Source organism: Amycolatopsis marina, from assembly GCF_900111885.1.
In the GTDB taxonomy this organism is placed as follows: Bacteria; Actinomycetota; Actinomycetes; order Mycobacteriales; family Pseudonocardiaceae; genus Amycolatopsis; species Amycolatopsis marina.
Map to the genome: position 1 here is coordinate 790188 of NZ_FOKG01000001.1, position 54301 is coordinate 844488.

56 protein-coding genes (1 of these 56 running past the window's edge) are annotated in these 54301 nt (G+C 68.2%); 27 read left to right on the top strand and 29 right to left on the bottom strand.

Annotated features, from left to right (window positions below; genetic code table 11):
- Window positions 1-1172: the 3' portion of a GmrSD restriction endonuclease domain-containing protein gene (locus BM199_RS03890; RefSeq protein ID WP_245788118.1), read on the top strand. It extends 1399 nt beyond the left edge of the window; 1172 of the gene's 2571 nt are visible here — the last part of the coding sequence; its start codon lies off the left edge, out of view; its stop codon occupies window positions 1170-1172.
- A gap of 280 nt (window positions 1173-1452) precedes the next feature.
- The gene (locus tag BM199_RS03895) at window positions 1453-2382 is read left to right on the top strand and encodes an excalibur calcium-binding domain-containing protein (protein ID WP_091669345.1); all 930 of its coding nucleotides are present in this window, start codon (window positions 1453-1455) and stop codon (window positions 2380-2382) included.
- Here the strand turns inward: BM199_RS03895 and BM199_RS03900 are convergent, their stop codons facing one another.
- On the bottom strand, window positions 2383-3729 hold the full coding sequence (locus tag BM199_RS03900) for an aminotransferase-like domain-containing protein (protein ID WP_091669347.1): 1347 nt from the start codon (window positions 3727-3729) through the stop codon (window positions 2383-2385). It abuts the gene before it with no gap.
- Window positions 3730-3789: 60 nt separating this feature from the next.
- Here BM199_RS03900 and BM199_RS03905 point away from each other — a divergent pair, with 60 nt between their 5' ends.
- The 3 genes from BM199_RS03905 to BM199_RS03915 all read left to right on the top strand — a co-directional run bounded on the left by BM199_RS03905 (window position 3790) and on the right by BM199_RS03915 (window position 8324).
- Window positions 3790-5280: a CoA-acylating methylmalonate-semialdehyde dehydrogenase gene (locus BM199_RS03905; protein ID WP_218160278.1), complete on the top strand. Its 1491-nt coding sequence runs from the start codon at window positions 3790-3792 to the stop codon at window positions 5278-5280.
- A 64-nt stretch (window positions 5281-5344) separates the two neighbouring features.
- A complete protein-coding gene (locus BM199_RS03910) occupies window positions 5345-6685 on the top strand; it encodes an aspartate aminotransferase family protein (RefSeq protein ID WP_245788119.1) in 1341 nt (446 codons plus the stop codon).
- 19 nt (window positions 6686-6704) lie between these two features.
- Window positions 6705-8324, top strand: coding sequence for an amidohydrolase (locus BM199_RS03915; RefSeq protein ID WP_091669355.1), 1620 nt, complete (start codon window positions 6705-6707; stop codon window positions 8322-8324).
- Window positions 8325-8332: 8 nt separating this feature from the next.
- Here BM199_RS03915 and BM199_RS03920 read toward each other — a convergent pair whose 3' ends face one another.
- Window positions 8333-9385, bottom strand: a complete 1053-nt coding sequence (locus BM199_RS03920; RefSeq protein WP_091669358.1) for an RNA polymerase subunit sigma-70 — start codon at window positions 9383-9385, stop codon at window positions 8333-8335.
- 117 nt (window positions 9386-9502) lie between these two features.
- Between BM199_RS03920 and BM199_RS03925 the strand changes: the two genes are divergently transcribed.
- A complete protein-coding gene (locus BM199_RS03925) occupies window positions 9503-10090 on the top strand; it encodes a dihydrofolate reductase family protein (protein WP_091669360.1) in 588 nt (195 codons plus the stop codon).
- Between the two features lie 15 nt (window positions 10091-10105).
- On the opposite strand, the gene BM199_RS03930 is transcribed toward BM199_RS03925, so the two are convergent.
- Window positions 10106-11611 carry an LLM class flavin-dependent oxidoreductase gene (locus tag BM199_RS03930; RefSeq protein ID WP_091669363.1) on the bottom strand — a complete coding sequence of 502 codons (1506 nt, stop codon included), beginning with the start codon at window positions 11609-11611 and terminating at the stop codon, window positions 10106-10108.
- A 330-nt stretch (window positions 11612-11941) separates the two neighbouring features.
- On the opposite strand from BM199_RS03930, the gene BM199_RS34425 reads away from it, so the two are divergent.
- The gene (locus BM199_RS34425) at window positions 11942-12199 is read left to right on the top strand and encodes a PASTA domain-containing protein (protein WP_245788121.1); all 258 of its coding nucleotides are present in this window, start codon (window positions 11942-11944) and stop codon (window positions 12197-12199) included.
- Window positions 12200-12203: 4 nt separating this feature from the next.
- Here BM199_RS34425 and BM199_RS03940 read toward each other — a convergent pair whose 3' ends face one another.
- From BM199_RS03940 to BM199_RS03955, 4 genes are all read right to left on the bottom strand, one after another.
- Window positions 12204-12713, bottom strand: a complete 510-nt coding sequence (locus BM199_RS03940; protein WP_091669830.1) for a hypothetical protein — start codon at window positions 12711-12713, stop codon at window positions 12204-12206.
- Between the two features lie 26 nt (window positions 12714-12739).
- A complete protein-coding gene (locus tag BM199_RS03945; RefSeq protein ID WP_091669366.1) occupies window positions 12740-14353 on the bottom strand; it encodes an alpha/beta hydrolase in 1614 nt (537 codons plus the stop codon).
- Between the two features lie 6 nt (window positions 14354-14359).
- A complete protein-coding gene (locus tag BM199_RS03950; protein ID WP_091669368.1) occupies window positions 14360-14668 on the bottom strand; it encodes a hypothetical protein in 309 nt (102 codons plus the stop codon).
- A 117-nt stretch (window positions 14669-14785) separates the two neighbouring features.
- Window positions 14786-16570, bottom strand: a complete 1785-nt coding sequence (locus BM199_RS03955) for a PQQ-binding-like beta-propeller repeat protein (protein WP_143101754.1) — start codon at window positions 16568-16570, stop codon at window positions 14786-14788.
- 159 nt (window positions 16571-16729) lie between these two features.
- Between BM199_RS03955 and BM199_RS03960 the strand changes: the two genes are divergently transcribed.
- The 3 genes from BM199_RS03960 to BM199_RS03970 all read left to right on the top strand — a co-directional run bounded on the left by BM199_RS03960 (window position 16730) and on the right by BM199_RS03970 (window position 18094).
- Window positions 16730-16921 (top strand): DUF1737 domain-containing protein, encoded by a 192-nt coding sequence (locus BM199_RS03960; protein WP_091669374.1) that lies wholly within the window; start codon window positions 16730-16732, stop codon window positions 16919-16921.
- Between the two features lie 109 nt (window positions 16922-17030).
- Window positions 17031-17366 carry a DUF3024 domain-containing protein gene (locus tag BM199_RS03965; protein WP_091669376.1) on the top strand — a complete coding sequence of 112 codons (336 nt, stop codon included), beginning with the start codon at window positions 17031-17033 and terminating at the stop codon, window positions 17364-17366.
- A gap of 26 nt (window positions 17367-17392) precedes the next feature.
- A complete protein-coding gene (locus BM199_RS03970; RefSeq protein WP_091669379.1) occupies window positions 17393-18094 on the top strand; it encodes a FadR/GntR family transcriptional regulator in 702 nt (233 codons plus the stop codon).
- Here the strand turns inward: BM199_RS03970 and BM199_RS03975 are convergent.
- The 4 genes from BM199_RS03975 to BM199_RS03990 form a co-directional block, all read right to left on the bottom strand.
- Complete coding sequence (locus tag BM199_RS03975; protein WP_091669382.1) at window positions 18087-19520, bottom strand: GntP family permease; 1434 nt, start codon at window positions 19518-19520, stop codon at window positions 18087-18089. The two genes, BM199_RS03970 and BM199_RS03975, sit on opposite strands and share 8 nt — an antisense overlap.
- 116 nt (window positions 19521-19636) lie before the next feature.
- Complete coding sequence (locus BM199_RS03980) at window positions 19637-20506, bottom strand: hypothetical protein (protein ID WP_245788122.1); 870 nt, start codon at window positions 20504-20506, stop codon at window positions 19637-19639.
- A gap of 42 nt (window positions 20507-20548) precedes the next feature.
- Window positions 20549-21037, bottom strand: coding sequence for a hypothetical protein (locus BM199_RS03985; protein WP_143101755.1), 489 nt, complete (start codon window positions 21035-21037; stop codon window positions 20549-20551).
- Window positions 21038-21054: 17 nt separating this feature from the next.
- Window positions 21055-21852 (bottom strand): excalibur calcium-binding domain-containing protein, encoded by a 798-nt coding sequence (locus BM199_RS03990; protein WP_091669390.1) that lies wholly within the window; start codon window positions 21850-21852, stop codon window positions 21055-21057.
- 286 nt (window positions 21853-22138) lie between these two features.
- Here BM199_RS03990 and BM199_RS03995 point away from each other — a divergent pair, with 286 nt between their 5' ends.
- Window positions 22139-23689 (top strand): 3'-5' exonuclease, encoded by a 1551-nt coding sequence (locus BM199_RS03995; RefSeq protein ID WP_091669392.1) that lies wholly within the window; start codon window positions 22139-22141, stop codon window positions 23687-23689.
- A 193-nt stretch (window positions 23690-23882) separates the two neighbouring features.
- Complete coding sequence (locus BM199_RS04000; protein WP_091669395.1) at window positions 23883-24704, top strand: beta family protein; 822 nt, start codon at window positions 23883-23885, stop codon at window positions 24702-24704.
- 4 nt (window positions 24705-24708) lie between these two features.
- Here BM199_RS04000 and BM199_RS04005 read toward each other — a convergent pair whose 3' ends face one another.
- Window positions 24709-25053 carry a nucleotide pyrophosphohydrolase gene (locus tag BM199_RS04005; protein WP_091669397.1) on the bottom strand — a complete coding sequence of 115 codons (345 nt, stop codon included), beginning with the start codon at window positions 25051-25053 and terminating at the stop codon, window positions 24709-24711.
- A gap of 123 nt (window positions 25054-25176) precedes the next feature.
- Here BM199_RS04005 and BM199_RS04010 point away from each other — a divergent pair, with 123 nt between their 5' ends.
- From BM199_RS04010 to BM199_RS04025, 4 genes are all read left to right on the top strand, one after another.
- Window positions 25177-28050 carry an AAA domain-containing protein gene (locus tag BM199_RS04010; protein WP_143101756.1) on the top strand — a complete coding sequence of 958 codons (2874 nt, stop codon included), beginning with the start codon at window positions 25177-25179 and terminating at the stop codon, window positions 28048-28050.
- Window positions 28051-28236: 186 nt separating this feature from the next.
- Window positions 28237-29508: a hypothetical protein gene (locus tag BM199_RS04015; protein ID WP_091669403.1), complete on the top strand. Its 1272-nt coding sequence runs from the start codon at window positions 28237-28239 to the stop codon at window positions 29506-29508.
- 172 nt (window positions 29509-29680) lie between these two features.
- Window positions 29681-30610, top strand: coding sequence for an NADP-dependent oxidoreductase (locus BM199_RS04020; protein ID WP_091669407.1), 930 nt, complete (start codon window positions 29681-29683; stop codon window positions 30608-30610).
- Between the two features lie 35 nt (window positions 30611-30645).
- Window positions 30646-32202, top strand: a complete 1557-nt coding sequence (locus BM199_RS04025) for a hypothetical protein (protein WP_245788123.1) — start codon at window positions 30646-30648, stop codon at window positions 32200-32202.
- 16 nt (window positions 32203-32218) lie between these two features.
- Here the strand turns inward: BM199_RS04025 and BM199_RS33710 are convergent, their stop codons facing one another.
- The 4 genes from BM199_RS33710 to BM199_RS04040 form a co-directional block, all read right to left on the bottom strand.
- Complete coding sequence (locus BM199_RS33710) at window positions 32219-32395, bottom strand: hypothetical protein (protein ID WP_177242452.1); 177 nt, start codon at window positions 32393-32395, stop codon at window positions 32219-32221.
- 148 nt (window positions 32396-32543) lie between these two features.
- On the bottom strand, window positions 32544-33347 hold the full coding sequence (locus BM199_RS04030; RefSeq protein ID WP_091669410.1) for an alpha/beta hydrolase: 804 nt from the start codon (window positions 33345-33347) through the stop codon (window positions 32544-32546).
- 5 nt (window positions 33348-33352) lie between these two features.
- Window positions 33353-34285, bottom strand: a complete 933-nt coding sequence (gene coaA, locus BM199_RS04035; RefSeq protein ID WP_091669412.1) for a type I pantothenate kinase — start codon at window positions 34283-34285, stop codon at window positions 33353-33355.
- Window positions 34286-34485: 200 nt separating this feature from the next.
- Entirely contained in the window at window positions 34486-35091 is a 606-nt protein-coding gene (locus BM199_RS04040; protein ID WP_091669415.1) for a macro domain-containing protein, read from the bottom strand.
- Between the two features lie 106 nt (window positions 35092-35197).
- On the opposite strand from BM199_RS04040, the gene pheA reads away from it, so the two are divergent.
- Window positions 35198-36115 (top strand): prephenate dehydratase, encoded by a 918-nt coding sequence (gene pheA / locus BM199_RS04045; protein ID WP_091669418.1) that lies wholly within the window; start codon window positions 35198-35200, stop codon window positions 36113-36115.
- Window positions 36112-36729 (top strand): histidine phosphatase family protein, encoded by a 618-nt coding sequence (locus BM199_RS04050; protein WP_091669420.1) that lies wholly within the window; start codon window positions 36112-36114, stop codon window positions 36727-36729. The genes pheA and BM199_RS04050 overlap by 4 nt, the downstream gene beginning before the upstream one ends.
- Window positions 36730-36747: 18 nt before the next feature.
- On the opposite strand, the gene BM199_RS04055 is transcribed toward BM199_RS04050, so the two are convergent.
- Both BM199_RS04055 and tenA read right to left on the bottom strand, forming a co-directional pair.
- The gene (locus BM199_RS04055; protein WP_091669423.1) at window positions 36748-37497 is read right to left on the bottom strand and encodes a dienelactone hydrolase family protein; all 750 of its coding nucleotides are present in this window, start codon (window positions 37495-37497) and stop codon (window positions 36748-36750) included.
- A 102-nt stretch (window positions 37498-37599) separates the two neighbouring features.
- Window positions 37600-38295, bottom strand: coding sequence for a thiaminase II (gene tenA, locus BM199_RS04060; protein WP_218160279.1), 696 nt, complete (start codon window positions 38293-38295; stop codon window positions 37600-37602).
- Between the two features lie 107 nt (window positions 38296-38402).
- Between tenA and BM199_RS04065 the strand changes: the two genes are divergently transcribed.
- The gene (locus BM199_RS04065; protein ID WP_091669428.1) at window positions 38403-39050 is read left to right on the top strand and encodes a DUF4232 domain-containing protein; all 648 of its coding nucleotides are present in this window, start codon (window positions 38403-38405) and stop codon (window positions 39048-39050) included.
- 108 nt (window positions 39051-39158) lie between these two features.
- Here BM199_RS04065 and BM199_RS04070 read toward each other — a convergent pair whose 3' ends face one another.
- The 3 genes from BM199_RS04070 to BM199_RS04080 all read right to left on the bottom strand — a co-directional run bounded on the left by BM199_RS04070 (window position 39159) and on the right by BM199_RS04080 (window position 42415).
- A complete protein-coding gene (locus BM199_RS04070) occupies window positions 39159-39575 on the bottom strand; it encodes a hypothetical protein (protein ID WP_091669431.1) in 417 nt (138 codons plus the stop codon).
- A gap of 73 nt (window positions 39576-39648) precedes the next feature.
- Entirely contained in the window at window positions 39649-40908 is a 1260-nt protein-coding gene (locus BM199_RS04075; RefSeq protein ID WP_091669434.1) for an MFS transporter, read from the bottom strand.
- 157 nt (window positions 40909-41065) lie between these two features.
- Complete coding sequence (locus tag BM199_RS04080; RefSeq protein WP_091669437.1) at window positions 41066-42415, bottom strand: DUF2252 domain-containing protein; 1350 nt, start codon at window positions 42413-42415, stop codon at window positions 41066-41068.
- Between the two features lie 136 nt (window positions 42416-42551).
- Between BM199_RS04080 and BM199_RS04085 the strand changes: the two genes are divergently transcribed.
- The gene (locus BM199_RS04085; protein ID WP_091669839.1) at window positions 42552-42905 is read left to right on the top strand and encodes a YciI family protein; all 354 of its coding nucleotides are present in this window, start codon (window positions 42552-42554) and stop codon (window positions 42903-42905) included.
- A complete protein-coding gene (locus BM199_RS04090) occupies window positions 42902-44110 on the top strand; it encodes an RNA polymerase sigma factor (RefSeq protein WP_218160280.1) in 1209 nt (402 codons plus the stop codon). The genes BM199_RS04085 and BM199_RS04090 overlap by 4 nt, the downstream gene beginning before the upstream one ends.
- Window positions 44111-44314: 204 nt before the next feature.
- Here BM199_RS04090 and BM199_RS04095 read toward each other — a convergent pair whose 3' ends face one another.
- The 7 genes from BM199_RS04095 to BM199_RS04125 form a co-directional block, all read right to left on the bottom strand.
- Window positions 44315-44506 carry a DUF397 domain-containing protein gene (locus tag BM199_RS04095; RefSeq protein WP_091669440.1) on the bottom strand — a complete coding sequence of 64 codons (192 nt, stop codon included), beginning with the start codon at window positions 44504-44506 and terminating at the stop codon, window positions 44315-44317.
- A gap of 17 nt (window positions 44507-44523) precedes the next feature.
- Window positions 44524-45393 carry a helix-turn-helix domain-containing protein gene (locus tag BM199_RS04100; RefSeq protein WP_091669442.1) on the bottom strand — a complete coding sequence of 290 codons (870 nt, stop codon included), beginning with the start codon at window positions 45391-45393 and terminating at the stop codon, window positions 44524-44526.
- Window positions 45394-45462: 69 nt separating this feature from the next.
- Complete coding sequence (locus BM199_RS33175) at window positions 45463-45828, bottom strand: hypothetical protein (RefSeq protein ID WP_143101757.1); 366 nt, start codon at window positions 45826-45828, stop codon at window positions 45463-45465.
- A gap of 39 nt (window positions 45829-45867) precedes the next feature.
- On the bottom strand, window positions 45868-46464 hold the full coding sequence (locus tag BM199_RS04110) for a PIN domain-containing protein (RefSeq protein ID WP_091669447.1): 597 nt from the start codon (window positions 46462-46464) through the stop codon (window positions 45868-45870).
- A gap of 49 nt (window positions 46465-46513) precedes the next feature.
- Window positions 46514-47044, bottom strand: a complete 531-nt coding sequence (locus BM199_RS04115; protein WP_218160281.1) for an excisionase family DNA-binding protein — start codon at window positions 47042-47044, stop codon at window positions 46514-46516.
- Between the two features lie 39 nt (window positions 47045-47083).
- Window positions 47084-47434 (bottom strand): metallopeptidase family protein, encoded by a 351-nt coding sequence (locus BM199_RS04120; protein WP_091669449.1) that lies wholly within the window; start codon window positions 47432-47434, stop codon window positions 47084-47086.
- Between the two features lie 6 nt (window positions 47435-47440).
- On the bottom strand, window positions 47441-48427 hold the full coding sequence (locus BM199_RS04125) for a septum formation family protein (RefSeq protein WP_091669452.1): 987 nt from the start codon (window positions 48425-48427) through the stop codon (window positions 47441-47443).
- 158 nt (window positions 48428-48585) lie between these two features.
- Here BM199_RS04125 and BM199_RS04130 point away from each other — a divergent pair, with 158 nt between their 5' ends.
- The 6 genes from BM199_RS04130 (at window position 48586) to BM199_RS04155 (ending at window position 53871) form a co-directional block, all read left to right on the top strand.
- A complete protein-coding gene (locus BM199_RS04130; protein ID WP_091669455.1) occupies window positions 48586-49185 on the top strand; it encodes a hypothetical protein in 600 nt (199 codons plus the stop codon).
- Window positions 49186-50352: a glutathionylspermidine synthase family protein gene (locus BM199_RS04135; RefSeq protein WP_091669457.1), complete on the top strand. Its 1167-nt coding sequence runs from the start codon at window positions 49186-49188 to the stop codon at window positions 50350-50352. It abuts the gene before it with no gap.
- Between the two features lie 61 nt (window positions 50353-50413).
- Window positions 50414-50863 carry a DUF350 domain-containing protein gene (locus tag BM199_RS04140; protein WP_091669460.1) on the top strand — a complete coding sequence of 150 codons (450 nt, stop codon included), beginning with the start codon at window positions 50414-50416 and terminating at the stop codon, window positions 50861-50863.
- Between the two features lie 159 nt (window positions 50864-51022).
- Window positions 51023-51934: a haloalkane dehalogenase gene (locus BM199_RS04145; protein WP_425425487.1), complete on the top strand. Its 912-nt coding sequence runs from the start codon at window positions 51023-51025 to the stop codon at window positions 51932-51934.
- A 34-nt stretch (window positions 51935-51968) separates the two neighbouring features.
- Window positions 51969-53234: a serine--tRNA ligase gene (gene serS, locus BM199_RS04150; protein WP_091669848.1), complete on the top strand. Its 1266-nt coding sequence runs from the start codon at window positions 51969-51971 to the stop codon at window positions 53232-53234.
- 112 nt (window positions 53235-53346) lie between these two features.
- Window positions 53347-53871 (top strand): DUF3558 domain-containing protein, encoded by a 525-nt coding sequence (locus BM199_RS04155; protein WP_091669463.1) that lies wholly within the window; start codon window positions 53347-53349, stop codon window positions 53869-53871.
- Between the two features lie 10 nt (window positions 53872-53881).
- On the opposite strand, the gene BM199_RS33715 is transcribed toward BM199_RS04155, so the two are convergent.
- The coding region (locus BM199_RS33715) for a hypothetical protein (protein ID WP_177242453.1) at window positions 53882-54301 on the bottom strand (420 nt) is incomplete at its 5' end.

Consider the following 54301-nt stretch of genomic DNA (forward strand, 5'->3'; position numbering starts at 1 on the left):
CCTCGCTCACCATCGAACACGTGCTGCCACAAACTATTACGCCGGAATGGCGAGACACGTTGAGCGAGGATCTGGAGCCCGGCGAGGAGTTCGGCCAAGTACACGAAGCACTGGTCCATACGCTCGGCAACCTGACGCTCACCGGCTACAACGCGAAGCTGAGCAACAGTTCGTTCGAGATCAAGCGGCAGCAGTTGGCCGCGAGCGGTGTGTTCATGAACCAGGAGATCGCCAGGGAAGAGCGCTGGGGGCGACCGCAGATACATGCCCGCGCTGACGCGCTGGCGGAGCGGGTGATCGAGGAATGGCCGGGGCCCACCGCTCAGGGACAAAACCGGATAGGTATGGCGTGGGACGTGATGAACCGCGCACTTGCCGAGTTGCCTGCCGGGTCGTGGACGACATATGGCGATGTTGCGGCGCTCATCGGCACCCATCCGGTGTCGATCGGGCAGCGCCTGGCCACCACGTCGGCACCGAACGCCCATCGTGTGTTGCAGACCGACGGCAAGGTCTCGCCGAACTTCGCGTGGCTTGAGTCCGACCGGTCAGATGACCCGCGGGAGGTGCTGGAGGCGGAGGGCGTCGAGTTCGACGCGCACGGCCGCGCCAACCGATCCCAGCACATCACGACAGAAGAACTCGCCTCGCTCAGCAGCAGTGAGGTGGCCGGAATGCTGCCGGAGCCCGATCCTGGGCAGGATCCGGATCTGCGTGATCGGTTTCGCGACCAGCTCGCCGAGCTGCAAGGCCCGGATATCGCCCGGGCCACGTTGCTGGTGCTGGATGCCTGGGTCGCGGCGGGTGGCCAGCTCAAGTACGGGGTCGCGCCTAGCGAGACCTCTTGCTTCCTGCTGTCCCGGACCCAATCGGCGGACGACGGAACCATCTGGCCTGCGACCATCTACCCGAGTGGCAAGTTCGAGGTGGTGTTTCAGCACCTTCGCACGCGCCCACCGTTCGACGAGCCCGCGCTTCGGGAGGAGCTCAGGCAGCGGTTCAACAAGGTCGACAGGGTTGAGCTGTCCGCAGCGAAAATCGACCTTCGGCCCGGGTTCGACCTCAGCATCCTCGTCGATCAACAGGCGCGGGAGGTCGTCGTCGAGACCCTCGGCTGGTTCCACGAGCTGTCGCAAACACAGCAATCAAGTAGCCGATCGAGAGCCGAATAGGCGGCCATCAGTGCCATACGGCCGTCTCTTGTCTGGCGAAGCTCGATTGTGACGTCTCCGTTCTTTGTGTGCCGTTCTGTGCACGGCAAGTACAGAATGGGTGTGAAATTCGCTGGAACCGGAGTCCCCCCGAACGCTCTCAGTGACCTACTCGTGCTCCCGTGCCCCTCAGGTCTCGAGTCGGACACGGTCCCGGGATCCGCGCCGGATCGTGCTAACGGGAGACGCCTTCGTTGCGCTGTCTGGGGTACGGCTATGCAACCAGACCGGCGGGGTTCACATGAAGAAGACGTTGTTCGCGCTGTTCGCGGCGTTGGCCTTGCTGTTGCTGAGCACGCCCGGCGCGTCTGCCAAGCCTGTTCCGGGGAACGTCACCGTTACGGCTGAGCCAGGGGCGGAGTGTGGCACCGCCGTGGTAACGCTGATCAACACCACCGACTACTACTTCGGCGCCACGTACGCCTCGACGGTGACTCCCACGAACGGCTCGGGCGACAAACTCGCGGTCGACAACCGTGCAGGCCGCGAGCTGGACGGCGACCACTCCAGGCTGATGAAGTTCGCCGAGGACGAGGGCGCGAAGCGGCAGGCGATCGTCACCGTGTGGGTGATGGAAGGCGCCGAGCAGGACAACTACAAGGACGACACCAACCTTCTCCCGTCGGCGTTCGACGAGGTCATCGTGAACACCGACTGCCTGCCGAACCCCGGCGACGACTGCTCGGTCGGCGAGGCACCTGGCACCGTCGGCGACGACGGCATGTGCGTGCCGAAGCCGCGGCCGGGGGACGATTGCGTGACCGAGGACGGCGCCGACGGCACCCTCGACGACGACCTGACCTGCGTGCCCACGCCTGAGCCGATCTCCACCACGCCACCGACGCGGGTCACCGACCAGACCACGACCGCGCCGGCCGTCCCGTCGACCACGACGCCTGCCGGTGGAAGCACGCTCGGGTTCCAGGACAAGGACTGCGGCGAGCTCACCACCCAGGAAGCTCGCTCCCTGCTGGCGCAGGATCGCACCGATCCGCACCACCTGGACGCCGACAACGACGGCGAACCGTGTGAGATCGATCAGGTCTCGTTCGCCACCGGCAACCTGGCTGCGACCGGCGTTTCCGGCGTCGGCTGGATGGTGCCACTGGGCGTGCTGCTGATCGCCACGGGCGTCGGAGCGGTGCTCCTTCCGTATCTGCGGCGCAACTGATCAGCGGCCGCCTCGCCAGCCGCCTGTGCGGGCCGCTGTGGCGAGCTGGTCCGCCAACTCGGCGTGGCCCTCCGCGACCAGGCCCACGGTGACCCTGATGTGCCCGGCCTGGTTCGGCAGCACCGCGAACGGCGCACCCGGCGTCACCCCGATTCCTTGGCTGGCAAGGCGAACGATCGCCGCCGACTCGTCCAGCACGGGGACCCAGATGTTGATTCCGTCAACACCCTGCACCTGAATCCCGCGGTCCGCGAGGGCGTTCACCACGGCTGCCCTCCGCCCGCGGTACTCCCGCACCGCGTGCGCCACCTGTTCGATCGCGCGATCCTCGGTGAGGAGTTCGAGCAGGATCCGCTGTAGCAGCCTGCTCGTCCACCCCTGCCCGAGCTGGCGCCGCCCGTTGATCTCCCGCAGCGTCTCCGCAGGCCCGCTCATCGCGGCAAGCCGCAGGTCGGGGCCGTGCGACTTCGAAAAGCTGCGGACATGCACCGTCTGGTCCGGCACCCACTCACCCAGACTGAGCGCGGGCGTCGCGGCGACGTAGCCCGCCGAGTCGTCCTCGACGATCGGCGTTCCCGTCTCGCGCACGATCGCCGCCAGCTCCCGCGCCCGCTCGGGCGTCATCGACACCCCCGTCGGATTCTGCGCTCGTGGCTGGAGGAACACCGCCGCCGCGGGCGAGGTCAGCGCCTCGGTGAGGGCGTCCGCGCGCATGCCCTCGGCGTCGAGCGGCACGCCGGCCACCTCGGCGCCTGCCGCCACGAGCAGATCCGTCAGCGGAGGAAAGCCGGGATGTTCGACGATGACCCGGTCACCGAACCGGACCAGGGACTGCGTGACCATGCTGATCGCGTCCATCGCACCGTCGGCGACGGTGAACTCCTCCGCGTCGTAGGGCCAGTCCGCGCGCAACGTCTGCACCAGCTCCGGCAGCACCGGGTCGTCGAGGTATCCACCGGGCGTTGCCGCCGTCGTCAACTGCCGGACCGCGGCGCGCAGGTCCGGCAGCAGCTCCGGGTCGGGAACCCCGGTCGAGAGGTCGAGATCGAACGTCGTCGCGCGTTCCATCGCCTGCCGGTAACGAACGGAGCCGCCCGTGGCGATGTCCGCGACTGTCGTGCCCCGCCGCCCATCGGTCCGGATCGTTCCGGAACGGGCCAGCAGTGCCCATGCGGAACTGACCGTCGTCGGCGAGAGGCCGAGCTGCTTCGCGACCGTGCGAATCGGCGGCAGTTTCGTGCCCGCGGTGAGCACTCCGTCGCGAAACGCCCTGCTCACGGCGTTGGCCAGGCCGCGGGCGTTCGGCTCGTCGAGCCGCCACTCAAGATCACTCAGCAGGTCACTCATATTTGTAACATAGCAAAATAGGTATTGTTCGTACCTCGCATGGCACTTAATGTCCAATGTATGACGAAGCGAATCGCGCACTGGATCGACGGCCGTGAGACGCCGGGCCACTCCGGCCGAACGTCCCCTGTGTTCAACCCGGCCACTGGGCGGCAGACCGCGCAGGTGGACCTCGCGAGCAAGGACGAGATCGATGCCGCGGTCGCGAAGGCCGCCGAAGCCGCGAAGCAGTGGCGGCACGCTTCGCTCTCCAAGCGCTCGGCCGTGCTGTTCAAGTTCCGCGAACTGCTGCACGATCGCGCCGACGACCTTGCCGCGATCGTCACCGCCGAGCACGGCAAGGTGCTCGCCGACGCGGCCGGGGAAATCGCCCGTGGCCTGGAGAACGTCGAGTTCGCCACCGGCGTCCCCCAACTGCTCAAGGGAGACTTCTCCGAACAGGTCTCCTCCGGGGTGGACGTGTACTCGATCCGCCAGCCCCTCGGCGTCGTCGCTGGCATCACCCCGTTCAACTTCCCCGCCATGGTGCCGCTGTGGATGTGCGCCAACGCGATCGCCTGCGGCAACGCCTTCATCCTCAAGCCGAGCGAGAAGGACCCGTCGGCCTCACTGTTCCTCGCCCGGCTCTGGCAGGAGGCGGGGCTGCCCGACGGCGTGTTCAGCGTGCTGCACGGCGACAAGGAAGCCGTCGACGCCCTGCTCGTCAACCCGGACATCGCGGCGGTGAGCTTCGTCGGCTCGACACCGATCGCGAAGTACATCTACGAGACCGGCACCGCGCACGGAAAGCGCGTCCAGGCCCTCGGTGGCGCGAAGAACCACATGCTGGTGCTGCCCGACGCCGATGTCGACCTCGCCGCCGACGCGGCGGTCTCGGCGGCCTACGGCGCCGCCGGTGAGCGCTGCATGGCGATCTCGGTCGCGGTCGCGGTGGGTGCCGCGGGGGACAAGCTTGTCGACGCCATCGCCGAACGGCTGCCCAAGCTGACCGTCGGCAACGGCGCCGACCCCGGCACCGACATGGGCCCGCTGATCACCGCCGAACACCGCGACAAGGTCGCAGGCTATCTCGACGCAGGCGCCGAAGCGGGCGCGACACTTGTCGTCGACGGCAGGCAGGCCGAGGTCCCCGCCGAGGGCTTCTTCCTCGGCACCACACTGATGGACCACGTCACCCCGGAGATGTCGGTCTACACCGACGAGATCTTCGGTCCCGTGCTGTGTGTGGTGCGCGCGGAGACCTACGACGAGGCGATCGAGCTGGTCAACTCGAACCAGTTCGCCAACGGCACCGCCATCTTCACCCGAGACGGTGGCGCGGCTCGCCGCTTCCAGTTCGATGTCGAGGTCGGCATGGTCGGTATCAACGTGCCCATTCCCGTTCCCGTCGCCTACTACTCCTTCGGCGGGTGGAAGGCGTCGCTGTTCGGCGACACCCACATGTACGGGCCGGAGGGTGTCAACTTCTACTCACGGGCGAAGGTCGTCACGTCACGCTGGCCGGATCCGTCCACGTCCAGTGTGGACCTCGGATTCCCCCGTACCCGCTGAGCAGCACGCGACCGTCAGGAAGGAAAACCAGTAAATGACGGATACTTTGTCCACTGTAGAATCTGTGGACGCACAGCGGATCCGCCGGGACGACCGCGCACACGTCTTCCACTCGTGGTCCGCGCAGGGGCAGATCGATCCGCTCCCGATCGCCAGCGCGTCCGGCTCGTACTTCTGGGACTACGAGGGCAAGCGCTACCTCGACTTCTCCTCCCAGTTGGTGAACGTCAACATCGGCTACCAGCACCCGAAGCTGGTGGCGGCGATCCAGGAGCAGGCCGGCAAACTCACGACCGTCGCACCGTCGTTCGCGAACGACGCGCGCGCCGAGGCGGCACGGCTCATCGCCGAACTCGCCCCAGGTGACCTGGACACGGTGTTCTTCACCAACGGCGGCGCCGAGGCCAATGAGAACGCCATCCGGATGGCCCGACTGCACACCGGGCGACACAAAGTCCTTGCCGCCTACCGCAGCTACCACGGTGCGACGGCAGGCGCCATCGCCCTGACCGGCGATCCCCGCCGCTGGCCGTCGGAGCCGGGGATGTCCGGCGTCGTGCGTTACTGGGGCCCCTACCCGTACCGCTCGGCGTTCCACGCGGAGTCGCAGCAGCAGGAGTGCGAACGCGCGCTGGAGCATCTGCGCAGCACCCTGGCCGTCGAAGGCCCCCAGACCGTCGCGGCGATCATCCTGGAAACCGTCGTCGGGACCAACGGCGTGCTCGTGCCGCCGGACGGCTACCTCCGGGGCGTTCGCGAACTGTGCGACGAGTTCGGGATCATCCTGATCGCGGACGAGGTGATGGCCGGGTTCGGCCGGTGCGGTGAGTGGTTCGCCGTCGACCACTGGAACATCACACCCGACCTGATCACCTTCGCCAAGGGCGTCAACTCCGGTTACGTCCCGCTCGGTGGCGTGATCATCTCCAGGGCCATCGCGGGCACCTTCCAGGACCGGCCCTTTCCCGGTGGACTCACCTACTCGGGACATCCGCTGGCGTGTGCGTCGGCGGTCGCGTCGATCGGTATCTTCCGCGAGGAGGGGATCATCGAGCACGCCCGCGACCTGGGTGCGAACGTGATCGGCCCGGCGCTGGCCGACCTGGCCCGGCGGCACCCGTCCGTCGGTGACGTCCGGGGTCTCGGCGTGATGTGGGCAATGGAACTCGTGCGCGACCGGGACACCCGCGAGCCGCTCGTGCCGTTCAACGCGGCAGGTGCCGACGCCGCACCCATGGGCGAGTTCGCTGCCGCCTGCAAGCAGCGAGGACTGTGGCCCTTCACACACTTCAACCGGACGCACGTCGTGCCCCCGTGCACCACCAGCGCGGAGGAGGTGCTCGCCGGTATCGAGATCCTGGACACCGCTCTCGACGTCGCGGATCGTTACTACACCGGCGGTTAGTTCCTGGAAAGGACGGCGGATGAGCGAGCTGCGCGAGGGCACCTCGTCGAAGTCCGGTGGCCGGGTGCGGGTGTTCACCGGTCGCCGGATCCTCGCGCTGGACGGCACCGAACCGGAGGCCTTCGCCACCCGTGGCGAGTGGATTGTCGCCACCGGCTCGCGGGCCGACCTCCTCGCCGGATTCCCCGACGGCGAGCGGATCGACCTCGACGGCGCGCTCGTGGTTCCCGGATTCAACGACGCGCACTGCCACCCTTCCCAGGCCGCTCTGGCCCGAATACGGGCTGATCTCACCACGGCGCAGGGGCCGGATGATGTGCGGGAGGCGTTGCGGGCCAGAGCTTCCGCTGTTCCCGAGGGGGAGTGGGTCGTCGGGCAGGCCTTCGACGCACACCGAACCGGAATGGGCGAGGTCGATCGCGCCTTCCTCGACGAGGTGAGCCGCGAGCATCCCGTCGTGGTCGTGCACTACACCTTTCACAAGGCGGTGGTGAACAGCCGTGCGTTGGAGATCCTCGGTTATCGCTGTGCCGAGGACGCTCCGTACGGCGGGCAGTTGCTGACCGATGTGGATGGTGAACTCAACGGCTGGCTGATCGAGCGCGCCTGGCTGGACCCGTGGCTGCCCGGGGTCGGCCGGGCCTCGATCGTCCCGGCGGGGCAGGAATCCGCGCAGGTCGCGGCACTGGCCGAGGTCAACAAAGAACTGCACGCCGTCGGCATCACGTCCTACTGTGACGCCATCGTCACTCCGGCGGAGCAGGCGATGTACGCGGCCGCGCTCGACCGCGGCATGCTGACCCCGCGTGTCGCGATGTTGTTGTGGCACAGCTACTTCGACGAAAATTCGTGGGCATCGTCAGCGAGGCCGGTGGATCGGCTGCGGCTCGCCGGGGTCAAGCTGATGCTCGACGGCGCCCTTTCCGGGGGCACCTGCCTGTGCCAGCAGTCCTACGCCAGCGCCACGGGCCGGGACAACGGACTGCAGATCGTGTCCGATGAGGACTTCACGGACACCGTCCGCCGGGTGCACGAAGTGGGCGCCAGGGTCGCGGTGCACGCGAACGGCGACCTTGCCATCAGCAAGGTGCTCGACGCGGTGGAATCGTTGCCCGCGCACGAGAAACCAGTAAACCATCGGATCGAGCACTGCAGCATCGTGGACGACCGGATCATCGATCGGCTCGTGGCGGCAGGCATCACGCCGGTGCCGTTCGGCGCGTTCATCCACTGTTACGGTGAGGCGATCGAAGCGTTCTACGGAGCACAGCGAGCTGAGCGTGCCTGTGCACATCGGACGATGCTGGACGCCGGGCTGACGGTCGCGGGATCGTCCGACTTCCCGATCGTGGCGATCGATCCGTTGCTCGCCGTGCAGAGCATGGTCACCAGGCGGTCGCGTGGCGGCGGGGTGTTCGGCGCGAGCCAGCGGGTGTCGGTCATCGAGGCGCTGGGTGTCTACACACACGGGTCCGCACATGCCACCGGCGAGGCCGCCACGAAGGGCAGGTTGGTACCGGGGCAACTGGCGGACTTCGTCGCCCTGGACCAGGACCTGACGGCGATCGACCCCGGAGAGCTGAGCGATGTCGCCGTGCGCTCCACCTGGGTCGGCGCGGAATGCGTCTGGTCACGCTGAGGGGGCAGTCAACGACGGCGGTCGCCCTGCTCGTGGACCACTGAACCTGCGGACCAGGGCGTTGTCTCACCGCCGTTGCGCCTGATTGGACCCGCCAGGCTTGCCGGAAGTCCGAAAGCGGGAAACAGCCGGTCGTCGAAGGTGGTGGTCTCGACGATCTCGCCGTGCTCGACGTGGAGCACGTCGAGCTTGAACGCCCGGAACCGCGAGTCGCCGGTTCGGCGCAAGTAACACGCGGCGGCGGGCATCCGGTTGGCGCGAGTGGGCGTGAGTAGCCAGGTGCCTGGGCAGGCAGGGCCGAACGCCCGGTCGAGCAGCGGCTCCAGCGCCGTCCGACCCTGGTAGCAGACCGGCTCGGGCGGCATGGTGACACGCACGTCTTCGGCCAACAGCGCGGCGAGTCCTGCGGCGTCTCCCCGCTCGTGTGCCTCGATGTACCGGCGCAGCAGCGACTCCTCGTCCTCGCTCGGCCGGTCAGGAGAAGCCGAGGGAGCGCCCCGCAGTCTCGCCCGCGCCCGCTGCAAAGCGCTGTTCACAGCCGCAACCGTGATCTCCAGCAGGGCCGCGGTTTCCGCCGACGAGCACCCGAGTACTTCCCGAAGGATCAGCACGGCTCGCTGCTTCGTGGGCAGAAGTTGGATCGCCGCCAGGTACGCCAGCCCGATGGTTTCCCGGCTGACGGCCACCGCCTCCGGCTCGGTCGCCTCCGGGGCGGCTTGGTCCAGCAGGCGATCGGGGTACGGCTGCAGCCACGTCACGTCACCCAACGAGTTCAGCGACGGTACCCGTCGCGCCCTGTGCCGGATCGCGTCGATGCAGGCGTTGGTCACCACCCGGTACAGCCATGGCCGCACTCCCTCGGCCTCCGGCAGACTCTCCCTGGCGCGCCAGGCCTTCAGCAGTGCCTCCTGCAACACATCCTCGGCGTCGTCGAACGAACCGCTCATGCGATAGCAATGCACGTGTAGCTCGCCGCGGTAGCGGTTCACCACCCTGGCGAACGCCGTCTCGTCACCGTCGCGCGCGGCGCCGAGCACCCGCTCGAGTCCCGGCTCAGGCATATCCTGTCTCCATATCCATGTGACGTCACCAACCTCGCTGACTCATCGGTCTAGCGATGAGTTCGGCCGGTCCCCGTCGTGTGAACCTGTACCGGCACAGATATCAGGAGGTTCATGATGGGCAAGGTCTTCTCACACATGACGATGTCACTGGACGGTTTCATCGCCGACCCCCGTGACCGCGCGGACGAGTTGTTCGACTGGTACTGGACGGGCGAGGTGACCGTGCCGAGCCGCGAGGAGGGCATGTCCTTCCAGGTCGACCCCGCCAGCGCGGACATGCTCCGCGAGATACTCGCCACCACAGGGGCGCTCGTCTGCGGCCGCCGCTTGTTCGACCTCACCAACGGTTGGAACGGCAGTCACCCCGTGGGCGCCCCGGTCGTCGTGGTGACCCATCGGGCCCCGGGGGACACCGAGGGGTGGAAGTCGGCCACGGTCGCGGGCAGCGTGGAGGAAGGGATCACCAGAGCCAGGGAGATCGCGGGTGACAAGGACGTCACGATCGCCAGCGCCGACATCGCGGCTCAGGCGCTGGACCTCGGCCTCGTGGACGAGGTCCACGTCAGCCTGGTGCCCGTGTTGCTCGGGGAGGGGATCCCGTACTTCGCGAACCTCACCCGCGCGCCCCACCGGTTCGACGATCCGGTCGTCATTGCGGGCTCACGCGCCACCCACCTCAAGTACGCCGTACGGCGTGGTTGAGGGCACGCCGAGCGGTCACAGCTGGCCGGCGAACATTCCCAGCCGGGCCAGCGGTTCGAGGAGTTCACGTTCCTCGTAGGCGAAGTGGGACAGCAGTGTGTCGGTCAGCAGGTCGACGGCCTCTTCGAGACCGGTGTAGTCGCCGGGATGTGCCACGAGTTTCACCAGCGCCCGGTCGACTCCTTCGAGCACGTCGTGGATGGCCAGGTGCTCCTGCTCCAGACGGTCCAGCACGGGGCCGAGGGTGTCGTCACCGCTGCGCAGATGACGGAAGATTCCCTCGTCCTCCAGCGTATGGTGCTGGGTGACGATCCGGCAGTAGGACTCGCAGTAGGCCCCCACCGTCCAGTTGTTCTGCCGCATGGTCATCTCGTTGATCTGTGAGCGCGCGGCTGCGACTTCGACCGCACCCTTGCGTACCTGGTCCACCAGGTCACGGACCTGCTGCAGCTCCGTCCGGAGTCCGTTGTGGACGTTGACCAGGTGCCGGCTGACGGCCCGGCCCTGCTCGGTGTAACCGTGCTCGCCGGGCTCTGCCGCACGGCTGGGCCGGGTGCTCTCGTCCCAGGGCAGGTTCGCGGTGTGCCGGGTGCCCGGGGCGGGGGTCGGGACCACCCCGAGTTCGCCCGGCGCCGGAGCCTGCTCGGGTTCGACGGCGTGGGTGGTTCCCGCCCGCTCGTCGGCGACGATCTCGCGGACCGCAGGGGCGATTTCAGCGCCGAACTCCTGGATGAGCCGGGGATCGTCGGTGGCGAGAATGAACGCCGAGATGCCGTACTCCAGCGCGAGTTCGGCCAGAGAGTCCGGCGTGACGTCCTGCGGTCCGACGTTCAGCAATCGGCGCACGGCGTACGGGTCGCGGCCCGACTCGCCCGCGCTCTCGTCGATGATCGCGTTCAGTTCAGTCAACGCCTCCCGGCCGGGCAGGTAGCCCAACGACGGCAGCCAGCCGTCTGCGACCCGCCCCAGCAGGCGCAGCATCCGTGGCTTGTAGGCACCGAGCCAAATCGGGATCGGATGGGCCGGCGCCGGGCCGCGCTTCGCGCCGAGCACCCGGTAGTGCTTGCCGTCGACCCGCACCCCGCCCCGCTCGTCGGCCGCCCACATGGCACGGATGACCCGGATCGCTTCCTCGGTGGCCTCGACGGACTCGCCCGGGGTCAACCGTCGCCCGCCCATCGCCTCGATGGCGTCCCAGAAGCCACCAGCGCCGAGTCCGAGCTCGAACCTTCCCCCGCTGAGCAGGTCGAGGCTGGCAGCGGACTGCGCGAGCACCGCCGGTGGCCGCAGCGGCAGGTTGACCACGTTCGTCGCCAGCCGCAGCCGCTCGGTGCGCGCGGCGATGTAGGACAGCAGTGTCCAGGTGTCGAGGAACTTCGGCTGATAGGGGTGGTCCTGGAGGGTGGCCAGGTCGAGCCCGGCCTGCTCACTCGTCTGCGCAAGCGCCACCGCGTGCTGGGGCTGCGTCGCCGCCGGAGTGATGAAGGTGCCGAAGAGCAACTCGTGCCCGTAGTCCGCCATCGCATCTCCTATTGGTTGAGGGCTCAACCATAGCGGGAACGCGAGTTGTGTGCCAGGTGCCGCGTGTAGCGCAATCGGCACCGAGAGCGATGGGATGGAAGCCGGACAACCGGTCCGGTAGTAAACGACGTGGAGAGCGAGCCTGTGAAGACATTCGCACCGTACTTGCCGGGAACGAGCAGGTCGACCGGACGTCTGGCCCCTGCTGTGGTCGTGATTGCGGTGGGAGTCGTTGGCGCCTGTAGCGGCGGCGCGGCCGATCCGACCCCGCCCACCGGTCCGCCACCAGGTTCGAACTCCACCGAACTTGTGCCGGCCTCGCCGACCGCCGTGACTCCCGAATCGCCGACCGCGAAACCGGCCGAGGCCGCGACACTGCCCGACGTGGTGGGCATGAACCATCAGCGTGCTCAGGACACCATGCAGGCGGCGGGGTTCTACGCCCTGCGCGAGGTCGACGCCAGCGGGCAGGGACGCGCGCTCGTGTGGGACCGGAACTGGGTCGTGGTCTCCCAGTCGCCCGAGGGCGGCGCAGACGTCCCCGTCGACACCGTTGTCACCCTGAACTCCAAGAAGGCAGACGAGTAGGGAGCTACTGTCCCGCGTCGGCCGGGGGTGTCCCGTCCGGCCAGATGCACGGCGAGGAAGCACCGAGGGAGAGGTCTCCCTCGGTGCTCTCTGTCACTGACATTCGGAAGGCGTCCTCGTTGTGCTCCACCGAAATGAAAAGACGATCGGGGCGGAAATCATTCAGCACCCGGAAGTTATTCGTTGTCCAGAATTCGTGCAAGGCAGCGACATACTCCTTGTTGCGATCTGAACGTAGATCGTCTAACCAGTAGGTCTTGCCTACCTCGTACCTGCCACGGGGGCCGCTGTCCGTAGGATCGAGGCATTCTGCCGAGTCATCTCGTTGCAGAGTCAGCGTCGGTTCCTCCGGAAGTGCCGCCACTGCACGCTGGATGTGTTCCTCGGCACGTTGAGCCGCCTCCTGCTCAGTCATAGTGCGCATCTGTTCTCCATTCGCCGGTGGTGTGTCCTGGTCGCCGCAACCTGTGAGCACAAACAGCAGGCAGATGAGCACACTTGCTGTCCGGTACATCCGCACACCACCTCGATCTGTAGTGCTCAATTTGGTCGCTCGCCAACGACGATACGACCCATGTTCTCCAGTGAGGCTGAATCCTTGTTCCAATACTCCGAGTGGGCTGCGGTGGAGTAACCGCCGGTATACCAATCCCCTTCGGTCCCTGCGTCCGACGTGAATGACTGAGCGCCGAAATCATCGCCGATCGGCTGCGGGCCGTGGATGAATGGTGGTGTGCCGCGAATCATGTCGTTCTCAGCGGTGCTCGCGTAGATGTTGGTGTCGTCGGCGACCTGTAGTTCTGACGCGTTGTCCACGCCCACACCTGGACTTCCGATGAAGACCACATTGTCGACGTTCAGTTGGGCGTTCTCGCCCTGCGCCGAATGCCCGATCACTGTCGAGCCGTAGCTGTGTCCGATCACGGTGTTGTTGGATGCCGCGCCTTCGTGAGTGGCTCGAAGTCCTTCCTGGAAGCCGCGCAGGTCACCGGCAGCGTCCTCGGCATAGTGCGCGTTGGTTGCCTGCCCAACGTCCTGCGGGGCGTCATACCCGACCCAGGTGATCGCGGCGGTTTCGGCGTTTCTGGACAGCTGGTTGGCCTTGTCCAGGATCAGATCGCCCCGGTCCAGTTCGCCGCCGATGCCCGCGAGGTTCGAGCCTGTGCCCGGTATCGAGGTCACCACGTTGTCGGCGGTGTCCGGGTTGCCGGTCGCGACGATGCCCCGCCCGTTGCCCTCGGTGGAGTAGTCCAGCAGATACGACTGCGGCACCGTGTCGGTCGGCTCGCGTTCGAGCCGTTCATCGATCGCGTCCAACCCGCGCAGGGTCTCGCCGAGGCGCTCGTACTCGCGTTGCTGGTCGGAGTTGCGCGCATCGCCCAACTCTTCGAGTTCGGCGTGGCGAGTGCTGATCTCGGCGTGCTCCTCCGCGAAGCCGATCCGGTTCGCCCGGTCGCGGTCCTCGACCGGGATGCCGTCCATGCCGCCGATCACGTCGCCGTGCGTGTAGATCGCGGACTCCTGCTGCATGGGCGTGAGGCTGTCCCACCACTTCTTCACATCCTGAGCCGACGCATCGTCGCCCGGGATGTCGCTCGGCGTGATGATGTTGCCCGCGCCGACGGCCTCCAGTGTGAGGCCCGCCGCCGACGGCAGTGTCTCGCCCAGCGCGGAGGCCGCCGCCCGGTCGGCCTCGCGGACGTCCTCGAGGGCACCCTGGATCGTCTCCGTCAGCTCGCTTGCCGTCTGCCGGGCCGCCGCCTTCTCTTCGTCGGTCCGCATGTCGCCCGGCCCGCCCGCGCCCGCGCGCACCTCCCCGGTTTCCGGGTTGACCGACAGGATGTAGGTGGAGTCCACCGTCTCCATCACGCCGTTGACGGTTGTCTGCGCTTCGGTGATCGCGTCGGACAGGTCCCGAAGTGCGGGCGGGATCTTCTCGATGTACTCGGCCGCGGTGCCGTACTCCGCGCCGACGTCCTCGAAGTGGGCGCGGGCCGCTTCGCCCGCGTCGCCGGTCCAGCCGTCGAGCTTGCCGAGTGTGGTCTTGATGTCGCTGGCCGTTGCGGTGAGTTCACCTGCCAGCCGCGACCACCTGTCCGCGATGCCGTCGTACGCCCCCGGGTCGGCGTCGCGAAGGTTCCTGAAGGACACCATCCGCGATCAGCCTCCCGAGTCGAGGGGGCCGAGTGAATCGATCACGGCGTCCTCGACCTTTTGGTAGCTGGTCGAACTGTCGTGCAACAGCCCGCCTGCCATCGCGGTGCGCTTACAGATGTCATCGATCTGGAACTCCCACTGCCCGGCCAGCGAGCTGGCCTTGCCCGTGGTGGCGAAGCCCTCGTTGGCGCCTGCGTGGACCTCGATCCCGCCGCTGAACTCCGACATCGCCTCCCGCGCCGCGTCGGCGAGATCGATGAACTCGTCGCCCGTGGCGGACAGCTCGCTCAGCTCGACGCCGTACCCGTCCATGCCCACCCCCCGTCGGCCAGGTGCTCACCAGTCGGTGATGTTAGCCGGGAATCACTCGCGCGGCCCGACTTGTTCGGCTCGTCTTTCCTGGTCATCGGTCCTCCGTCGGATGCAAGTTCAGGACAGGGCGATCATCGTGGTGCGTTCGCCCGTGGCGACGACGGTGGCCGGCGCCCGATGCAGCCGGAACCCGATATCGAAGTCCCTGCCTCGCACGACGATGTCGTTCAGCTCCTCGCCGTTCGCCGCGTCGATCGTGGTGAGCGCGAGACTTTCCCGTGGCTTCAGTGCGTTCGTCTCCAGCACCGCCGCTGCCAGGAGCCTGCCGTCGTCGAGTCCAAGCACTGGGCCGGTCATGCGCGGGTTCTCTTGCATGCCGTACGGAATCCGCCATCGGTCCGGCTGCTTCCGAGTCCAGGTGGTCGACCCGTCGGAGGCATCCAGTCCGACGAGAACGAACCGGCCCTCGGTCAGTTCCGACTCCGCGAGGACCGGAGTCGGGCCCGCCCAGGTGATCGTCGACCAGTACCAGTCGTCACCGTTGGGCTCGTCTGCCGAATCGTGCTGGAGTCTGAGGCGCTCCCGTTGCCAGCGCGCTTCGCCGCTGGCGGTGTCCAGCGCGTACACGGATTGTTCCGGGTTGCGGTTGTCGCCGAGCCGTACCTGGACCAGCACCGTGTCCTCGTGCTCCGCCTCCCCGGGTCGAATCGTCATGCGACCGGCCTCGGGTGGCTGCCAGCGCCAGGCGAGTTCGCCGGTCCCGGCATCCAGTGCCAGCACATGAGGTGATGTGTCGGTGGTCCAGACGTCGCACCGCACGCTGAGAACGATCCGATCCCCCGGTACCGCGTGTGCTCCGCCCAGCTCACAACCTTCCGGCAGTGGGTGCTCCCAGCGCTGTTCCCCGGACCACGCCCGCGCGTTGACGCGACCTGAGCCGCCGTGCAGCACCTCGTTCGTCGACAGCACCAGGTCGCCCGCGATCGCCACGGCGCGATCGCCGTCCGTCTCGCTCAGGACCTGCCCGGAGATCGTGTCGAACACCCATGTACGGGTGTCCGCCTCGGTGTCTTCTCCGTCGGCGACGCGGGTCATGTTCACCGCCGCGACCCGGCCGTTCCCGGCCACGATCAGGTTGGTGTCGTCCCACGACTGCCCGACATCGGGACCACGGAAGTACGTGTTCTCGTAGTGGAAGTAACGCCAGTCGTAGCGGTAGTGATGCCAGTGTTCCTCGCCGGTGCTCCCGTCGAGCATCCGTACGCCCGCGGAACTGGCGACCAGCAGCCCTCCCGCTGTGGCGATCGCGTCCCGACCTGGCCCGGCCGTAGACGGTTCCGAACCTTGGTCGGTGTCCCAGGCCTGCCCGCCGTTCAACACGGGTTCCTCGGCAGGTGGCGCCTCGCGCGCCGTCGTGGTCGCGTCGGTGTTGGCCGCGACAACCACGTGCGGCGTCGTGACGGTCAGCAGTCCCGCCACGACCAGCGTTGCCGCGGCGCTCGCGGTTGGGGCACGCCAACCGGTCGCCGTCGGCGTCACGCTCGGACTGGGATGGGCAAGTACGAGCAGGACGCCGGCGATCGCGAGCCAGCCACAGCCCAGCAACGCCCAGGCTCCGGCGGAGCCGATCCCGCCGGACGGCGACGGTATGGGTAACTCCTGGAACGTGCGCACCCCGCCGGCCACGGCGAGACCGAGCAGAACCGCACCACCGCGCCAGCCGGCGGGCCGTCCACGAAACACGACCCACGCCGAGATCGCCGCGAGCACACTCGCCACCACGACCACGACTATGAACCAGTCCGCCGGTGGGGGGATGTAGCCGTTCTTCACCGTGGTGGGCTGGAAGGCCGCGACGATCAGCAACGTGGCCGCGATCAGCATCGCCACCGCATGAGCCACTCGCGTTACCACAGCCCGGCGCGTCGTACGTTCTTCAGCTGACTGCACGAGACCTGTGACGACTCGGGTCCGGCTGCCGGTTCCAAATGAGCGCGGGGGGACTTCGGGCGCAGCTGGTGATCGTCCGAGTGCCGCAACGATCCGGCTACGATCCGAGGCATGACCCAGGAGCCTCAGACAACCGAAGGCCGACTGCGCTACCGGCTGCTCACCGGTCCCGACGACGCGCAGTTCTGCCGACGTGTGAGCAACGCGCTGGCGGACGGCTACCGGCTGCACGGTTCGCCCGCCCTCACGTTCGACGGGGAGCAGGTCATCGCCGCACAGGCGGTCGTGCTTCCGGAGGACTGACTCGCCGCTCGCGGTCGTGGCAATCCTTCCGGTTCGGTCGCTACGGTGGGACGGGTCGTGTCCAGACCCTGCCACCGTGCCCGTGGCGAAGGTGAGGTTTCCTGCCCGCATGTCACCCGTTCCGGAGTTCGCACTACGTCAGGTGGAGCGGTGGTGTGCACAGAAGGTTCCCGAGCGGATGCGCGACGAGATTCGCGTGGAGTGCAAGCGCCGCGGGCGTTCGCTGACGATCGTGGAGCGGCGCGCGCCGTCTCCGCTGCTCGGCTCGGACTGGACCGAGCAGAAGGTCGCGCAACTGCGACTCGGCGAGGACGACGTCTGGTCGGTCATGTGGGCCGATCGCAACGGCCGCTGGCGGTCCTATCCCGAGGCGCCGCGAGCCGCCCAGCCCGTTCCCCTGCTCGAGGAGATCGACAGCAACCCACACGGTGTTTTCTGGGGCTGACGTGCCCTCATCGGTAGGCTTCTCCCATGCCCACTCTGCATGAGGAGGTCCTCTCCAAGCTCGGCCCGCGTATCGCCACCGGGGGCCTGGCGGCCGGGTCGACCATCAACCTCGAGTGGGTCCAGCAGGAGTTCGACGTGTCCCGCACCGTGGCTCGCGAGGTCGTGCAGGTGCTGGCGTCGATGCGCCTCGTCGACAGCCGCCGGCGCACCGGCGTGACCGTCCTGCCCTCGCAGCAGTGGGACATCTACGATCGTGCCGTCATCCGCTGGCGCCTCACCGGGCCCGAGCGCGAGTCCCAGCTCCACCAGCTCTCGCAGCTGCGGGCCGCCATCGAGCCGCCGGCCGCCGCGCTGGCCGCGCGGCACGCCGACGACGGTCAGCGCGGCCGGATCGTCGAACTCGGCGAGGCGCTGGAGGCCACCGGCTCGGCCGGGGACCTCAAGACCTTCCTGGAGTACGACATCGCCTACCACCGGCTGTTGCTGGAGGCCTCGGGGAACAACATGTTCGCCGGTCTCGCACACGTGGTGGAGGAGGTCCTGCGCGGCCGCACCGACCACCACCTCATGCCGCCGCAGCCGAAGCCCGAGGCGCGCCGACTGCACTCCGTGGTGGCCGAGGCCGTCTCGGGCAGTGAACCCGAGGTGGCCTCGGCCGCCATGACGGCGATCTGCGCCGAGGTCGTCACGACGCTGGGGCAGCTCGCCGATCCTTCGGTCAGGTAACCACCCAGAGCAGCGACGCGATCGCGAACGCCGACAGCCCCAGCGTCGTCTCCATCACGGTCCACGTCTTCAACGTGGTCTTCTCGTCCATCCCGAACAGCCTGCTCACCAGCCAGAAGCCCGAGTCGTTCACGTGCGACAGCACAGTCGCGCCCGCCGCGATGGCCACGACGAGCAATGCCACCTTGAAGTCGCTCAGCCCCGCCTCGGCCACCGAGCCGGCGATCAGGCCTGCCGCGGTCGTCAGGGCGACCGTGGCCGAACCCTGCGCGACCCGCAGCAGCGTCGCGATGATGAAGGCCTGCAGGATCAGCGATATCCCGAGGTCGGAAAGGCTGCCGCTGAGCGCGGTGCCGATACCGCTCAGTTCGAGCACACCGCCGAACATCCCGCCCGCACCGGTGATCAGGATGATCGAGCACACCGGGCCCAGCGCGTTGTCGACGATCTTGCTGATCGACGCCATCGACGCGTTGGGCTTGCCGAGGACGACGATCGCGACGATCACCGTGATCATCAGCGCCACCGGGGTCTCACCGAGCAGGCTCAGGAAGTCGACCCAGGCCTCGCCCTCGGGCAGCACGCCCGCCGTGACCAGGGTGGAAAGCACAGTGTTGAAGGAGATCAGCACCAGCGGGATGAGCAGCAGCATCAGCACGGTGGCGAACGACGGTGCGCGCTGCGCCAGCTTCTTCTCCGGCGTGTCGGCGGCGTCCTCGGTCGCTTCCGAGGCTTTGTCGTCGCGGCCGTCGTTCATCTCGCCGAACACCACATTCGACACCGGCACGTGCACCCGCTTGCCGAGGAAGCGGGAGACCAGCATGACACCGACGTACCAGGCCACGATGGCGACCGGGATCCCGACGAGCAGGGTCAGCCCGACGTTGCCGCCGAGCGAGCTGGCCGCGGCGACCGGGCCGGGGTGCGGGGGAACGATCGCGTGCATTGCCGCGAACGCACCGGCCGAGGGCAGGGCGTAGAGCAGCAGCGACCCGCCGAAGCGCCGAGCGACCGTCAGGATGATCGGCACCAGGACCACGAGCCCCGCGTCGAAGAAGATCGGAAAACCGAACAGCAGTGACGCCACGCCGAGTGCGAGTGGTGCACGTTTCTCGCCGAACCGGGTGATGAGGGTGTCCGCGAGCACCTGTGCTCCGCCGGTCACCTCCAGCAGCCTGCCGAGCATCACGCCGAATGCGACCAGTAGCGCGACCGAGCCGATGGTGTCGGCGAAGCCGAACATCAGCACGTCGGGGATGTCACCAGGGCTGAACCCGACGGCGATGGCCGTCACGACGCTCACGAGCACCAGCGACACGAAGGCGTGCAGCTTCACCTTCATGATCAAGAACAACAGCAACGCGACGGCACCGGCTGCTATCAGCAACAGGGTGGCGGTGCCGAATTGTGGGTCGATGGCTTCCACGACGACAACTCCGTACCTCGGTTACCCAGTCGGTCCTGGGCGTGTGGGCCAGCACACTGCCTCAAAGGTAGTACTTTTGGCAAGCCCTCCGGCAACACGGAGGTAACAGTTGCCCGCTAGTGCTGCTCGGTGCGTTCCCCGGCGGCCTTCCACTCGCCGCTCGACTTGGCCGCGGCGCGCGCGATCCAATTGTCGAGGAGGTCGCGGTAGTGCGCAGCCCGCACCGATGTGTCTCCCGCCGGGATCCGCTCATAGAAGTCGAACGGCCGGATCCTGCCCGCCTCGGACCACTGCAGATAGGACAGGAACATGTCCCCGTTCCCGAATCGGAAGCCGTGCACTATCGGCACGCAGGAGTAGGGGACGAGGCTGACCCGCAGGCGCAACCGGTCGAAGTCTTCGGCCTCTCTGGCGAGCATCTCGCGCATTCGTTGCTGGCTTCGCGCCGACTCGGCCGCCCAGTCGGCGGGCAGTTCTGCGCAGTCGGCCAGGAACTCGGGATCGAGGTAGTACAGCGTCAACCGCCAGTCCGACGGCGGGTTGTGCGAGGTGAGCCACGCCGCGATCTGTGGCCAGGTGGTGTTCAGCGTCAACCCGAGCACGTCCAGGGTGCGTTCCCTGCGGCGCCCCCGGTCGGCGATCTCGTCGACGGTGTCGAGCACGCTGCCGACGTTGTCGGTGATCTGGTTCTCCGCCTGCGCCACGACCGTGCTCCGCAGTGCCCTGACCTGCCTGCCGAGTTGGTAGATCGCCACGAGCACGACCTCGAGCATGACCGCGACGATGGCGGCGAGCACCTGCCCGTCCAGCGTCACCACATAGCGTTCCAGGAAGGCACGAGTGGCGCCGATCGTGTTGAGGATCAGGTAGATCGCGGTCAGCAGGGCGAGGGCCGTGGTGACCACTTCCCAGGCACGTCCCAGCCGGGTGGAGAGGGTCGGCTGGGAGACCTGTCGCTTGCGCCCACGGCGCCGCTGCACACTCACACCGTTGAACTTGGCATACGGCAGGACGTTCTCGGCGGATCTTCAGCCGAATGCCTGCGTCCGAGCGCGGTGCACCGCCTGCTCTGTGCCCAGTACCGCACGTGCCTGCCGATTCTCCAGGTAGAACCCGGCGAGGTGGTAGACCAGCAACGGATCCACGGCCAGGAACCCGCCGGGTATGTCGATCATCGGCACCGTACCCTGCCGGTCCTGGCGCGGCACGTCCGGCAGCCGGTCCTGCCGCCACAACCTGGTGATCTGCAACGGCATCGACGCGAAGAACAGCGCCAGCAGGCCGTACCCGTTCCGCTGTCGCTGGTCTCGTGTCTCGAAGTCGAGCCACGAGACCAGCGTGCCCAGCACTGCGAACGCCAGTGCGTACCTGGCTCCTGCGGACGAGCCGATTAACAGGTAGTACGCCCCGATTCCCAGTGGCGCGAGCACCAGCAGCGCCACGGTGAAACCGAAGGTCACCCGGTAGCGCGAGTTGCTCGCGGGCCATTCCGGTGGCCGGCGCGGAGCAGGCGTCATATGGACGAGTCTGTCACCTATTCGCAGGCGACGCCGTCGTCGTCGCGGTCGAGGCCGGATCGGTACCCGGCATCGCCCCGGTACAACGGTGCGGCGCCTGCGGCTCGTGCCGCAGAGCAGTTCGGGTAGTACGCGGCCTGCGGTTCCGGCTCGGGTTCCGGCTGCGGCTGCGGTTCGGGCTTTCTGGTCTCGACCGGTTCGGGAACCGTGACTTCCTGACGCGGTGGCTGCACTGTGGTGGGCGGGGGCGGTGGCGCGTCGATGGTGCCGTTGCAGGGTTTGCCCCAGAGGCCGTCGCCTGCTTTGCGGGCGGCGCTTTCCGCGGCTTTGAGCGTCGTCGCCGTTGTCGAGGCCACCCCGTCGGCGACGTACTTGGCATACCCGGCGGTCAGGGCGGTTGTCGAGTAGTCGGAACCGTCGGCCAGCGTCAGGTAAGCCAGTGTTCGTCCCGATGAGTCCACAGTAGACTTGGCGCCTTCGAGGATCACCGTTTTCCCGGCGAGAAGATCTTTCGCCCAGGACATCGTCTCGGTGCCGAAGCATCCGCTTTCGTCAGCCGGGGCGGTGTCGATGCCCAGTACTCGGACGACCTTTGTGGCGCCACCCGCGCGCAGGGTGACGACGTTCGCTTCTTGGATCGCGCGCACCTCGAATTCGACCGGCGCGGGCGGGGTTGTTGTCGTAGGCGTAGTGGTGGTCGTGGACGGAGCCGCGATCGGCTGGGGCTCCGTTTCTTCCGGTGCCTCACCGAAGATCAGTCCGAGGACGAGCAGGACACCGAACGCGGAAAGTACGGTTTTGAGCCAAGCCGGCATTCGTCGCCTTCCGCCAGTCGGCGGTATTGGCATTGTGCTCATAAGAATTCCTCGGGGTCGGCGCCTGATGTTGCTTGGCGTTCCTGTCGGCCCGGTGTGCAGGACTGTTACAGGTTGAATGGAAAAACCTGGTGGCACCCACTCTTCTGGATGAGAGGTGCCAATTGCGGTTCGGCAAATGGGTGAATCAAGCGACGAGGTGTCACATTTCCCGCGCGTGATCGATGCCCCATCAGACGATAGATAATTCAGCTCACGCATCCACAGCAGATGAAGGCGACTCACGATGGCACTCATCGAACCCCTGCCGCTCGCCAGACAGGGCCGGTTTTCCGCGGACTCGACCGAGTTCACCGCGATCGACTTCGAGACCACCGGGCTGGCTCCTGGTCACATACTGGAGGTCGCCGCTGTCCGGATGCGGGCCGACGGAACCGTCCTGGGCGAACTGTCCACCTTGGTCAATCCCGGTAGCGGCATCGACCCGGGACCCACCCACGTGCACCACATCACCCGTACTGAGCTGGACCGGGCGCCCTCGCCGAGCGATGTGCTCGCACAGCTCGTGGAGATGTGCAGGGGAAGCGTGCTGGTGGCCCACAATCTTGCCTTCGAGACACGCTTTCTCGAAGCCGAACTCGACAGGCTGGGCGTGCGGCTGCCCCCGTTGCGGGGAATCTGCCTGCAGGCCGTGGCCCGACAACTGTTCCGCCTTCCGAACTACCGGCTCACGACGATCGCCGGTGCGCTCGGCATCGGCGACTTTCCCGCACACCTGGCTCTCGGCGACGCGCGGGTCAGCGGACGGGTGCTGGCCGCGCTGATCACGGTGCACGGCCTCGGCTTCACCGAAGAGCCCCGCCTGCCGAAGCTGCCCCGCCTGCCGGGTGGCGGTCGGCTGCTACCCCGCGCGGACCTAGCCCCTGCCAGGCAGGGTGGCTGGCTGGCGGAGCTCGTCGACCGCCTCCCCGAGGACCTGTCCGAACGGCCTGAGGGAGGCACCGCCGAACTCGGCGTCGCCTACCGTGAACTCCTCGCGGATGCCCTCGCGGACCGACACCTTTCCGAAACCGAGGCCGCCGCACTGGCCCGCCTGGCCGAGAGCGCCGGAATGTCACGAGCGGATGTCCGCCGTGCGCACGTCGAGTTCGTCAAAGCGCTACGACTGGTAGCCGAGGGCGACGGAGTCGTGACCACCGAAGAAGAACGCGACCTGCGCGCGGTGGCAGGCACGCTCGATGTGGGTGAAGTGCTCGTGGATCTGCGGTCCGGCGCCGCGGACACCACACGCGCCCGCCCGACGCGAGTGCTCGTGCTCGGCGAGTCCGCGGCGGCCGACGAGTTGCGTGCGGAGATTCTGGACGCTCGAATCCAACTGGCCAAGAAACTCACGTCGTCCGTCACGCACCTGATCGTCGGACGAGACGTCCCCGCTTCCGAGCCGCGCATCGAACGGGCGGCCGAACTCGGAGCCGCGGTGGTCGAACTCGGGAATGCGCGTGAAGCGCTCGGCCTTGTCACCGCGCAAATCCCGATCCAGACCGTGGTGCTGCCGAGTCCGCAGCCTCCGCTGCAGGCTTTCCCGCCGCCGCCACGGATCTCCCGGTCGTGGGATCCCCCGGCACGGCAGGTCGACCCCGTGGACCGACTGGGCACCGTGGCCGGCTGGGTGCTGGTCGGGATCGGTCTGCTGATCATGTCCAGCACCGTGCTCGCGGCTTTCGGCGGTGTGGAGGTCGCTCCCGCGCTTGTCGCGTCGGTGCTCGGGGTCGGGAGTCTGCTCGGCGGCTGGTGGCTCACCGAACGGCACCGGACGCGGACAACAGCACCTGGCTGAGAGCCGGAGCGTTCCGTCGGAGCAAAGTGGACGAGGTCGGGCCGACCTGAATGTGGGCAATTTTGCCTAACCCGTGCGGCGGAACAAACAGGACTTGAATTGGTGAATACTGAACGGCTTGCCGCGGAACGGTGGGCCCTGACTCGCGAGTGCGGCTCAGGCCACGAGCCGTTCAGGCGAAGGGGAGAACGACATGTACGGCAAGGTGTCCGGCTCTGGGGAGACGCTCGCACCGCTGCTCGCGATACAGGGGGACCCCGGCGAGCTGGAGGCGCTCGGCCTGCTCGTCGCGGGCCGTTCGACAGATCCGATCGTGCTGGTGGAGCTGGTCAACGGGGCGGGTGACCGGCAACAGCGGGTCATTCCCAGGCTGGCGGAGGCTGCCGCGCAGGCGGTGCGTGCTCGACGTCCGTTGTGGATCGATGCGACCTGGCTGCCGGAATCCACGGCGTTGGACGGGATGTCACGGGGTCTGCTGGAGTACCTGGACGAGCGGGTTGTTGCTGCTCTCGACAGGCACTCGGGGACGATCGATCCGCGCGTCCCGCCGCTGATTCCGGTGCTCGGCACCGCGCCGAGCGATCGCGTGTTGCACTGGGTGCGGGTGCTGCGCGACCGGCATCCTCGTCAACTGGTGGTCCGCGCCCGCAGGAACCCGTGGCTGGCTCGGCGCAACCTGATCGACCAGCTCCTGCGTATCGCCAGGACAACCGGCGTCCCCACGCGCAGCATGCACGTCGTACTCGACGAGGGGCACCTCCCGTCCCTGACCGCGGACCGGATCGACGACCTGGTGCACACCGTTCGCTCGCTCGCACACCGGATCGGCCCGGCTTCCGTTGGGTTGCTCGTGGGGTCGGCGTCGCAGGGGGACGCCGACCCCGGAGGGCGCCGGGAGCTGGCGCTGTGGCAGGCACTGTCGGCGCGGTCCCCGGTCCCGGTGCGCTACGGCGACTACGGTGCCGGTGTCGCGGGGCCGCGGTTGGAGAGCGCGGCGGCGATGAGCGGCGGGTGAGCGCTCAGTTCCCGCCGGCTTCGCCCTCCCGGTTCGCCTTCCTCGGGAAACGCACCTCGTTGCGATCGATCTTGGCGTTCGCCGCATCGAGTAGATCGACGCCGAGCATGTCGGCCAGCCGGACCAGGTAGAGAGTGACGTCGGCGATCTCGTCGACCACGTCCGGCCGCAGCTCCGGGTTCCGCATGGCGGCGGCCGATTCCTCGGGTGTCAGCCACTGGAACAGCGCCGTCAGCTCGCCCACTTCGCCGGACAGGGCCATGACCAGGTTCTTCGGTGTGTGGAACGGTTCCCAGTCGCGTGCGTCGGCGAACTCGCGCAGCCGCTGAATCAGATCGTCGAGTGTCACGCGCTCTCTTTACCACGCCGTCGCGACACGACTCCGCTACTCCATTTGGACTACGCTCTGTATTTGAAACGGCACAGTTGGTTTACTCAGGGTGGATCAGCGCGATGGAGCAAAGGGGTGGTGATGACCGATTGGCGGCACCAGGCTGCCCGTGCGGTCGAGCAGGAACTCGCGCACGCTCGCGAGCTCGGCGAGTGGAGTCTGCTCGGCGGGCTGACGCCGCTACCGGAGCCTGGCCACTACTCGGTTGACCTGCGCGGGAGACGCATCGAATCGGACAACCTGCGCCACCTCTGCCTCGCGGGCCCGAAAGGCCCGCGACTGGGCCTTGCCGTGCCCGCCGACTCGACGCGGTTCACCGACGGAGTCCTGTACCTGCGTGTGGAGGGGCCGGTCCCGGTTGAATGCGACCATGTCTGGACCGCCGCCCTGAGTCCGCGATTCCTGCTGAGCAGGCTCGCGGAAGGCCTCCGCGGACTCGCGGGGACATCGCTCGCCGACCGCCTCGCCGCGGGATCGCCGGACGTCGTCCCTTCCCGTGGCCCCACTGCCGCACAGCTCACCGACGAACAGCAGGCCGCGTACCGCGCGTGCCTCGCACCAGGGGTGCGGCTCGTCTGGGCGCCACCGGGCACCGGCACCACCTCGGTGCTCTCCGCCGCGGTCGAGGAGTTGGTCGCGCTCGGTAAACGAGTTCTGCTCGTCTCCCCGGTCGGCTCCGCCGTGGACGACGCGGTACTCGCGCTGCGGCCGCGTCTCTCGCCGGGCAAGGTCGTGCGTGCCGGTGTGCCCGCCGCGCCAGGACTCGCCACCACGCGGCCATGCGAGAACGATGCCGAACGCAGATCCGTGCAGGACGATCTCGCCGACCTGGACGGCGCGGAGGACGCGCTGGCCGTGCTCGACGCCGAACTCACCGGCTACGACCACGAAGCGTTCCTCGCCGCGGGAAGGCGTCTGGATCAGGCGAGCCGGCTACTGGCGTTGAGCAGCGAGCTCATCGTCATCGAGGAACAGCACTCCGCCGCCGCGAGGGAACTCGAGGCCGCGCAGGCCGGTCTGCGCGAGGCGCGCGAAAACTGGGCGGAGGTCGCCGAGCAGCGCGAACATCTCGCGCGGCTGACCGCCCTCGCCAGCGAACTCGAAGGTCTTGGCGCCGTCGGCGCGGGCTGCGCCCGTGGCCGCTGGGCCCAGCGCAGGAACCGGCGTGCGCTGGCGGAACGGCGCGCCCGGCTCGCGGAGCGGATCGAGGAGTGTGCCGCCGCCGCGGGCCCGCTCACGCCTGCCGACCTCACGCGCCTGGACGACGAACTCACCACCGCCGAACAGGTGCTGGACCTCGCCGCGCGTACGGAGACCGAGCTGCACACCGCCGCGGAGGCGCTGCGCCGCAAGATCACGTTGACTCGCGCCGCGGGTGTCGCAACCGAACAGGATCGCCGGTTCCACGCCGACTGCAGGCGGCTCGACCTGCCGTCGCGGCATCAGCAACGGGAGATCCTGCGGAGGCGGGCTGCCGACACCTCGTCCCGGGAACGACTGCGGAACCGGCTCGGCTGGCTCACGGAGCGGACCCTGCGGCTGCGTACGGAAGCCGAGGCGGCGGCCATCGCCGGTGCCCAGGTCGTGGCCACGACGCTCGGCACAGCCAGATCGCACCACGTCATAGCCCACCAGAAGTTCGACGTGGTGCTCGTCGACCAGGCAGCCGCGGCCAGGCTCGCCGAGGTGCTGGTCGCCGTGTCCAGGGCGGCGGAGAGTGCGGTCCTGTTCGGTGACTTCCTGCAACCGGGCCCCCTCGTGCGGCCTTCGACGATCCGCGCTCTGCCGGAAGTGCGTACCTGGCTGACCGCGGACGTCTTCACCCACTGTGGGATCCGTTCTCCCGAGGAGGCGCAGCAGCACCCGGGATGCGTCGTGCTGACCCGGCAGTTCCGCTTCAGCGGTCCACTGCGCACGCTCGCCAACAACCTGCACTACGGAGTTCTGCACTGCGGCAGCTCCCCGCGACGCGATCCGGGACCTCTCGCGGAGATCGTGCTGGTGGATGCCTCGACCCTGGGGCCGATCCCGGGCGGGGCCACGTCCTGGCCGCTCGGTGCGGTGCTCGCGCGGACCCTCGCGGCCGAGCACGCGAGAAGTTTCGGCGTGCTGACCGCGCAACGGGAACAGGCAGGCGCCGCGCTCGCCGCGTTGCGGGACGGCGAAGCCCTTGGCGTCGGAGTCGGCACGGCCCGCTCCTGTCACGGTCGTGGCTACGACACGGTGCTGTTCGATCTGACGTGCGGCGGTAGCTGGACGGGAGCCGCACGGGCCCGCCAGTTCGGCGCCGCGATCACCCGGGCCCGCCGCACGCTCTACCTGCTCGCGGACCTGGCGACGGTGAGTTCGGCTTCGACAGCCAGTCCCCTCGGCGTGCTGAACGGCGTGCGGCTGGACCAGCAGGTACCGGTGGTCGGTGCGCACAGCCTGCTCGACCCGGCCGCCGTCATGCCGGCGTGCGGCCTGCCCCAGCGGCTGGACGAGGCGACCGAGTCGATCTGGCTGTCTCCGGGGCCGGCGAGCCCGGGGCCTTCCGAGGAAGTTCTGTCCGGCCTCGCCAGGGCCGTGTCCAGAGGCGTCACGGTGCGGGTGATGCTGCCGGAGGGCCGGGGCGAACTGGAATCCCTCGTCCGGGACTGCGGCGCGATTGTCCTGCGCACGCCCACCGCTGGTCGCGGCGTGGTGGTCCTCGATCAGCAGGTCGCCCTGCTCACCGCGACCCGCCCCGCGCCCGGCGACGGCGAGCCGGAGCGGATCCTGGTCGAGCACGCCGGACGGCACCTCGCGGCGAAGTTGAGCACCGGCCTGCGCGGGAAGGCGGTCTCGCCACCCGCGAAGCTGGTGCCCCGCCAGGCCCGGCGCGACACACCGGCTCGGACACTTTCCCGGGAAAGTGCGATCACCACCCGCCCCGCACGCTCCAGGAATGGAGCGTCTGCAAGTACCCCCAAGTAAGATCAACATCCGCGCCAACTACCCCCATCCGCACTTTCCCGGGAAAGTGCGAGGCTCGGTTACCGCACTTTCCCGGGAAAGTGCGGCGCTCTGAGCGCCGCTACCTGCGAGGTTGACTTTGCGTGCTCGCTGCAGGGGAAAGTCCACGCTCATGGATGAGGGTGTCAACCGTTCGGGTGCGGCACTATGGGCCAAGTGGACCCCGCCCTGCGTTCGTACCTGCACTCCCTTGATGCGGAGTCCCTGGTCGGGTTGCTCTGCGAGCAGGCAGACCGCAGTCCGCATTTCCGTCGCGAGCTCGAGGTGCGGGCCGGGCTGACCGGCAACCAGGGCAGTGACGTCGCCGAGGCGCACCGGCTGCTCGACGATGCCGTGCCCGCCAGTCTCGAACCGCACGGCGCGGGCTTCGACCTCGCCACCAAGATGAGCGCCGTACTGGACACCCTGCAGCGTCTGCTCGACGCGGGCACGCAGGCGGACCTGAGCCCCCTGGCCCGGCGGGCAGTGGACGAGATCAGCTCGGCGCTCGGCGAGCTGGACGACGCCAGTGGTGCGGTCGGCGCCGAACTCGGCCGTGCCGTCACGCTGTACGCCCGCGCCTGCGCCGCGCATCCGCCGCCACCTGACTCCCTCGCCGACTGGATCCTCGGCATCGAGCTCGACGGGCCCGGCTGGCCGGAGATCCACCTGGCCGACTTCGCCGACGCGCTCGGCGAGGCCGGTCTGCAGCGCATCTCCACCACCGTGGACGCGCTGCTCGCGGACGGACAGGCCGACGGCAACCGGCTCGTGCGGGCCGAGCGGTTGCACGAGCAGGTGGCCGAGGCCACCGGTGATGTCGACCTGCTGGTCGACATCCTGTCCAGGAAGCTGCCCCGTCTCGACGTCAGCCTGAAGATCGTGCGCGTCCTGCGCGGCGCGGGCAGGCACAGCGAGGCGATCGCGCACGCGGCTCGGGCCTTCGCCAGAGACAAGCAGCCCCAGCGGGATGCGGCGGAGGAAAGTCACGACGAGGCGGTCGCGCTGCTGCACGACCGGGCGGGCAGGGGCCCCGACGAGGCCGACGAGCTGGTGCGGGTGTTGCTCGCGGAGGAGCGGGTCGAGGAGGCCTGGCAGGCGGCGGACCGTTACGGCTGCTCCCTGGAACTACGCCTCGAGGTGGCCGACAGCAGGGCCGCGGAGCACCCCGGCGAGGTGATCGGGGTCTACCGGTCCCACGTCGAGGCGCTCATCGCGCACAAGGAACCGCACTACTACCGCGAGGCGGCCAAGCAGTTGCGCAAACTGCGCACCCTGCACCGGCGGGCCGACACCGCCGAGGAGTTCAGCACGTACCTGGCCGAGCTGGTGCAGACGCACAGGCGCAAGACCCGGCTGCTGGCCGAGGTCAGGGCCGCGCGCATCGCCCTGCCGAAGGCGGCGCTGGCCAAGACGGCCCTCGCCAAGGCCGCCAGGTAGCGCTGCCCCTGCTGCACTTTCCCGGGAAAGTGCGATCCATGCGCGCGCAACTAGGGCACTTTCCCGGGAAAGTGCGAGACGAGTGAAACGGCTAACCCCGGGGAATCCTCCCTGCGGACCGCTGGTTGCTTTCGGTGACAGCGGGATACACCAGATGTGAGGAGCAGTACCAGTGAAGGCCATCACCTACTCGTCCTACGGCGGCCCCGAGGTTCTGGCACTGGCTGACGTACCCGAACCGAAAGTCGGCCCGGACAGTGTGCTCATCAATGTCAAGGCGGCTTCGGTGAACCCGGTGGACTGGAAGGTGCGCGAGGGCTACCTCGACGGCGCGCTGGACGCGTTCTTCCCGGTGATCCCCGGCTGGGACGTGGCCGGGGTGGTTGAGCGCCCTGGTGCCGCGGTGCCCGAGTTCGCCGAGGGTGACGAGGTGATCGGTTACGTCCGGGAGGACGTCGTGCGGCGCGGCACCTTCGCCGAGAAGGTCGCGGCCCCGGTGCGGACTCTGGCGCGCAAGCCGAAGAACGCGACGTGGGAGCAGGCGGCGAGCCTCCCGCTGGCCGGACTGACCGCCTACCAGTCCCTGGTGCACACGTTGCAGATCACCGAACAGGACACTGTGCTGATCCACGCCGCCGCGGGCGGAGTCGGATCGCTCGCCACCCAGATCGCCGTCGCCTGCGGGGCCAGGGTGATCGGCACCGCCTCCGAGCGCAACCACGACTACCTGCGCTCCATCGGAGCCGAGCCGGTGACCTACGGCGACGGCCTGGCCGAGCGCGTCCAGGAACTCGCCCCGAACGGTGTCTCCGCCGTGCTCGACCTGGTCGGCGGTGCCGCGTTGACCGTGACCGCGGATGTGCTCGCCCCGAAGGGCCGGGTCGCGTCCGTCGCCGATCCCGGGGTTCTCGAGCTCGGCGGGCACTACGTCTTCGTCCGCCCGGACACGGCCGACCTGACCGCACTGGTGGATCTGGTCGAGCAGGGCAAGGTGACGATCGAGGTCGCCGAGACCTATCCGCTCGCCGAGACGGCGGCCGCGCACAAGGCCAGTGAGCAGGGGCATACCCGAGGCAAGATCGCGGTAGTGGTCGACCAGTAGGTGTGCACCGGCGGCCGCGATGACAGCATGGGGCCATGACCTCGCAGAGCCGTGGACGCGACACGACGCCGGTGCCCGGGCCGGACGGAATCAACTCCTTCGTCAAGGACGTGCTGTCCGACTTCGCCGCACTGGCCGCCGAGCCCGATCTCCTGCAGATCGAGGTGCTGGCCTCTGAGGTGGCGGGCGCCTGGTGGGAGGACCCCGAGGGTGAGGACGTCGCCAGGGAGCTGATCGACAGGGCGAAGAAGAAGGCCAGCCCCGGCTCGGCCGCGCTGCTGACCTCCCTGAGCGTCCTCGCTCCCGATCCCGCCGTGCGCGAGGCCGCGGCCGTCGGCCTGCGTGCCGTGCTCGGCCGCGGCATTCCGGAACCGGAGTGGGCGCCCGGGCTCGGTGCCGTCGGCGTGGACGAGTGCTGGCAACTCGGTGATGTGTACGGCGACACCGCCTCGCTGCTGGCCGTTCTGCATCGGGACCAGGAGCGAATCGGGATCTTCGCCCTGCTGCACCTGACCGACGGCTCGCTGCCCGACGTCACCATCGTGGACAACCCGGACGAGCTGCTCGCCGGGATGCGTGGTCAGGCCGAGGAGAACGACGGGTTGCTGCTGGTCGAGCGGATCGAGCCCGCGCGGCTGCGCGGCCTGCTGGAGCGCGGCATCGCCGTGCTCGACACGCTCGAGGAGCCAGAGGTCACCGAGGAGTTCGTCCGGTTCAGGGCGCTCGCCCTCGCCTACTGCAGGGTGCTGCCGGATGCCGAGCCCGCTCCCGGACCCGAACCCCTCGGGGACTGGGACGCGGTGATCGAGGAGTTCCTGACCGCGAACCCGGAGCTGCCGGACACCGACGACACGCGGTACTGCGTCCGGTTGCTGATCGACTTCGGCGTGCAGACCGAGCCGAGCAGGCCCCTGCGGATCAGCCCGGAGCGGATGGTCGCGTTCCTGGAGGACTGGCTGCCCGGTGAGATCGAGCTGTCCGAGAGCGAGCAGGAGGTCCTGCCGGACGTGGTGCTTGCCTGGACCCGTTGGACGGCCATTCGCCAGGGGCTGCCCGAGCTCGCTCTCGCGGAGCTGGACGAGGTCGTGCAGGAGAGCCTCGCCGGGCTCGGCGACGACTCGCTGGAAATCTATCTGGACGGGGATGAGGACCTGGACGACCCGGTCGCGCTGACCGAACTGCTGGAGCGGCGAATGTTCGCCGTGCCCGCCACCATCACCGAGCTGGGCGATACCCAGCTGGAGCTGGAGCCCACCGATCCGGAGCAGCGCAGGCTGCTGGTGATCGGCGAGCACCCGGAGTACCACGAGGCGCTCACGGAGGACTCGGACATCGCGGAGATCGACGGCGTCGATCCCCGGGAGTACCTCGCGCTCAAGGCCGCGGTGGTGGACCAGCTGTGGGACAACGAGCCCCAGGAGCTGTGGGCGGCCGTCGTGCGCATGCGCGACACGGGGCGCGAGCGCGACGAGATCCTGGACGAGCTGGTGACCGTGCTCTCCGAGCAGGCGGATACCGCGGGCGAGCCGGGTGCCGAGGAGTTCGAGTTCGATCTCGATGCCTACTGTGCGGCGCTCGAAGCCCTGAACTGACACCCAGGCCGACCGCTCACACCAATGGCGCGGTCTTCTGGTCCGGCTCCTCGTTCTCGGCGGGCCGGGCCGCACGCCGGGAACGGCGGCCGAGCGCGTCGTCGAAATCCAGGACGAAGGCACCGAACGCCATCGCCAGCAGCACCACGATGCCGAGCATCGCACCGATCCAGGTCATGATGATCGAGAACATCGGCGGCTACCCCCTCTGCAGGGTGCGGTTGGTACTTCTCAGGGTCACCGCGCGACGTTCTGGTTGCTATCGGCCAACCGGTTAGTGCTCATGACCTGGCATCGGCCGATCGGTTGAGTGCCGGTAGCAGAGGGCGACGAGCCGCGGCTCAGCCGGCCGCCTGGTCCACGGCGTCGATCAGGCGGTCCCCGGCCAGCAGTGCCAGGTCGTTGTGTCCGGCGCCGGGCACCTCGACGATCTTCGCCGCACCCGCTGCCGCCACCTCACGGCTGAGTTCCGGTGGCACGATGGCGTCCGCGGTGCCGTAGACGACGGTGAGCGGGGCCTTGCTCGCCGAAACGTGCTCGGTGACCGGGAACCGGTCGCGCAGCAGCAGCTTCACCGGCAGGAACGGGTAGTGACGCTGCCCGACGGCGGCGAGTTCGGTGAACGGGGAGCGCAGCACCATCGCGGCAGGCGGGCGCTCGGTCGCGAGTTCGGCGACGACGCCGCAGCCGAGGCTCTCGCCGTAGTAGACCAGCTCGTCCGGCGCGATCCCGGCCTCGCGCACGAGGAAGTCGTGCGCCGCGCGTACGTCCAGCGCCAGCCCTTCTTCACTCGGACTGCCCGGGTTGCCGCCGTAACCGCGATAGTCCAGGAGCAGCACCGACAGCCCGCGCTCGGCCAGGGCGCGGGCCAGTGGCGCCCGCATCGACCGGTCGCCGCCGTTTCCCGGTGCGACGAGCACCGTCCCCCGCGACTCGGGGACCGGCAGGAACCAGGCGCCGAGATCGAGGTCGTCGGCCGTGCGCAGGGTGACGTCCCGGCCGCCGGGCAGCACGTCCGCGGCTGCGGGCAGCGGGCCACCCGTGGGCAGGTAGACGAGCTGGCGCTGGAAGACGTACGCGGCGCCGAGCACCAGTGCGACGACGGCGACCACCGCCGAGAGTCCGATCAGCACTCTGCGCCGCACGCTGGTCAGAGCTTGCGCAGCCGGACCCGGTTGATCGAGTGGTCCGCGTCCTTGCGCAGCACGAGCGTGGCCCTCGGCCGGGTGGGTTTGATGTTCTCGACCAGGTTCGGCTCGTTGATCGTGTGCCACAGATGCCTGGCCTCGGCCCGCGCCTCGTCGTCGGGCAGTCCGGCGAAGTGGTGGAAGTGGGAGGCCGGGTCGGCGAACGCCGTGTGTCGCAGTTCCAGGAAGCGGTCCACGTACCAGCGCTCGATGTCCTCGGTGTGGGCGTCGACGTAGATCGAGAAGTCGAACAGGTCCGAGACGGTGAGACGCGGCCCCGGCTGCAGGACGTTCAGGCCTTCGATGATCAGGATGTCCGGCTGCCGCACGACGTTCTCCGCGCCGGGAATGATGTCGTAGGCCAGGTGGGAGTAGACGGGCGCGCTGACCCGCTCCGCGCCGGATTTCACCTCGGTGACGAACCGCAACAGGGCCCTGCGGTCGTAGCTCTCCGGGAAACCCTTGCGGTGCATGATCCCGCGGCGCATCAGTTCCTGCCGGGGGTAGAGGAACCCGTCGGTCGTGACGAGGTCGACCCTGGGGTGATCCGGCCAGCGGGCGAGCAGTGTGCGCAGCACACGAGCGGTGGTCGACTTGCCGACCGCGACACTGCCCGCGATCCCGATCACGAAAGGCACCTTCGTGCCCCGGCAGTCCTCGCCGAGGAACGTGGTCGTCGCCTCGTACAGCCGCTGACGGGCCGCCACCTGCAGATTGATGAGCCGGGACAGCGGGAGGTAGACCTCGGCCACCTCGTCCAGATCAACCTGCTCACCGAGACCACGCAGCTTCAGCAGCTCGCCTGCGGTGAGTGGAAGTGGAGTGGCTCTGCGCAGCTCGCGCCACTGATCCCGGTGCAGTTCGACATAGGGGCTCAACTCGCGGACTCGTGGCATACGCACACTCCTCGCCCGTCGGTGGGCCAGCGCCGAAGAATCGTTCGCGTCGAGGCGGCGACGGCGAACCGTCGATCACTTCAACGCGAGTCAACGGTAGGCCTTACCGGCGCGCAGCGCGCTGTGACGTTCTACACCCCAACCGGGCACCAGCCCGCTGACGTGCGAAATCAGGTCCGGAGGGCGAGGTCACGGTGGAGTCACGTGGTGGCGAAGACCTCGTCCCATGCCGCGCACACCTGTCGTGCGCAGGTGCGCGGGGAAACGCCACCGACGCCCGTGCCGAGGCCGGGCATCGCGATTGTGTCGACAATCTGGTGGACGTATGTTCCCTGTTCGAGCCTGCCGTCTCGCCAGAGCTGGAACACCGCCCGCGCTGCGAGGTACGGGTGCACCGTGTCCGGCGGCAGCTGCTCGCCGGGCTCGCGCATGGTCGGCGCGCTGATCAGCCACGGCGGCCGCGGGACACCCGTGGGAACGACCAGTGCCTCGCCGATCGGCAGTTCGCCGCCGTGATAGGCGAGTACCTCGCTGCGGACGTTCTGCTCCACCTCCGGGAATGCCTGCGCGTACACCGCGTCGATGCCGCCGCGCATCCAACCGTAGGAATTGGCCGGGCTGACGACGGCCTGTGCGGGCACGTCGAGGGCGGAGCCGCGGTGCACCCGAACCCGGCCCCGCATCTGGTGGAGTGCCTCCTGCCAAGCCTCGGCGAGTGGCGTGTCGATGGCACACAGCACCAACTCCGGCATTCGGGGTGCCACGTGTTGCCTGTGCGGGGTGTGCGTGCCCGATTCAGCCGTCACGCCTACAGCATGACAAAAAACGCCATGCCTCGTAACCGGGCCGCCTACCGGCTATGCGAGTGAAACTCGCGCCGTCGGAACTGCGTAACCTGGCGTCGTGCCGCTCATGTCGACCATCGCCTACTTCGGGCCGCGAGGAACGTTCACCGAGCAGGCTGCGCGCAGCCTCGCCACGGACCAGGAACTGGTACCGGCGGACACGATCGCCGCCGCTCTCGCCGCCGTGCGGGCCGGAACCGCCGACGCGGCCTGCGTTCCGGTGGAGAACTCCGTGGAAGGCCCGGTCAACGCGACCCTCGACGGGCTCGCGACCGGCATGCCACTCGTCGCGGTGGCCGAGGCCCTGCTGCCCGTGCACTTCAGCATTCTGACCCGGCCCGACATCACTGAACCGGCCGAGATCCGCACCGTCGCCAGCCACCCGCACGCCCTCGCGCAGGTCCGGCAGTGGCTGGCGGACACGCTCCCCGACGCGCAGACGGTGGCCGCGGCTTCCACGGCAGCCGCGGCGGTGGCGGTCCAGCGGGGCGAGTGCGATGCGGCGGTCACCGCGCCGGTGGCCGCCGAGCACTATCCACTGCGGATTCTCGCAACGGGTGTGGCCGACGTGCTGGACGCGAGGACGCGCTTCCTGCTGGTGCGCCCGCCCGGCCCGCTGCCGGAGCCGACGGGCGCGGACCGCACCTCGGTGCTCGCGTCCACCGCCAACCGGCCCGGCGCGCTGGCCGAACTGCTCACCGAACTCGCGTTCAGGGGAATCAACCTGACCCGGCTCGACGCCCGGCCCGCACGCGGCAATTTCGGCGAGTACCGCTTCTTCCTGGACTTCGAGGGGCACCTGGCGGAACAGCGGGTCGGTGACGCGGTCGCGGCGCTGTACCGCCGCTGCAGTTCCGTGCGCTTTCTCGGTTCCCATCCGAGGGCCGATCGCGTGGCGGACACGATCGCTCCCGCCGCGGCCAACGACGACTACTCGAACGCGGCCGCCTGGGTGGCGGCGGTTCAGGCAGGGGAGACCGCATGAGGTTGTTACTGATCAGACATGCGCAGAGCACGGCGAACATCCTCGGCGCGCTGAGCACCCGGGTGCCGGGTCCGCCGTTGACCGACCTCGGGCACGAGCAGGCGGAGGCACTGGCCGAGCGGCTGCGCGAGGAGCGGGTCGCCGCCGTCTACGCCTCGCAGGCTCTGCGGGCCCAGCAGACCGCCGCGCCACTGGCCGACGTGCACTCGCTGGAAGTGCAGGTCATCGAGGGGGTGCAGGAGGTATTCGTCGGCGACCTCGAGGACCGCACCGACGATCACGCGATCAAGACGTACGTGAACACGGTGGCACCGTGGCTGCGCGGCGATCTCTCGGTTTCCATGCCGGGCGGCGAGAGCGGCGAGCAGGTCCGCTCCCGCTACCTCGGCGCCATCCACGAATTGCGCGCCAAGCACGTCGACCTCGACCCGGACGGAGCGGTTGCCGTGGTCAGTCACGGTGGCGCGATCCGGCTCGGAGCGGAGTGGCTGTCGGACAACGTCCGCCCCGAGGTCGCCGACCGGGGCTTGCTGCCCAACACCAGCATCGTGGAGCTGGAAGCCCGTCGCGACGGCGGCTGGACGTGCCTGACCTGGGCCGACCTGCGTCTGTGAGCGGCCGGCTCGCTCGCCTCAACCGTTGGTCAGGGTGCGGTCGAGCAGGGGGAGCAGTCGGTCCCAGTGACGCTGGAGTGCGGCGGGGTCGAAGGCGTCGGTGTCGGCCATCGTGAAGCCGTGGGTGGTGTCCGGGTAGATCTCGGTGGTGTGGTCCACCCCTGCCGCGTCCAGGGCCTGATAGAGCTCGGCGGGGGCCTCGGCCGCCTTGTCCTTCTCGGAGATGCCGAGGTGGACTCGGGCGGTGATCTCGGGGACGAGGCGGTGCGGGCTGTCGCGCGCGTCGGTGAGCAGGGGGCCGGGGTGGAATCCGGCGAGGGCGGCCACCTGGCCGGGATGGGCCGCTGCGGTGCGCATCGCGTAGGCACCGCCTATGCAGTAGCCGATCACGGCGACCGGCCCGGTGCTGACCTCAGGCTGGGCGGTGAGGAACCTGAGGTAGGCGTCGGCGTCGCGCAGGATGCGTTCGGTGGTGTGCGCCTCGATCAAGGGCATCAGCTGGGCGATGAGCGCGGGCCGGATCTCTTCGCCGATGTGCTCGGGAAGTTCGACCACCGGCGCCGGGCTGTGCCGGTAGAAGAGGTTGGGGACGAGGACGTAGTAGCCGTGGCCGGCCAGTTCGCGGGCCATGTTCCGCAACACGGGACGCACCCCGAAAGCGTCGGTGTACAGCAGCACCCCCGGGTGCTGTGCGCCGTGCTCGGGGTAGGCGGCTAAAGCGTCGGCCTGGCCGTCCGAGGTGGGAATCTGCAGTGTCCTGATGGGCAAGCGGGTCTTCCTTCCTGGGTTTTCCTTGTGCTGATACCAGTGCACAACCTCTACCAAGGCCGAGGTCAAGTCGGGCCCGCGTCGGTGGAGCAGCCGAGGCGTTCACCGCAGGTGGGTCGTGGGCCAGGCCTCGAGTCGGTACGCGCTGTCCCAGAACATCCACTCGTACTCACAGGCCCGGACGAAATGCGCGAGCATCCGATCCCGGGTCGCGGCGTCCGCGGTGGCTGCCGCCCTGTCGACCGCGGCCTTGCAGGTCTCGACCGCCTGGGCGAACTCGTCGTCGGCGTAGGTGTCGATCCACGCCTGGTACGGGTTCTCCCCGCCGGTGTTTCCGCTCTCCGCGTGCTGTCGCAGGATGTCGGTGCCGACGTGGTGGTACACCCAGAAGCAGGGCAGCAGCGCGGCGACGAGTTCGGGATAGCCCTCGGTCTGCGCGACCGCCAGCAGGTACGAGGTGTACGCCAGGCAGGCCGGCGAGGTCTCGATGGCGTCGAGTCCCTCCTGGCTCAGCCCGAACCGGCGGAAGTAGCTCTCGTGCAGCTCCCGCTCGACGACCACGGCCTCCCGGGCCGCTCCGGCGAAGAACGGCAGGTCAGCCGGATCCGGAGACCTGGTGGCGGCGACCGCGAGCGCCCTGCCGAAACCGACCAGGTAGCGCGCGTCCTGGGCCAGATAGAACTGAAATCGTTCCCGGGAGAGTGAACCCTCGGCCAGTTCCTTGTTGAACGGGTGCTCCAGCACTGCCTGTTGTAGTTTCACGGTGTGCTGCCATGCCTGGTTACAAAATCCCGCCACGCGTCTCACCTTTCGTCGGGCGTCAGCTCCGCCGCGACGCTACCGACGCAACCCTGTGTGTGGCACGCACGTCCTCAGGGTAGTCACCCAGGACAGGGAGGCAGGAAATGATGCGAGCACGAGCACGCCAGTTGGCGCTCGCCGCCACTGCGGCCGCACTGGTCGCCGGGGCCGCGGGCTGCGGAGAGGGCACCGAATCAGCGGAGCCGGTCTCGGCCACCACGGAAAGCTCCACGTCCGGCCCATCATCCACACCAGCAACATCGCCGAAGACGGAATCCGGTAAGTCGGGCGAGGCGAGCAAGGACGACAGCGAGGTCGGGTTGTGCAAGTCCGCCGACCTCAAGTTGTCGTTGGGCAGGGGCGACGCTGCTACGGGTACTGCCCACAAACCCTTGCAGTTCACCAACACCAGCGACGGGCCCTGCGTGATCCAGGGATTCCCTGGAGTGTCCTATGTAGCCGGTGAGGACGGTCATCAGGTCGGGCCCGCCGCATACCGCGAGGGAGAGGAAGGCGCTCCCGTCACGTTGAAGAAGGGCGAAATGGCGCACGCCCCGGTCGGTTTCGTGCAGGTGCGCAACTACGAGGAGTCGGTCTGCGAGCCACAGCCGATTCGCGGCCTTCGGGTGTACCCGCCGCAGGAGACCGCCTCGATGTTCATCCAGTTCGACGGCACCGGCTGTGCCAGCAAGGAAATTCCGGGCAATCAACTGGTCGTCCGGACCATCCAGCCGGGCTCCGGCGAGCGCTGACGCGGTCGGCGGCGCGGAGCGTCTCGTTGGGGGGTGGTGGTTGGGTGACGGGCGGGCTGGCGGCGCGGAGCGTCTCGTTGGGGGGTGGTGGTTGGGTGACGGGCGGGCTTAGACGAGGGCACAGTGTTTCCTGGCCTCACTGAGGTGCCATCTGCCACCCTCGTCGGCCAGGTTCAGGCTCACCACCATGCGGCTCACGCCGTCGAGGTGGTCGGCCAGTTCCCGGTACTGCGGCCGGAATTCCGCGGCGGCCGCGGCGAGTTCCCTGGCCGCGAGAATTCGGGGGAGAACGCCCTGGGTGAGCGCACTGCTCGCCGGGCCTTCGGTGGGCGCGGGCAGTTCGCCGACCCGCTCCAGCGCGGCGCACGCTGCCCTGGCGTCCGCGGCGGGCCCGTCGGTGGAAGCCGAGAGGCCCCACAGCAGGCCCAGTGCTCCGCTGCCCACCGCGAACCCGCAGAGCGCGGCGAGCACGAGCTTGCCTCGGCCGGTGGGTGGGGCAGGCGCGTGGTCCGGTGTCGTTGCCATCGGACCTCCTTGCACGGGTGATCGGGGTATTTCAGCACCCGAGACTCGGCCCCGACGGCAATTCGTCGACGAGTTACCACTTCGTGTCCGGCTTGCCGTCGGTGGGGTCGAGCAGGTCGACGGCGGCGTGGTGGCGGCGCAACAGCAGGAGCGCCGCGCCCGCCACGAGCAACTGCAGCACTCCGGACAACACGAAGGTCGCACTGGGGCTGCCAAGTACGCGGGTGAGGACGCCGCCGAGCAGTGCGCCGACCGGAATCGCACCCCACACCAGTGTCCGCCACACGCCCAGTACCCGGCCGAGCAGTTCACTCGGCACGATGGCGTGGCGCACGGTCCCGAGCACCACGTTGACCGCGACCACCCCAGCCGCGAAGAGACCGAACAGCACGGCCGAGACCACCGGTTGATCGCTGAGTCCCATGCCGAGGAAGGCGAGGCCGGACAGCGTCAGCCCGGCCGCGAGCACGGCTCGCCTGCCGGAATGCCGAACCAGCCGGGGCGCCACGCCCGCGCCGAGGAGGCCACCCGCACCGCCGACGAAGGCGAACAGGCCGAACGCCGCCTTGTCCAGGTCGAGGTCATCGAGCGCGTAGAGCACGAGTTGTGCCTGAGCCATCTCGGTAACCAGGCTGACCAGCGACGCGATGATCACCAGCCGCAGCACGACCGGGCTGCGGCGCACCCAGCGAAGGCCGTCGGCGAGCTGGTCGCGAAGCCGGAGCACCGTCTCCGACGCCGACGGGTCCTGACGCTGCGGTCGATAGCTGCCCGCGAGGCCGACGAGCAACGCCGCCGCGACCGCGAAGCCGATCGAATTCAGCAGGAACGGGAACGCGGCGAAAACCACGAAGGTGAGGCTGCCGATCGGGCCGCCGAGGAACGTCTGCCCGACGATCTCCACCGACTGCAGTTTGCTGTTCGCCCGTTCCAGGCCGCTGCGCTCGACCACCGAAGGAATGAGGACGTTGGCCGCGCTGTCCGCGACCGTCTCCGCGGACCCGATCAGCAGCGCGGCGAGGTAGACCAGCCAGATGGAGATCGAGTCGAAGTGCACCAGCAACGCGACCCCGCCCACCACCGCGGCGCGCGTCAGGTTCGCGACGATCATCGCCGTGCGCCGGTCGACCCGGTCCAGCATCGCCCCGGTCAGGAGCGCGAACAGCAGCCACGGTAGGAACTGGGTCGCGGAGAGCCCGGCGATCAGCACCGGGTCCCTGGTCAGGGTCGCCGCCAGCAGCGGGAAGGCCACCTTGCCGATGCCGTCGCCCAGGTTGGACAGCGTGCTGGACGACAGCAGCCACCTCAGTCTGCGATCGGGGTGATCGCTCACCGCAGCACTTCCTCGCCCATGGGCCGGGTCATCTCCGGCCGGAAGTGGTTACGGGTGTTAACGCCGTGCACTCTCCCCATGACACTGCGTCAGCCTACCCGAAAACATCTCGCGAAAAGTGCGCAATGGATTACTGAATGTTCACCTTCGTGAGCATTCAGCGCGGGGTCGCGGACTGCACTCCCGGTATCTCCCCGTTGCGGAAGGCGTTGACGAAGAGCCGGTGATCTTCCCTGGTCTGAACGGCGTAGCGCATCCCGAACCGGACCAGCGATCGGACGAACTCGGTTTCGTCCTGGCCGATCGCGGCGGCGATCGCCTCCTCGCTCTGGAAGTCGACCAGCGTCTGTTCGGAGTCGGTGTCGGACACGCAGTGCATCTTGGCCGTGGCCCTGCCGAGGTACTCCAGCACCGGCTCCATGTCCGCGGGTTCGGTCAGTTCGGACCAGTCCAGATCGCTGACGTAGGGCGAGAGTTCCGAGACGACGAAGCCGGTGCCGTTCAGCTCGGTGTGCCCCAGCCACGGGTCGGCATGGGCTTGCAACGCCCGCTGCGACACCGCGGTGCGGTGCCCGTGGTGCAGGAAGTAGTCCTGGATCCGATCGTCGTGCACGATCCGGCTCGGCGCGGCGACGTTGCCCTGCTTCATCGACAACACCACGTCGTTCTCCAGTGCCTGGGTGTTGCCCTCGACCAGCACGTTGTACGCGGGCAGGCCGGCCGATCCGATTCCGAATCCCGTGCGGCCCACGATGCTCTTGACGCCGTAGGTGATGCTGCCGAACCGCTTGTTCTCGGGAATGGTGCTCAGGTAGGCGTCGAACGCGGCGCAAGCCGCGTCGTGCTCCTGCTCGCCGAGTTCCCGCACGCCTGGCCCGAGACGGAACCGGCGCTCGTAGTCCTCGATCGAGGTGACCGCGTCGAGCAGCGCCACCCGCGTGTTCATCCGCGCCCGCAACAGCACGTCGTGGATCAGCCCGTCGGTGGTGTCGAGCTGCAGTTTGAACATCTCGTCGCCGGGGTTGTCGGCGAAGTGCCGCACCTGGTCGACATAGGCCCGCACATAGGTTTCGATGAGCCGTTCGATGTCGTTGTCGCTGATCGCCTTGGTCCACGCCATCAGCGCGACGCTCGCCACCAGCCGCTTGAGGTCCCAGGTGAAGCTACCGAGGTAGGCCTCGTCGAAGTCGTTGACATCGAACACCAGGGCTCCCGCGGAATCCATGTAGGTGCCGAAGTTCTCCGCGTGCAGGTCGCCCTGGATCCAGACGCGGCTGGTGCGCTCGTCCGCCCACGGGTCTTCCTCGACGGCCATGTCGTTGTAGAACAGGCAGGCCGCGCCCCGGTAGAAGGAAAACGGGGCGGCCGCCATCTTCCGGAACTTCTTCCGGAACGCCGTGGCGTCCGCCTGCATCAGGTCCTCGAAGGCATCGACGAGCACGTTGACGATCTCCGCCCGCCGCTGCTCGCTGCCCTGTTCGCGGATTCTGTCGACCAGATCGGTCATGAAGTAGGTCCTGCCCCTCCGTCGCGGTAGTCCTCGTGGCCAGATCGTGCCATCCGATGGTGAAATCTCGAGTGAGGTGTCGATCCGCGGAGGCGCCGTTCGTGTAGAGGATGGAGACCGATCCGAGGAGGAGACCGTGACGCACTACCTGCTCAGCATCTACCAGCCCGACGGTGGCCAGCCCGAGCCGGAGATCCTCGACCCGATCATGAAGGACGTCGCAGCCTTCCAGGAGGAGGTGCGGTCCGCGGGCGCGTGGGTGTTCAACGGCGGCCTGCATCCGCCGAGCAGCGCGACCGTCATGCGGCCGCAGGGGGACGACGTGCTCGTCACCGACGGGCCGTACCTGGAGGGCAAGGAGCACATCGGCGGGTTCACCGTCGTCGAGGCCGAGGACCTGGACGAGGCGCTCGAGTGGGGCCGCAAGCTGGCCCGGGCGACCACGTTGCCCATCGAGGTCCGGCCGCTGGTCGACGGGTCCTGCGGTTGACGGAGGAGATCGAGCGCGTCTTCCGCGAGGAGTACGGGCGCGCGGTAGCCGTCCTGGTCCGCGTTTTCGGCAGCATCGACGTCGCCGAGGAGGCGGTCCAGGACGCGTTCACCGCCGCGGTGCGGCGGTGGCCCGACGAGGGCCGGCCACCGAGCCCGGCGGGCTGGATCATCACCACCGCGCGGAACCGTGCCATCGACCGATTGCGGCGCGAGGCCGGCCGAGACGACCGCCAGGCCCGCGCGGCCCTGCTGCAAGCCCGCGATCAGCCGGTGGAGGAGGACATCGTGCCCGACGAACGGCTTCGGCTGATCTTCACCTGCTGCCACCCGGCGCTCGCCCCGGCCGCGCGGGTCGCGCTCACACTGCGGCTGCTCGGCGGTCTGACCACCACCGAGATCGCCCGCGCGTTCCTGGTGCCGGAGAAGACCATGGCGCAGCGGATCGTGCGCGCCAAGGGCAAGATCCGCGCGGCGCGCATCCCGTACCGGGTACCGGGTGAGGCAGATCTGCCGGACCGACTGCCGGCCGTGCTCGCGGTGCTCTACCTGGTGTTCAACGAGGGCTACGCGGCCAGTTCCGGCGAGACGCTGACGCGCGCGGACCTGTCCGCCGAGGCGATCCGGCTGGGGCGGTTACTGGCCGGACTGATGCCCGACGAGCCCGAGGTGCTGGGCCTGCTCGCGCTGATGCTGCTGACCGAGTCCCGGCGGGATGCCCGCATCGGCCCGGGGGGTGAGCTGGTGCTGCTGGCCGATCAGGATCGCGGCCGGTGGGACCGGGGTCTGATCGCCGAAGGCCAGGCGCTGGTGCGGCGCTGCCTGCGGCGCGGACAGCCAGGGCCGTACCAGATCCAGGCGGCGATCAGCGCGGTGCACAGCGACGCCCCAACCGCTGCCGACACCGACTGGCGGCAGGTGGTGGCGTTGTACGACCAGCTGCTGGCGGTCGCGCCGAGCCCGGTCGCGGCGTTGCACCGCGCCGTCGCCGTGTCGGAGGTGCACGGCCCGTCGGCCGGACTTGCCCAGGTCGAGTCGCTGGACCTGGACGGGTACTACCTGTTCCACGCGATCCGGGCGGATCTGCTGCGCCGACTGGACCGGCGGGAGGAGGCGGCACGGGCGTACGCGGCGGCGCTGGCGCGAACCGGCAATGCCGCCGAGCGGGAGTTCCTCACCCGCCGGTTACGCGAGTGCGGCGGGTAGGGCGTTCGTCGGGGATGCGAACCGACCACCCAGTGTGATGCAACTTCCTACCTCCAACCGCACTTTCCCGGGAAAGGGCCGCTTTGCAGTGGGGGCACTTTCCCGGGAAAGTGCCGTTGGGGGTAGTTAACGGTGGTGTCGATCTTGCTTGGGCGTACTTGCAGACGCACCATCCCTGGACGGGAGGGTTGCTCTCCGCCCGGGTCAGCGCAGGTTGGTGAGGAACCGGGACCAGGAGGCCGGGGTGAAGGTGAGTGCCGGGGTGGCCGGGCTCTTCGAGTCGCGCACGCCCACGGCGGCGGAGGTGACCGCCACCTCGACGCAGTTGCTCTGGTCCTCACTGCCGCCGTCGCTGAAACTGCTCTTGCGCCATGCGGGGAACACTGCATCGGCCATGTCCGGCTCCTCGGTCGCTACTGCAGATCCTCGGCCAGCCGCTGCAGGAACGCGATGCTCGACGCCTCGTCGAGTGCCATTCCGCGGAGCCGGTCGAACTTCAGCTTAGCCCGATCGACCTCGTGTTTCTTCTCCGTGTCGGAACCGCCGAAGGCGTGCTCGACGTACAGCGTGTCCGGCAGCACCCGCCGGGGAAAGCGCAGGATCACGAACCCGCCGGCCATGCTGACGTGCGCGCCCGCTTCGATCGGGACGATCTGCAGGGACACGGTGGGCAGCTCCGCGAGTTCGGCCAGGTGGGCGAGCTGGCCGTACATCACCTCGACGCCGCCCACTCGGCAGCGCAGGGCGGTCTCGTGCACCACCGCCTCCAGGCTCAGCGGCCGCCGGGCGTCCCGCAACCGCTCCTGCCGGATCATCCGCACCCGCACGCCGTTCTCGATCCGCTCCGGCCGGACCTCGCCCTGCGCCTCGAAGATCGCGCGGGCGTAGCCAGCCGTCTGCAGCAGGCCGGGTGCCAGCAGCGGCTCGAACGTGCGCGCCGACTCCGCGTCGCTCTCCAGCGTGATGTAGCCACGGCCGTGGATGCCGTAGGCCTGCCACCAGCCCTTTCTGTGCGAGCGGCGGCAGAGGTCGAGAATCTCCTCGTAGCGGTTGACCTCGTTGTAGACGTCGAGCATGCTCTTGGCGACGTGGATGTTGAGCCCCTGCTGGCCGTTCTCCAGCCTGCTCAGCGACGCGGTGGTGTACTCGATGGCGCGGGCCGCCTCACCGAGAGACAGCCCGGTTCGCTCACGCAACTGCCGCATGATCCGGCCGAGCCTGCGGCGCGTGATCGTCGGGCCGTAGTCGTCCTCGGCCACTTCCCCCGCGTACTCCCCGGTCACCGATTACCTCCCGCGTACGGTCCTGTACGCAGTGTCCACCAGGGATGGCGAGCGTGTAATTACACGTCCTCAGTCCCGGCCGAGTTTGCGACGCCGGGCGTGCTGCGTCGCCAAGGCTTCGAACGCCTTGCGGAGCGGTGCTCGGATTTCCGGAACCAGGGAGCAAGTCCGCCCGTCGATCTCGATCATGGGCACGAATCCGAACGCTTCGGCCGCCCTATTGAGAAACGTCGCCCGGATCTCCTCCTCGGGGGACATCGTGTGCGGCTTCCCATCGGCAATTATCCGCAGTAGCTCAATGCGTTCGGGCGCTAGCGATTTGACAAGCAGATGGAGCTCATCAACGGTCTCCGGAGTGTCCTGCCAGCGGGTTGTGGGATTCAGTGCCGAATTCTCTGTCCAGTGCCAATTTGCGTCACGCTCGCGTCGTTCCATGTCATGTCTCGCTTACCTAGACGGAAGCACGCGGCTTCGCTACCGGTCACCGCGAATTGATAGATGGCCCTGATACGTGCGTACACGTTTCGCGAACTGAGGGCAGCCCGCAGCCTCCAGATGCTCGGCCAGCGGCGCCTTGCCTTGTTTCTTACGCCGCCAGTACTCCGTCTGCTCCAGGGTCACCGCGCACACAATCTCCGGGACGCTCTTATCAACAAGAACGAAGAAGTCATCGGGTGTGTAGACCTCGTACGGCAGCAGATCCGGATTGACGGGGCCGCCGGAAAAACCACCGTCGCAGGTCAACAGGATGTCAGCGTCGCAAGCGAGGGCGGCCGCGTGGACATGTTGGTCATGCGGGTCCGTGCCTTGAAACGAACCGTCGACCACGAAATCCTCCACGCGGCCGCCCTCGAAAGTTCTCGCGATCGTGTCACGTATCGCTCTGGTCTGCCGACCGTCCCAGCTCGGGTGGTTGCGTCTGAGCTGATAGACCGCCTCCGCGAGGATGTCCTCCGTCCAGTAGACGTTGTAGACCTCGCCACCGGGGTTGATGTAGATGAGGGCCAGCCAATCGCGCAGAGTCCTGGAGAACAGAACATTCGCGTCTACGAGAACTCTCTGCGCGGACATGGGCCCAGGCTAACGAGCGCCAGGCCCTCGGCGTGGACCGGCTGATTGTTCAGTCCTCATCCTCCAGTGCGCGCAACTCATCGAATGCCGCGCGCCGACGCTGCTGGCGCTGACGTTGAAACTGCAGTACGTCAGCCGTGCGCAACCTTGTATGCGTGCCCACTTTGTGTGCGGTGATCTCACCTGCTTTGATCATCTTCATCAGGGTCGGCCTCGACACGCCGAGTTGCTTCGCCGCTGTCGTCGTGGTCAGTTCCTCAGGCATCGCGCCCACGGTGACCGTGCCTCCAGCGGCCACGACACGCAGAATCCGGCCGACGATCGCGGACAACTCCGGTGGAAGTGCCACCGCCTTTCCACCTGTGGTGGATGCGGTGAACTGTTCGCTGTCGCGTGGCAGCTCCTGCACGACGTCACGCGCCTGAGTCAGCGCGCGTTCGTTCGCCATCAGCACGTCACGCTCGCCCAGAACCGCAGACACCGCTGACCTCTCTCCGCCGTGTGAAGATTTACAGATACAAGTGTGCAGGCTTTCAGATGCAAGTGCAAGCCTGACCTCGTTCTGCTCCGCCTCCAGCATGCTGTGATGCATCCGCGGCCGATCGCCACCACTCGGCGCTCAGCCCCAGCCGAGTTCGTGCAGGCGGGCGTCGTCGATGCCGAAGTGGTGGGCGATCTCGTGCACGACGGTGATGACGACCTCCTCGACCACGTCCTCCTCGCTGTCGCAGATCGCCAGGATTGGTTCGCGGTAGATGAAGATCTGGTCCGGCAGCACGCCGCCGTAGTCCGCCATCCGCTCGGTCAGGGCGATGCCGTGGTACAGCCCGAGGATGTCCGGCTCCTCGGGATTGCGGTCCTCGACCAGCACCACGACGTTGTCCATCGCCTCGGCGAACTGGGTGGGCACCAGGTCAAGCGCGTCCGCGACCAGTTCCTCGAAGCGGAGCAGGGGCATTTCCACCGGCATCCCGCCTCAGCCGCCGGTGCCCGGCTCGCCGGACTTCTCCGCGCCGGAGGACTCTGCGGGCTTCGACGGCGACGTGGTCTTCTCGGCCTTTTTCACGCTGCCCTTCACGACAGCGAGACCGCTGTCGTCCTCCAGCGTGGCGCCGACCTTGCAGTTGACCTTGGTGGAACCGACGTCCCAGCTCTCCTGTTCGCGCACGTCCCAGCCGAGGATCAGGCCCTTCTCGTCCAGGTCCACGCCACCGGTGTACTTGTCGGCGGCCTTGTTGCACTCGACGTCGAGCCAGGTCTGCTGGTCGTCCTGATTGGGCCAGCCGTCCTTGAACCGGTCCTTCAGGTCCAGCGTCGCGACGATCTCGTAGGCGTGCGGGCCAGCACAGTCCACCGGGTCGCCGACCGTCTTGCCGGTCAGCGCGAGGCAGGTGCCGGGCTCCCAGACCATCGACTGGTCCAGTTCCTTCGCCGGGCCGGTCAGGGGTTGCAGCTGCCCACCGGGGCCCGCCCACTGCACGCCGCACCGCAGCTGGCGATCACCTTCGGCCCACTTCGTCTCGGGCGGCCGGAGCAGGCCGACGGTCAGCTTGCCGAACGGGTCCAGCTTCGTGCCGAGGTACTTCTCCGCGGGCTCCGAGCAGTGTTCCTGGGCGATATGCCGCCAGAGGGTGAGGTCCGGCGAGGGAGCGCCCTGCGGAAATTTGTCCGAGATGTCCACCACACCGACCACCTCGAACAGGTGCGGCTCGGCGCAGGGAATTGTCCTCGCGTCGGCGGCATCGGGCTTGGACCAGGTGAGGCAGCTGCCCGGAGGGGACTGGAACGCCTGCTGCCGGGCCTGCTCCCGGGCGACGAGGACCGGGTCCTCCTGCTCGATCTGCCAGGAAAACACCCAGCTCAGGGCGAGCGCGACGATGGCTCCGACGGCCGCGGCGGCCATCAGCAGTTGAGTGCGCAGGGCTCCACCGTTCGACCGGAACCGCGCGTCGTCGTCGGACATCTATTCCATGATGCCAGTGCGACTCGAGCGGGTGGACCGAGCGACCCGTTACGGGACCGAACTCGGCGTTGCACGTTCTTCACCTCACTGGAGTAGATAGTGTGGTGACGGGGGCCGGCAGCTCAAATTCGTGGTGCCCAGCGGTTACGGAGTGCTTGATGACAGAAGACAACACCCCCGGCGGGGAGCAACCACGCAAGCGCGGGTCGATGCGGCGCCAGGACGCCGAGTCGACCAGCCCGCGCGAGCCGACGCTCGCCGAGCAGCGCGCACGCCGCAAGGCGATGATCGAAGAGAAGGAGCGCGAGGCCGCAGAGCACGAGGCGCGGGAGGTCGCCGAACAGAAGGCCGCGACCCGGCGCAAGGTCCTCATCGGCGGCGGCGTGACCGTCGGCCTCGTCGGGCTGATCGCCACCTTCTACACGGTTGCCCAGCCGGAGACGGTGACCGCGGTCTGCACCGACGCCGACGGCACCGTGGTGGACGAGCAGTACTGCGACGAGGACTACGCCCAGCAGCAGGGCGGTTACACCAGCGGCGGATTCATCTTCCTGCCGATCGGCGGCTTCGGCGGTGGTAGTGGCCAGTACCGCTACAACTACGGCGGCAGCGGCACCGTGGGCAGCCAGGTCTCCGGCGGCAGTTTCAGCAAGCCGTCGAACGCGAACATCTCCACCAAGTCGGGCAAGTCCGTCCAGCGCGGTGGGTTCGGGATCAGCAGCAAGTCCGGTGGATTCGGCAAGAGCGGGGGCTCGTAATTGCGCAGGGACTCGCACGCTCCGCGCCGGAACTGGCAAAGCACCGTCGAGGAGCAGGGGCTGGTCTTCGGCACCCCCGCCCGGTACGAATCGGGGCAGGCCCGGCCCTACTGGGACGAGTCGGTGCACTACGTGCTCGAGATGGACGAGGTCCTCTCGGTCGAGGCCGACGTCGAACTGCTGCACTCGATGTGCCTCGAAGCCGTGGACAACGTCGTGCTCACCGAGCGGTACGCGGACTTCGGCATCCCCGAGTGGATCTGGCCACACATCGCCGAGTCGTGGAAGCGGCGTGACCCGCACGTCTACGGCCGGTTCGACCTGCGCTACGACGGCCGGAGCCCGGCCAAGCTGCTGGAGTACAACGCCGACACCCCGACCTCGCTGCTGGAGGCCGCCGTTGTGCAGTGGCACTGGAAGACCGAGGTCTTCCCCGACGACGACCAGTGGAACTCCATCCACGAGCGGATGGTGGAGCGCTGGGAGGAGATCGGCGGCCTGCTTCCTTCGAAGGAGCTGCACTTCTCCTGGTCCAGCGCCGACACCAGCGGTGAGGACCACATCACCACCTCCTATCTGCAGGAGACCGCGGCGGAGGCCGGGCTGGACACCGTCGGTCTGGCCATCGAGGAGATCGGCTGGGATCCGCTGCTGAAGCGGTTCGTCGATCTCGAAGAGGCGCCGATGAACACGGTGGTGAAGCTCTATCCGTGGGAGTGGGTGGTCGACGAGGAGTTCGGCCGCTACGCCGTCGAGTCGCTGCCGCAGACGCTGTGGGTCGAGCCGTTGTGGAAGATGCTGCTGTCCAACAAGGCGATCCTGGCGCTCCTGTGGGAGAACTATCCGGGGCACCCGAACCTGCTGCCCACCTTTCTGGATGACCCAGGCCTGCTCACCGAGTACGTGCGCAAGCCGAAGCTCGGCAGGGAGGGCGCGAACGTGCAGATCGTCGCCACCGGCTACGAGACGCAGACCGGCGGTGTCTACGGCGCCGAAGGCTTCGTCTACCAGGCGTTCGACCCGCTGCCGGAGTTCGACGGCTACCGGCCCGCGCTCGGTGCGTGGATCGTCGGCGACAACTCCGCTGGTCTCGGTATCCGGGAGACGGCGGGGCTCGTCACCGACGACGGTGCCGCGTTTGTCCCCCACCGCATTCCCGAGTCGTGATAGAAGCACCACCAAACAGCACAATTCACCCGCTTAACCACAGCCAACACTGGGAGTACCTGTGACGACCCTCGCGTTGTCCGAAAATTTCGGCACCGACCTCGTAAACGGGATCGGCGCGATCCTGCTCTACGGCATCATCGGCCTGCTGATGATGCTGGTCGGCTTCTACGCCATCGACTGGACGACGCCGGGCAAGCTGTCCGAACTGGTCCGCAGGGGCCTGCCGAACGCGGTGATCGTGACCGCCTCGGGACTGCTGTCGATGGCGTTCATCATCGTGGTGGCCATCTTCAACTCGGCCAGCGATCTCACCGAGGGCCTGATCACCTCGCTGGTCTACGGCCTGCTCGGGATCATCGTCCAGGTGCTCGCGGTGCGGCTGCTGGAGTGGGCGACCCGCATCGACCTGCGCTCGACCATGGAGAGCGAGACCTTCGCCGCGGTGAGTGTCGTGGTGGCATCCGCGCACCTCGCGCTGGGTCTCGTGGTCGCCGTGGCGATCTCGTAGCCACTTGTCAAGTACGTCGTAAGGTAAATGTGACCTCTCCGTGAGGTTTCGACTAAACCCCCGGTGACCAGGAAAGACGTCACCGGGGGTTTGTCGTGCGGAGTGAAGTTGATCTACAACGGGTCGGCTCGGGCGGAATCCGCCACTAGCGTGATGGGTGTGCGCCTACTGAGGACACCGGACGACCGGTTCGACGACCTGCCCGACTTCGACTACGACCCGCAGTACGTGGACATCCCCGACCCGGACGGGGGACTGCTGCGGATCGCCTATGTGGAGGCGGGCCCCGCGGACGGGCGACCAGTGCTGCTCCTGCACGGCGAGCCGAGCTGGTCCTTCCTGTACCGCAAGATGCTGCCGGTGCTCGCCGAGGCCGGCCTGCGCGCGATCGCCCCCGACCTGGTCGGGTTCGGCCGGTCGGACAAGCCGGCCGAGATGGTCGACCACACCTACGCCAAGCACGTGGAGTGGATGCGTTCCCTCGCCTTCGACGCGCTCGACCTGCGCGATGTCACCCTCTTCGGACAGGACTGGGGCGGACTGATCGGGCTGCGCCTCGTGGCGGAGAACCCGGAGCGGTTCACCGGGGTCGTCGCCTCGAACACCGGGTTGCCCACCGGCGACCAGGACATGCCGAAGGTGTGGTGGAACTTCCGCGAGGCGGTGGAGAACGCGCAGATCTTCGAGGTCGGGCGGGCCATCGACGCCGGCTGCGTGACCGATCTGCCCGAGGAGGTGCAGGCCGCCTACGACGCGCCGTTCCCGAACGAGATGTACAAGGCCGCGCCGCGCACCATGCCCACCCTGGTGCCGACCCGGCCGGACGACCCGGCCACCGAGGCGAACAGGGCCGCGTGGGCGAAGTTGTCCACAATGGATATCCCGTTCCTGACCGCCTTCGGCGACAGCGACCCGATCACCGGGGGGATGGCCCCGGTGTTGCAGCGGTCGATGAAGGGCGCCGCGGCGCTGGAGCATCCGACGATCTCGGGTGCGGGCCATTTCCTGCAGGAGGACAAGGGCGAGGAGCTGGCCGAGGTGGTCGCCACCTTCGTCCGTGGGCTGCCCTGATCGCGCCGCTCGGCCGCTGGGTACGCTCGGGTCCGTGATTGACCCCAGGATTCTGCGTGAGGACCCGGACGTCGTGCGCGCATCGCAGCGCACCCGTGGTGAGGACGAGGGCGTGGTGGACACGCTGCTGTCCCTCGACTCCCGCCGCCGCTCCGCGATCGCAGGCGCGGACACCCTGCGGGCCGAGCAGAAGCAGCTCGGCAAGCAGATCGGCCGGGCGAAGGGGGAGGAGCGCGACGCGCTGCTGGCCAAGGGGAAGGACCTCGCCGCGCAGGTGAAGGCCGCCGAGGCGGAGCAGGGCGAGGCGTCGGAGCGGTTCGAGGAGCTGCACCGGGCCGTCCCCAACGTCGTGCACCCCGACGCACCGGCGGGCGGTGAGGACGACTACGTGGTCCTCAAGCACGTCGGCACGCCGAGGGAGTTCGACTTCAGTCCGCGCGACCACCTGGAACTCGGCGAGGGCATCGGCGCGCTGGACATGGAGCGCGGCGCGAAGGTCTCCGGATCACGGTTCTACTTCCTCACCGGAATCGGCGCCCAGCTGCAGTTGGGCCTGCTGAACCTGGCCGCCGCACAGGCCATGGAAAACGGATTCCAGCTGATGATCCCGCCGGTGCTGGTGCGCCCGGAGATCATGGCCGGTACCGGTTTCCTCGGCGCGCACGCCTCGGAGATCTACCGGCTGCGCGACGACGACCTGTACCTGGTGGGCACCTCGGAGGTGGCGCTGGCCGGGTACCACTCCGACGAGATCCTGGACCTGTCGCAGCAGCCGTTGCGCTATGCGGGCTGGTCGTCCTGCTTCCGCAGGGAGGCTGGCTCCTACGGCAAGGACACTCGCGGCATCATCCGTGTGCACCAGTTCGACAAGGTCGAGATGTTCACCTACTGCCGTCCTGAGGACGCGGAGGCGGAGCACGAGCGGCTGCTCGGCTGGGAGGAGCAGATGCTCGGCAAGATCGAGGTGCCGTACCGGGTGATCGACACCGCGGGTGGCGACCTCGGCACCTCGGCGGCGCGCAAGTTCGACTGCGAGGCGTGGGTGCCGACCCAGCAGGCCTATCGGGAGCTGACCTCGACCTCGAACTGCACGACGTTCCAGGCACGCAGGCTCAACATCCGCTACCGCGACGAGAACGGCAGGCCGCAGACGGCGGCCACGCTCAACGGCACCCTGGCCACCACCAGGTGGATCGTCGCGATCCTGGAGAACCACCAGCAGGAGGACGGTTCGATCCGCGTCCCCGAGGCCCTGCGGCCCTACGTCGGCAACCGCGAGTTCCTCACCCCGAAGTCCTGACCAGGTATCGCACTTTCCCGGGAAAGTGCGATACCCCGCGCGCGCAAACATCGCACTTTCCCGGGAAAGTGCGAGGGTGGGGGCGGGGCGCGGCAACCGTCGAGGAGGCAAAGTGCGAGGACGCGCATGCACTGCGCTGCTGGCTGGCCTGCTGCTGCTGGCCTCCTGCGCGCGGGTGGAGCCGGGCGCGGCGGTCTTCCCGCCTGGCGCGCAGCCGGTGACGAAGGGACCGTTCGAGGACCCGTGCGTGCTGCTGTCCGAGGAGCAACTGGCGGAGTTGGGCCTCGCGGCGGGAGAGTTCACCGAGGCGAACCCCAAACAGCGCGTCCCGCAGGGCTGCGACTTCCGCTCGGCCGACCCGGATCTGAACGACAACACGCTGACGCTGGTGATCAGTGACGAGATGTCGATCGCGGAGTACCGGGGGATCGACACGCCCCCCGACGAGGAGTTCGAACTCGCCGGCCGCACCTGGGGCCGCTACGTGGGCGTGTTCGGCGAGGAAGCCTGTCATCTGATGCTGCCGCTCGGCGAGTCGTCGTTCGTCGCGCTGCTCAGCCTCAATCTCACCGACAAGGCCAAGGCCTGCGACCTGCCGAAGGTCGCAGCACCGATGGTGGGCGAGAACCTGCCGTAAGGCGGCGGAGTCAGGCTCCGGGGGGAACGGCCGTGCCTCGTAGGTTGAACTCGAGGCCGAGTTGTTCGGCCAGTCCGGGCACGGTGATCTCGGTGATCGGGTCTGCGGTGGCGCGGTCGAGCTGGGTGATCTTGATGGGTGTCTCGCCGTCGAACGTCTCCTGGATGAGGTGAATCGACCGGTCGGTGAAGATCGCCTGGCTGGATTTGTCGCTGCCGGAGGTGAATCCGGTGTCGATTCGTGGTTCGGTGGCCCCGGAGGTGATGTCGGTGCTCATGATCCGGCCGTCGGCGGCGAGCCATTCGAGGTGACCGTCTCGGATGGCTCGCGAGTCGTAGGACTTCTGGGAGAACGCCTCGGGGTCGATCAGTTCCTCGGTGATGGACCGTCCTTGTGTGTCGGTGAGGGGCTGTTCGGTGTACTCGCCGTT

Excerpts from the sequence above, each read along its gene's own strand:
- BM199_RS03985 (WP_143101755.1), bottom strand. The coding sequence starts at position 21,037 with ATGACGCCTGCTCCGCGCCGGCCACCGGAATGGCCCGCGAGCAACTCG.
- BM199_RS33175 (WP_143101757.1), bottom strand. The coding sequence starts at position 45,828 with ATGGAACGACGCGAGCGTGACGCAAATTGGCACTGGACAGAGAATTCG.
- BM199_RS03930 (WP_091669363.1), bottom strand. The coding sequence starts at position 11,611 with ATGGCGGACTACGGGCACGAGTTGCTCTTCGGCACCTTCATCACTCCG.
- BM199_RS04115 (WP_218160281.1), bottom strand. The coding sequence starts at position 47,044 with ATGCTGGAGGCGGAGCAGAACGAGGTCAGGCTTGCACTTGCATCTGAA.
- BM199_RS04125 (WP_091669452.1), bottom strand. The coding sequence starts at position 48,427 with ATGTCCGACGACGACGCGCGGTTCCGGTCGAACGGTGGAGCCCTGCGC.
- BM199_RS03900 (WP_091669347.1), bottom strand. The coding sequence starts at position 3,729 with ATGAGTGACCTGCTGAGTGATCTTGAGTGGCGGCTCGACGAGCCGAAC.
- BM199_RS03990 (WP_091669390.1), bottom strand. The coding sequence starts at position 21,852 with ATGCCGGCTTGGCTCAAAACCGTACTTTCCGCGTTCGGTGTCCTGCTC.
- coaA (WP_091669412.1), bottom strand. The coding sequence starts at position 34,285 with ATGCCACGAGTCCGCGAGTTGAGCCCCTATGTCGAACTGCACCGGGAT.
- BM199_RS04130 (WP_091669455.1), top strand. The coding sequence starts at position 48,586 with ATGACAGAAGACAACACCCCCGGCGGGGAGCAACCACGCAAGCGCGGG.
- BM199_RS04010 (WP_143101756.1), top strand. The coding sequence starts at position 25,177 with ATGACCGATTGGCGGCACCAGGCTGCCCGTGCGGTCGAGCAGGAACTC.
- BM199_RS03970 (WP_091669379.1), top strand. The coding sequence starts at position 17,393 with ATGCCCACTCTGCATGAGGAGGTCCTCTCCAAGCTCGGCCCGCGTATC.
- BM199_RS03945 (WP_091669366.1), bottom strand. The coding sequence starts at position 14,353 with ATGGTGTCCTTCAGGAACCTTCGCGACGCCGACCCGGGGGCGTACGAC.
- BM199_RS03995 (WP_091669392.1), top strand. The coding sequence starts at position 22,139 with ATGGCACTCATCGAACCCCTGCCGCTCGCCAGACAGGGCCGGTTTTCC.
- pheA (WP_091669418.1), top strand. The coding sequence starts at position 35,198 with ATGTCGACCATCGCCTACTTCGGGCCGCGAGGAACGTTCACCGAGCAG.
- BM199_RS03915 (WP_091669355.1), top strand. The coding sequence starts at position 6,705 with ATGAGCGAGCTGCGCGAGGGCACCTCGTCGAAGTCCGGTGGCCGGGTG.
- BM199_RS33710 (WP_177242452.1), bottom strand. The coding sequence starts at position 32,395 with ATGTTCTCGATCATCATGACCTGGATCGGTGCGATGCTCGGCATCGTG.
- BM199_RS04120 (WP_091669449.1), bottom strand. The coding sequence starts at position 47,434 with ATGCCGGTGGAAATGCCCCTGCTCCGCTTCGAGGAACTGGTCGCGGAC.
- BM199_RS04070 (WP_091669431.1), bottom strand. The coding sequence starts at position 39,575 with ATGGCAACGACACCGGACCACGCGCCTGCCCCACCCACCGGCCGAGGC.
- BM199_RS03925 (WP_091669360.1), top strand. The coding sequence starts at position 9,503 with ATGGGCAAGGTCTTCTCACACATGACGATGTCACTGGACGGTTTCATC.
- BM199_RS03895 (WP_091669345.1), top strand. The coding sequence starts at position 1,453 with ATGAAGAAGACGTTGTTCGCGCTGTTCGCGGCGTTGGCCTTGCTGTTG.
- BM199_RS03905 (WP_218160278.1), top strand. The coding sequence starts at position 3,790 with ATGACGAAGCGAATCGCGCACTGGATCGACGGCCGTGAGACGCCGGGC.
- BM199_RS03960 (WP_091669374.1), top strand. The coding sequence starts at position 16,730 with ATGACCCAGGAGCCTCAGACAACCGAAGGCCGACTGCGCTACCGGCTG.
- BM199_RS03950 (WP_091669368.1), bottom strand. The coding sequence starts at position 14,668 with ATGGACGGGTACGGCGTCGAGCTGAGCGAGCTGTCCGCCACGGGCGAC.
- BM199_RS03940 (WP_091669830.1), bottom strand. The coding sequence starts at position 12,713 with ATGTACCGGACAGCAAGTGTGCTCATCTGCCTGCTGTTTGTGCTCACA.
- BM199_RS03920 (WP_091669358.1), bottom strand. The coding sequence starts at position 9,385 with ATGCCTGAGCCGGGACTCGAGCGGGTGCTCGGCGCCGCGCGCGACGGT.
- BM199_RS04065 (WP_091669428.1), top strand. The coding sequence starts at position 38,403 with ATGATGCGAGCACGAGCACGCCAGTTGGCGCTCGCCGCCACTGCGGCC.
- BM199_RS04080 (WP_091669437.1), bottom strand. The coding sequence starts at position 42,415 with ATGACCGATCTGGTCGACAGAATCCGCGAACAGGGCAGCGAGCAGCGG.
- BM199_RS03965 (WP_091669376.1), top strand. The coding sequence starts at position 17,031 with ATGTCACCCGTTCCGGAGTTCGCACTACGTCAGGTGGAGCGGTGGTGT.
- BM199_RS04025 (WP_245788123.1), top strand. The coding sequence starts at position 30,646 with ATGACCTCGCAGAGCCGTGGACGCGACACGACGCCGGTGCCCGGGCCG.
- BM199_RS04000 (WP_091669395.1), top strand. The coding sequence starts at position 23,883 with ATGTACGGCAAGGTGTCCGGCTCTGGGGAGACGCTCGCACCGCTGCTC.
- BM199_RS04095 (WP_091669440.1), bottom strand. The coding sequence starts at position 44,506 with ATGGCCGATGCAGTGTTCCCCGCATGGCGCAAGAGCAGTTTCAGCGAC.
- BM199_RS04050 (WP_091669420.1), top strand. The coding sequence starts at position 36,112 with ATGAGGTTGTTACTGATCAGACATGCGCAGAGCACGGCGAACATCCTC.
- BM199_RS04015 (WP_091669403.1), top strand. The coding sequence starts at position 28,237 with ATGGGCCAAGTGGACCCCGCCCTGCGTTCGTACCTGCACTCCCTTGAT.
- BM199_RS04110 (WP_091669447.1), bottom strand. The coding sequence starts at position 46,464 with ATGTCCGCGCAGAGAGTTCTCGTAGACGCGAATGTTCTGTTCTCCAGG.